We start from the raw sequence: 55,946 nt of genomic DNA, 5'->3' as shown, positions 1-55,946 counted from the left end.
GGTATGACTGACCAGACGGCTATCTACTTCTGCTTCCATTGCCAGCCCCGCCAGCTCATCCGGCGTAATAGGATCGACAAAGTTCGGAAATGCATTTTTTAATACTACAGGTTGTTTTTGCCAATATTTTTCTAAAAATTCGGGCCAGTTAAGATTCAGTTGATAAGCCATGCTTCAGTCCAGTGAGAAAAAACGGGTCTGATTATAAAGTGGCTCCCCCCTGACCGCCTTGTCATGGGTCAAGACAGTGCTTTAGCTAAGTGAAAATCTCGCTGGGTGTAGCGGCATATGAGGCTGTCAACATGGTAATAAGTGAACAACATTTTGTCAGAAATGGGACTTAATGCCACCAATCTGACACTTTTGAAAAATGCAGTTGAAAATTAGGGGGAGTAAACAGAGGGCAACTTATTGATTCTAAATGGTACGCCCTACAGGAGTAAAATTAAACTCTCAATATATTGTTAAATAAAGATATTAACCAAGTTCAATTTTAAAGATACCCCCAACGATACCCCCAAATAATTTTCCTTCCCCAAACCTGTACGAAGAAACTACCAAGAATCGTGAAAGACAATATTTGCTATCAAAATGATTTCATATCATCGCACTTCACTTTGCTGGTTATTATTTGACCGCCAATTTAACAGTTGATTATGGATTCATAATCACAAATAAAATTTCTCTATATATAACCAGAAAGTGGTCGGTTCGGTAGGTTCAGTCGGTTCACAGACGCATTTATTTGATATATAAGATAAATTAATTTTAAATTGAACCGACCCACGGTAGGTTCATCTACCAAGAAAGTCGGTTCAGTATCCATCTCCATATGTATAAATCTCTGGAGAGAATAAAAATAAAATTATAAAACATAATGTTATCAACTTACTTTGGAAATTTCATGCTATGGCGCTAACTAAAGGTTTTCATTTCATAATAGGCTGGGCAATTAAGCACATTGATGTAGGTGCTAACTCATAGGATCAGTGTTGAATCGTCTGTATAGGTCAAAGCACTGATGAGCTGTTCTGAGCTGATACTTTTCAGTAACGGGAAATTTATCAGCTTAAAACCGTTACTGAAGCAGATATCACACGTCTTGTTCTCAGTATCGAGCACTATTTCTTTAAATGTTTTGAAAATAAAACGTCTGCACTTCTCTCGGTCCTCTTTTAAGGTTAAATCCAGCGTTGTTACATCCTCACTAACGGCCAGCCTCTGCTTATTCTTAACTGCACGTATCGTGGCCTCATTACTTTTGAATTCTTTATGCAGTACCTTTACCTTTTCAGCCAAAGCAGTCACTTCAGGTGCTATTTGTAATGCCTCAATCAGCTTATCAATACTTTTAAGAACCTCAATATTTCTGTCCTGGAGCGAACGGGTCGATTCTCTACTGGTTGAATTAGTCTGGAATTTGTCAGCATGGATAACAACTGTAGTTATCAGGTTTACATCTGCAATATCACGCCTAATCGATGGAGTATTACAGCGATGTAACCGGCGCATGGGGCATACATAATACCCCATCCCTTTGCCATCTATGGAATTGAGAATGATACTGTGACCGCATGCTTTGCACTTCATCACCGAACGGAAGAGATTAATTAGATAGGGGTTATCAGTGTGCTTATCTTTGCCAAAGGGCGGTTTCTTGAACTCTCTGACTGCGTAGAAAGTTGTATCGGAAATGACTCGGGGAAAATAGCCCGGTATTTCTTGTATTCCATTGGCTATCGTACGGTATGACGGGACATTTATTCCAATAAGGGCTTTATTTACCAATAGCTTTTCAATTGTAGAAGGATTCCAGACGCCAATTTCTCCCGTTAGCGTTATCACCTTTTTGTCATTCAGGATTTTAACTATTCCATTGAGAGATTGCCCTTTTAATCGTAGCCGAAATATCTCTTTAATCGTCCTGGCATGTTCAGGTATCAGCTCGAAACTATCTCCGCTTTGGCTCACCTTCAACCAGCGCGGGCAACTTCTGGTGATTATTTTGCCCGAGGCCTCTGCTTCCTCCCTTTTCTTCTTCCATGCCGACTTCATCCGGCGTGATTTAATTTCACTTTCTTCATTGGCTCGTTGCGCAATTAGAATGGCTTTTATCAGTGAGTAAGGGTCGTCCAAAGAATCTTTAGTGTAATGAGTATGGTCGCTAAGGGTAACAACATCGATACCGGCCTTTAATATGCTTTTAAGTCGTTCCGTTGCTTCGCCTATTTTTTCACGAGACAGCCGGTCTAGGCTTTCTACCAGCAGAACCGTGCCATATTCAATATAACCGCCCTCTACAGCCACCATAAAGTCAGAGAATGCCCCTCGCGTGGCGTGTGTTCCATGGTAAGCACTGATACCCAAATCTTTATACGTCAAGTCGTCCAACAAGTAATCGGGGTTAGCCTCAAGCCATTCCGTCACTAGCCTATTTTGCCTTTTTAAAGAATCCCCATACTGTTGAACAGACGAAGAGAACCGGAGGTATGCGATTGCTTTTTTCATGGATATAACCAACGTAATAATGAAGACAGATACTGGCATACCGAAATTTAGCAGAAAGTGAACCCTGTCAAATCTTCTTCATGACGAAAAATTCAGCATTATTGATTTAAAAATAAGGTTGATGAAGAGATTTTGCAGGATACGTGGGAAAGTGCTGATGATTGGTTTCAGGCTTAAACCTACCTCACCAGGCCGGTGACCTACCGGCCACTCCTTCCCTGATAAATCCCCAGTATTTGTGTTGCAACCTATTCGGTCTATGATGCTAAAGGAAAATTAAGGCTCAATGTCCGGCGTCTCCGTTTGCTCTGCTAATCCACTGCTAGCCCATAGCTCAAGGAGGAGTAATGAAAGAGTATGTAATACCAGCAATTTTAGTCGTGGTAAGCATCATTTGCCTTACCGTAGCAGCTGACTACCTCTTTGATGTATTTTCCGATGGAGTGATAGGTTTCGGTGGCGTATACATTGATAAGATTCATCTTTACCCCAGCTAGCCCATAGAGTTATAAGAAGAAAGTGATTATAAGAAAGAATAAGGTTATTCGCAGCGCTCTGCCCTATTTATCAGTGATAGGAACGGCAACAGTATTTGCTTGTTTGTTTGCGGCTGTTTTAGCAGATTGATAACCCACTGCTAACCCATAGCTCAGGGAGGAGAGATGAAAGAGTATGTAATTCCTATCATTTTGATTGTGGCAGCCATCATAGGCCTTCTATATAGTTACCATGTGTCAGAATGGTTCGCGACTTCAGTCAATGAGGCATTTTCGGTTGTAGCTTAGGCTAACCCACTGCTAGCCCATAGAGGGGTGGGTTAGCATAGGAAGTACAGGCAGGCATCTAAAAGATAAAATAACGGGCTGGAAGGGAATTTTTTCTCTTCACGTATCAAAGGAAAGAGAATGGTGAGCTTAGACGTTCCTAACTGGAATGCGGTAGGTGTCATACCACCAATGGACATGAATAATCCTGTAGGTGCTTATCGCTCCCCCTATAAAACTGACATTATAAAATTGGTGGAACGTTATGCTACAAGCCCTCAGCGAATAGCCATTCTAAAAGGCTTCATCAATTTTCGTTCAGAGCTTCATAAAACTGGATTAACGGATGGATTTCAGTGGGTCGATGGGAGCTTCAATGAGAATGTCGAAATTACAGAAAATCGATCACCCAATGATATTGATGTAGTAACTTTTTTCACTTTACCCACAAATGAAACTCAGCAGCATGTGGTGTCACGGAATCCAGATCTGTTCTTGCCGCAACAAGCTGAGTGGAGAAAGGATAATTTCAAAGTTGATTCCTACCTACAGCCACTTCAGGTACCTAATGATAAACTTGTGGAAAGAACTGTATATTGGTACAGTATGTGGTCTCATAGGAGAGATTTAACTTGGAAGGGTTTTCTACAAATACCCCTTAATCCTTTACTGGATAATGAAGCTAAAACTCTTTTGGAAAAAATGGCAGCTGAAGGGGGTGAGCAATGAATCGCGATGATTATTTGTTCGTTCTAAGTGAACGAGATGAGATTTTGTCTCTTCTCAGCGATGCCTCTGATGACGATATTATTGGTAAAATGAGTCTCGAAAGTAGACTCATCGAATTAAATGAGCAGCTCTCTGATGAACCAGTTGATTTGCATCCCCCAGTAAAAGCAACCTTAACTTTCAAAGGTGCGCCTGTAATGGGAACTTATGGGATAGCTGCAAACTTTGGCTCAAAGATTGTTAACGCTTTTAATGATGCTATTTCGCATGTGGCTACATCATTCCAGGGCTCTCTTCCTGCTAAAGGGAAGGTACCAAACATTGATGGCAATATGCTGATGATTACCGGAACCGCAAAGGGTTCTTTCGGCTTTACATTGGAAGAGTTTAGGCCTGACGCTCCACTGTTTTTTGATGAAGAATCATCAGTATCCAAGGCATTAGATCAAACCCATTCAATTCTTCAAATGAGCATGAACGGGGATGATGATGGTCTTGCGGAAGCAATCAGCGATCTCGATGATCGCGCATTGGATAAAATACGCGGATTCGTTCAAATTTTACTAGATAACAAAGCTGTGTTTGCTTTAAAACATAACAATTTCCATCTGATCGCTAACAATATCAATGAAATAGAACGTGCCGTCTTTAAGTTGAGCAAAGATAGCGTCAGAGAAGAGTTAAAAGAATTCGAAGTAATCTTTATGGGTGCGTTACCACATAAAAGACAATGCGAATTTGTCATGAGTAATGATGAAGCCAAATCAATTTTGATTGCAAAAATAAGCAATTACATATCAAATCCCGATTCTATTAATGATCATCGTGGAGAAAAAGTAAAAGCTAAGTTCCTTTGCACCCAAATTGGAGATGGCAAACCAAAATACTCTCTTCGTGAGTTACCTGAATGGCTTTAACTAGATAAAAACTAACCCGGCCCCGCTGCCGGGTTTTTTGTGCCTGTAATCTGACGATGGAATAATTTCAGGAATATTTTGTTGTCGGTTTTGGTGTTCCGATCCCCACACGGGCACCACCTGACCACCACCGTAACTAATTGATAATACCGTAAAGATATGCGAATTATTCCTCATGCCCCCCCAGTAGGGTGCCATCCCGATCCCCCTGCGGTTGACAGAGCAGCACCATAATGTAAAACCGGTTGACACGACAATGCTAACTTCTCACCAATCACCGCAACTATGTGCTTCTAATTAATTTGATGTCCATCACAGTTAATATGGTTTCACAGGGTTATCTTAACCATGCGAAATCAAATTCACCTTGAAAAAAATGCAACACCAGATATTCCCGCCACGATTCATTATTCTCGCTGTCATCAATGAACGTGGCGGCTTTTTTTGCCTGTAATCTGGTAACTACCCTTTCATCTTCTTAATTGCCACCTCTAGGTACACTGGGCCAAAACCGCCCTCTTCTGCCACCTTATCCTGCATCTGCTCCAGGGCGCCAATTATCAACTCTTTTGATATTGGATGACCTAACTCATCTAGTCCAATTACTGCACGCCCAATCACCATGCAAACACCTTCAAAGACCTTTAACTTCTCGTCGCTAACACCTTTCATATCTACCTCTATATAAACTTCAATCAACTTAGCACGCCTAGTACGAAGCCTTGTAACCTGCGTCCATAATATCACTCTATTTTCAGAACATTCGGAGATTAAATCATTAGGAGTAGCCAGATAGAGCCAAGTATTATTGAAACAATATTGTAACAATCAGGGGATAAAGAAATGGATGCGACGTTACTTTCAAGGATGCGGTCAGGTGGACGGATTACAAGCTGGTCAGAAACGATGGTGAACCTAGAGGCCCATAAGCTAATTAATATCGCGAACACGCTGTCCGCTTCCCACCTTAGTGATAGTCTGACCCGGATAAATTTTATCCAGGAAATAAAGGAAGTTGTTGAGCAACAGTTCGCTGCCGCGCGGCGTGCTACATCGGACGAAGAGTGTATGGTTTGCATACAAAGTCTGAGAGCGGAGACGGAAAGCCTTCAGGCACAGGACCAGATGTTGCGGCTGAAAACCGCGAAACTTTACGCCAAAGTGGAGTTCGTCCGGGAAAATAACAAAATTGTTGGATACATCATCACAGCGGTGAACGTTGTACTATCAGGTTTATCGATGGTTGGCGGTGCAGTGTTTTTCGCGTCTATGACTCCACTTGGTATGTTGGCAGGTGCAACTCTATTTCTGGACGGAGTAAACGGTTTAACCAAAGAGGTAAACCATCATTTTTTTGGTAAAAAAGACTCTGAGGGAATGTTAGCTGACGGTGCTATGAACGCTGCTGAATTCATGGGGTTCAAAAAAGAAACAGGCCTTGCTGTTTACAATAGCGCGAGTTTGGGCGCAAATGTGTATGGAATTTTCGGTCTGCTTAGAAAATCTGGTTCATGGCGGCTTTTTCACTATCTCCCACAGGATTATTACCGCAAAGTTGACATGATGAGCAGACCAAAGTTAACAATGAAAATTGTAGGTTATGGTCTAAAGGCAAAGGTTATTTTCGATTTACTAAGTACCGATGAAGCCGTCCGTTAATGATTTTTTTTGAAAATCCATGATTTGTATGAGAGCACTGGCGGTTGGAGGATCCAAATGATTACCAGCCCAGCCAGTAGCGCTATTCCCATTGATATTATGCCATCCAAAGAAGCCATAAAAAGCGTAAGGATGAAAGTAATGATTACCCCGACAGTCAACATCAACGCAGCTTGAAAGCGTTTTGATAAGTCACTGATGACCATACTTAAAGTGAGTTCATCTTTGATTATATATTTTCTGAGTTTTTGCAGGTCTGCGGATGTAAACCCTGCCTGCAAAAGCTCAGCTTCATTGATACTCATATATATGTTCCCTCATAATCTAACAAAAGCGTTAGTCCAGTCGAATTATTACAATATTAGCTTAATGCCCAATGACGGGTACACTAAAAATAGTTATGTATTTGTGAATATTGAACAGAACACTTATTTTTAGTTACAAATACATTAATATTCTATCAACCTTACCTTATACATTATCGATATCTTTATGCTGTGCAGCCTACCAGAAAAACAGGGCACAATTTTTCGCATGGGAAAAATTTAGCCTTTCTGCATCCCTTTCTCATTTCCAGCTTCAATTTCAAGCGCTGCTTGCTTAGGTGTAGTGACCTGCATTTGAAATCGGCCCGACCTGCATTTACCCAGATCAGACTCACATTCGCAGATTACCAACCCACAATATCTGCAATTGAAATTGGTCTGTCGGTTCGTTCCACAAAACAACGTTTTATGGACAATTTATAAACCAACAAGCTCCATTGATGGGCATTGGCGCAGCGAGTCCAATAACTCATACCAGAAATCAAAGACCATAAACTTTGATGATCACTGAGTTTATGGAGTTGTCGCTGGTTGCAGCTAATGTGGGTTCGCCTGAATGGAATGCAGGTCGAAGCCCTCAATTGCAGGTTCATTTGCAGTTAATCTGGGTTTGTCACCCCGAATAGATGCAGATAATTCGGGTCGAAAAACGCGATAAATACAGGTGTAAGGATTTATAAACGCGGGTTATTACAGTTAGGGAGTTATACCCGTAGACTGACTGAATAGGCCGGGCAATTAAGCCCGGCTTTTGTTTACACTTTAGGCGCTACAGGCCATTCAATATCTGGCGCTTTTGATGTATCGATGCGGTTCAGTAAAACGCGGTAAGTTTTCCAAGCCGTAAGCTGCTCTTTATCGTCATCCGTTGCCATGCCGGTATCTACCGCATCTTGTAACGGTGCAATTTTCGCTGCGGCTGCATTCAATAATCGGGTTTTCTTTTCTTCCGCTTCCTGCACTGCTGCGGCCTTTTGCAAGACTTTATCCGTTACCCATTTCGCGCCGTTCCATTTGTCGTAATAGGTTTGCGGAGCCAGCAACGTCAATATGTCCGGCAACTCGCCAATAAAGCTGATTTCTTCTGGTTGACCGGTTTCAGTGCTGTATGCAGTCTTGCCGCGCAAGTCGTCAACTATTTCCCATGCATTGCCAGTATCGTTTCGACGCACGGCCTTATCTGGCTTTGTGGGTAATACGGGCGAATCGGCATAACCATTGGCGGGCAAGCTAACACCAAGGGGGAGATACTCATTATTGACGCCGATAAACTCTTGCGATTGGGTGTCTGCACTATAAACGGCAATCCAGCCAGCACGAATAGCGAGACCATTTGCTCCAATCTGCGCAGTTGGGATATCTAGTGAATATTTAGTCATTATATGGCTCTCACGATGTAGTTGAATGCAATGTTTCTCATACGTGTTTCTGCTGCTGTTCGTGAAACACGGCTAGCATCAAAGGTAATACCGCCAATATTACCGGCTGTTGTCACCTGATTGCCTAGCGCGTTATACACTTCCATTGGGCCAAATGCGCCAGTTGTTACAACCCCTGCAACTTGTTTACTGCCACCCATGTAGAAGTTGCCAGTGATGTTTTGCAATGCGTCAAGCTGCTGTGACAGCAACGCTCGTCCTGCGTCTACTCCTCGCCCATCGTCCCAGCCTCTAATGGCATTCCCGCGCATATCGGGGAGTACACCTGATGGATATTTAAGGGCTAACTTTGGGTAGGTAACGGTGCTAAATGCAGCACCGTTACACTTCAAATACCCGACCGGGACACTAGGCAGGGGGTAAGGAATTGGGATGCCAATCAGTTCACGTTCAGCTAGGTAAGCGTAAAGATTGCCGCCCCACAACGTACCTTGGATATTACCGTCCACTATCAATGCTGCACTGCCTTCTACACGCTCTTCACCCGCATAAACAGCACCTTTAGATATAATCCGCCCGCCTCTTACATCACCAACAATATCGCAGCGGCCATCTGCGGCAATGTTGGTTTTTGCAATGAGACTGCCTTGTACGGTAATGTTTCCTTGTGCGCCAAGGTTGCCTGCTAATTGAACATTGGCGTCGGTGGTATTAATAAATGGCAAGGTAATATCTTTGGTACCATCAAAATCTACACCACCTATTTTTCTCGCTGTGGCCAGTTTTGTGGCGGATGCTGCTGTGCCATCGATTGGCAATGAAGCATCAAGCGCGGCCTTGACAGCTTTCGGTGTAGCCGCTAACGATTCGTTGGTGCTGCTAGTCGAGTTGCTTAATTGAACAATACCTTTTTGGGTTAATGAGGCATCTTTAAGATCTGGGATTCCCTCACTAACGAGCTTTTGTATCGATAATAGAACTTGATCAAAAGCATCACTATCAGCTTCAATTTCGGCTGCTGCTAAAATACTCATTAATTCGCGTTGAATGGTATTAAACCACTCTGCCGGTAGTATTGTCGGTGGTACGCCACCAGCAACATTACCATCAGTAAACTCGCCATTATTGTCGGCGCGCGTATTAGGGATATCGCCAATTTTTTGCATAAGAAACCCTCGCCAGTTAAGGCGCATAAAAATAAATAGAGAGTGATTAACTAGCTAATGTAGCCAAATTTAAGAATGGTATGGGATGGATTTAACACTGTTAACCGACATTCAAGCTGTTTGTTTCCCCACGAACGCAGTGGATCACTGCAGTAAGTTAAACCGCATTGGGCATAATTGATCGTGGTCTCCGGCGCGGTGATCAGCCATGTAAACGGCCACTCTTCACCGTTTATGGCATCCCCACAAACCGACATCCCGGTACATGCCTGCCTATATTGGGTTATTGAAATGGTATAACCCAGCGCCTCAGCAACCCGGATAAAATAAGCCGCCGATTGCCCGCCGATGCCAAACAATTTCGACACCACCGCCCGCTGGCGCTGGATGATGCTATCAATCTCACCTATCGCACATAAATCAGGTAACCCAAGCGTCGCTTCCCACTCGGGTAACATGGCGGTCGCTGTTGAAGGAAAAGCGGCATCAAGCAGATCACGGGCATCCTCATCACTACGTTGGAAGGATCGGGCTAGCGCTCGTAAAGTACTGGTTTGAGTCCCGTCTGATATTTTGGGCCAAACTAAGCCCCCCGGCATCAGTGCTTGAATTGCCGCGGTATAGTCATTAACAGAATATCGACTCATAGGTAGGTCACCGCGCCCCGGAGAGGTAATTGTCCGGTTTCAAGCTGGATGTTAGTCGTTGGGGAGTCGAGAATAAAACCACTGGTGCCTGTCACATCACCGATGGCCAGCAGCAGTGACGACAGTAAAATTTTACCGCCCGGCTCGCCCTCAGTAAAAAACACCTCGTCAATGGCCGTGTTTATTGCTGTGGTGGTTTCGCTATCTGCCGTAGAGATGCCGCTAATCACAAAATTCACCGGGGCCGCTACCGGGGCACAGACATAGATGATGGCGATAATAGGCTGTAAGGGATAAATGTGGTCGGCTACCCGCCCCTGATCACCGGTCGCTTTTACCGCGCCCCACTCTTCAAGCTGAGATACGCCGTCAGTCCCGACCGGAAAGCCGCCTGAATCATTGCCATCACACATGATATAAATACCGACCGTGCCCACCCCCTGCAAGCGGCGCTTCACCCAACAACGCGTTACACCCGGCACAGCCAAAGCCCAGCCGCGATAATCGGTATCGTTGCCGCCTTGAGGGGTGTTTTGATAAGCCAGCAGCATACGAGAACGAAAAGCATCTTCTGATTCAATATCAGCGCCGCCAGATATCTTAACTGTGGCGGTGGCCACCGACAGAACGCCATCGATGGCCACATCCAATGTCAGAGATGTCCCTGCATCGACATTCCCGGCAATACCGCCCCCCGTGGTATCATCCAATACGCTTGGCAGCACCGCAGTGATTGACCCGGTGGCGGAACCACCCGCGCCCAGCGTGACCTCATGATCGAGGCGATATTGATAACCATCGGCCCGATTTAACAGGCTCCCAGCGGTAATCACACGGCCTGTAGTGCCACTAAATTCGACGATAGGAGAGGTGGCGGGGTTGGCTGGCTTGCGAAACACATCTTTCAACGCGGCCCACGCGGCAAGATATTCATCGGTGGCATTATAAGGCGTGGATTGCAGCGCGATATAATCCAGATAACCATAATGCAGATGCGCCATTCCGGCATCAGCATCACTGATCACGCCGATATTGGAGAAACGTAATAAATTACCGCCGGTTTTGAGTTCTGATTGAATATAAGACAGGTTGCGCTGGCGCAGTTCGCTTAATGTGGGGCGATTAAATGGCATATATTAGGTCTCCCATACCCATGAAAATTTAACAGACGCCTGTGTTTGCGCAGGTTGTTGATAGCTGATAATGAGATTGATTCGGTTGGGAAACACTATCTGAGCATTGATACTGATTGCCGTCACCACACCATCATCAAGCAACCAAGTTAAGGCTTCATTGGCATAGTCTTCAGCCTTTAGCGCTACCTTGGTGGTGAGCTTTTCGCGGCGCAGCAACCACAGACGGGAACCTATGGGGTACTGTGACCCGGTATCACCCCACCACCCGCGCCGATCGTCGCCGTCAATAGCGTCATCAGAACGGGCCAACCGGTCCGTGAACAGGCTAATTAAAATGGCAGTCTCTAAATCATCACCATCCAACAACCCACCGCCGCCGGTTTGCCAGTCGCCCAGCAATTTGTCCGGTTCCCAGACTGTTTTGATATCTGTTGTCATTCAACCACCTTCCCCGTCACTTCACTGGTTAATGTCGCGCTACCGCCCTGCACATTTTTCAGTTGGTGATTGTGGGTGTTATAGGCTTCGCGTAGGGTTTTCAGCGTGGTGCCATTGCTGCCAGCGTTATCGACAATATCGCCGCTGACCTCCAGTAACGGGGTATTTAGGCGCACTTTTACCGCGGCATTAACCGTCACCTCAGTGGCATTGTTGACCGTGACCGGCTGACCATTGGCCTCAATAATGATGCCGGTTTCGGTTAACTTGATGTATTGCCCCCACTGCGAATAGATCACCGTTTCACCCGTATTGAGTCCGGTATGACGAAAAGACTGATGATTTGAGCCAATAATGACTGCGCTTGACCTGTCACCACCGAGGAACCCAATAACCACATCGGTGTTAGCGGGTAACCCTGACGAAAAACCAAACTCAGCCAATCTCGGCGTATCATCACGGACTTCAAGCGGGGTTTGATATTGAACGGTTTGAACGGTGCCGCCATCATTGCTGGCTGTGACCCGTCCTATCCCGAGTATCATTTTTATCTGGCGATATAGTTGGGATAGCTGCCCTGATTCGCTCATCGTGGGTTCAACTCCATAAGGTTTGAATAGAACTGATAAGGCTGAACGGTAAAGGCTTCAGGCGGCATCAGCACCATTTGAGCTGAGGTGCCATGGTCGTCTTTGAGATAGGTCACCTCCGATAACAGCCAGAGTTCATCCTTTAAGCCAAAGATAGGCAAATCAATCGGGATCAGGGTGTTGGGTTCCCATAACTTCCCGTCTTTATCGCGCCAGCTATCGACCGTTACCAGCAGCTCTTTAGAGCGCCCATAGCGGCGGTTCATTTCCCAGTCGATGCACTGCTGGGCCAGTTTTAGCGCTTTCATCGTGCTTTCAACAATGATAATACGGTTGCGATAACGCATTTTGGCCGCTTCAGGATCGCGACTGCGGGCTAACGTCACCGCGCCATATCCGGCGTCCTGTACCTGCTCCTGAAGTTGGCTCACCGACATCGATACACCAATGTAGTCAGAAAAGCGCTGATCCATACCGGAGTTATACGCGGCGTCTTCGATATTGATACCCTGCGCGACACCGCTGGCCGCTTTGCGCGTCCCCACCCGAGTCAGATAGAGGTTCCCATCGGGCAGGTCGTAATAGAGCAGCGCCGCCCAGCGGGTAATGCGGTCGATGATTTCCTGCGAGGATTCACCCCAGTTCAATGTAAATTGGGGGACAATATCCAAGTCGGTCACATCAGTCGTCACCGTAATGCTGTAGGGCTGCGCCAATCGTTGGGCTATCTGTAGCGCTGTTGATTGGCTGATCACATTGTTTGGCCACTCAGCGGAGCAATCAACCAAGTCTTGGCACTTGCTCCGCCCCGTCGCCCTCACTTCGCGGCGATTACGGCTGATCATCGGTGCCCAGCGGTCGATATACCCGGTCAGCACCATATCATCACCCAAATTAACCACGCAGGGGTCGCCGGGGTTGACCCACTGCTGGTTATCACTGCCCGGATAAAGGTCCATCAATGACAGGCTGAAATCGCTGGGTAACCGCTCTATGCTGCGAGTGACACGGATATTGTCCCAGCCCGTGATCAGCTTATTGCCAATACGTAGCGTCAAGTCATCACTCATGAATTCAGCGCCTTAAATCGAAGGGGCATGAATGCCGGATGAACAGGCACCGCCATTTTCACCAGTGCATCACCCCGGCGGGCATCCTGATAGAGCCGGTTGGCCAGATTTAGCGCGGGCAGTGAGCGGTTAAAATTGACTATCTCAACGCGAGACAGGTTGGCGCCCGTCTGCTGTAACAGCGTGACGATGGACTCACGTAACGTAATTAATGACTGATACACCTCATCATTGCCTGTATCAGCCGCTGAAAGCGCGGCACCGTCTACCACATCACAGACCCGCGTCAATATATCGACTGCATCGTCATAGCTTTCCGGTTGATATTGCGACGCGGCAAACACCATCGCGCCCGCACACAACACAATAATGAGCTGATAACTGGCGGCGGCGGTATTGCTGTCGCCGGGATTGGGTCGAAAAGTGTCGTCATTGATTGCCGTTAATTCTTGCATCATGCGGATTAAATCAAGGGTACTGGCTCCGCTGGCCAAGATGGCATTCACGACAGCCAGAACCGCATTGGCATGTGCTGCTACCGTTGCGGCCTCGGTCAAGGCATCGGTAGCAGCCGCGAGTGATGCCCGCCCCTCGACTGAAACAGCCATTCGTTGGTCCACCAGCGCGGACAGGTCCGTTGTGTCACTCTGCGTGCTGACGGACGCCGTGGCCCCTGACACGCTCCCCCCAACCGTACCGTGATTAAAGCGGCCATAACGATCACGTCCGAGGGTTGAACGGAGGACATTCCCGAGATTTGTTGCCTCACTGGTGGTTGAGTTCACCATGTTGACCCAGAATGCGGCGGTACTTTTTAGCGTTCTGATGGTTTGAGTCACTGAACGGATCTCGCCTTTGACCGTGGCAATAAAGGTGGTGACGGACTTGGAGGCCAGACCAAACCATGATGACTGAATCGACGAAACCGCATCTGCGGAGCTGGTAACAGAAAATACCCGTAAACCCGACTCAATAATGGTCAGCGTAAATTCAAAAACCCGTCCTGACTCCGCCCCTTCATTCAGGCGAAGACCGCTTTCGGGAATACTGACAGTCATTTCGCCCAGCGTTGGGTGTACTAATGTCCCTGCATCGGGCATTTCACAGGCCGCGATCAATGAATCGCGCTGGGTCATAACATCGGGCGCGTTATAAAGGCCGCTACTCTGAATAAGAAAACCACGGATGGTCAGGCGGCGAGTCGCGCGGCCCAGATCCTCAATCCATGCAGTATCGCGATAAGGGTATTCATGAATGGCCTGCCGGCGACCGAAAACACCTTCCGCACTGATAACCGCAAAGGGAACCCCACGGAAAGAGGCGGGGTGAAGATGTTCTGACCACTGCCAGCTATCGCCCCCAGTACCCAATAAATCAGAAAGTGCATTGCTGATCAGTGACATTTCCACCCCCTGAAAATAAAAAACCCCGCCAGAAGCGAGGTTGATGGTTGTTCGTTATTACGCCGGGTAACTCATTGATGTTGATATTTTCGCCCCCTTTGGCGCGGTTATTTTCTGACGTTCTCCTGTTTTATCCGTGATCAGCGTAATTTCAATTTCTGACTTATCGCCACCCATATCTTGGGTGATATCATTAATGTCCCGGCTACTATTATTGGGTGGTGTCAAAATTGATGATGATGGATTGCCTGTGATATTTTCTTTTGAGGGGTCAGGCTCTTTAGGCGATAGAGATCGCCTCTGCGACAGCAAAATATTAGGATTACGTAATCCTTTCCAGCGGTCATCATTAATCGACGTGTTAATACCACTATCAATATCTTCAGGGCTATAAGGCTGATAGCCATTTTCATGTCCAATGATGGCCGTAACCAATTTTTTCAATACTTCAGGTGAGTGAAGATCTAACCGCTCATACGGGTTTGCCCCTGTCGCACCTGAAACCGCATTAATATAACCCTGCGTATTATTTTCTGTGTTTGGCGCGTAAGTATGCAAAATACCGGATAGTGTATTGTTTCCTCTATCACCATAGAGTTGCAGTTGCCGAGAAAGAGCTGCGATCCCCTCCTGAGGATTAGCAAACGTGGAGAACCCCCCATTTTTACCTGTAGCGTTAGGCGCTACTCTTAAATTGCCCGGATTATTATTTCTGACACCTAACGCATCCTGTCCTGATTTTGAGGTTGAAGCCGCTGATGGTGTTAACGGATAAGGCGTATTTTCAGGGGCTGCTAGCTTTTGTTTTTCTTGCTCATCTTTAGGGCCATAATGCTGTTCATACTTCTTCCGATAACCCTCAGTCATTATTCCGTAATCTGACCCAACCTTATCCCACTCGTTCAGATTTTTATAAAACTCGGGGTCGTTATAACCACGGCGTAACTGCTCCGCTTCTTTCCCCCTGTTTAGCCCTAAAAAATGCGCAACTGAAATACTGTCTATACCATTAGTGACGACATCGGTGACACCTTCTATCCCGTCTTTAACTGAACCATCTGACAGGATCGCACTATAAAACTTATTCTGGCCGCGCTGTTTTAATCCATCCCATGCAGCGCTCACCTCGGCTATGTTACGGTCTAATTCGGTGAGTTGCTGATTCAATGCCGGATCTACCGTTAAGCCGAGTGTATCTGATTTTGTCAGTAGCTCTTTGTACCTGACACCCTCTCGCATTAATGTCAAAAAATTGGCATCCAGCCCTAAAGCATCCGCCAATGTTTTTTGAGTCTGCGGGGATAATTTAGGGAATATCTTGGCGACGTTGTCCAGCGTCTTGTATACATCTGCTGTGCCATCTTTGAGGCGTTCAATGACAATCCCGTTCTGAGCCAGCAATGCCTGTGTGGTGTCATTTCGTGCCCACAGGGGATCGTTGAACGTCTTGTATAACCCCTCAACAGATTGACGGGCGGCGGCGCTATCCACCCCCAATATCTGCATCGCACCGCTGACACGGCTAAACTCATCAACGGACATCCCGGCATTTTTTGCCGCAACATCAAGCGAATAGGCTGAATCAGCGGCGGCGCTTAACCCCTGAGCCGCTTTGAAACCGATATAACCCACCGCGCCAAGCGCCCCAAAGCTGAGTGCCTTACTGCCAATTTCCCCCACCATTTTCAGCGGTGGCACCAAATCACCCACAAACTGAACACCTTCGCGGGCAAACTGTCCCATGCCCTTTAACCGCGTGTTCAGGTCGTCAATACCCTCAACCGATTCTTGTCCGCCCAACTTAAGTCCGTCACGGGTTTTATCCAGATCAGGAATAAGGTTTTTAACCGCCTCTTCGATACGCTGAATGGAGGCTGAGGCTTGATCTGTCGCGGTCAGTTCAAAATCAAATGCATTACCCATTTTTGCCTGCCTTAACCTTGTTAATTCTGACCGCCTGCTGATACCACCACTGCAATCGGCTATAGGTCAGGGACCATGCATCTGCTGGCCCCCACCCATAGTAATAGGTCACATCTGCTAGCTCATTACCCCACTCTCCGGCGGCGGGGAGTAGGCTAAAAAACTCATCATGTAGACCTCACAGGCTTTATAGTCGGTGAACGCCATTTTTTTGATGGCTTCACGCGGCACATTCGACACCAGAGAAATGAGCAATCCCATCGCGCTGAGTGAGCCAGACTTGGCTTGTTCGTCATAGAACTGCTGAACCTGAATCAATATCGGTTCACTGAGTTCGATGGCCTCATAGGTGGTTTTAGTCGCGTCGTGGCTGATGGCTTTAACGAGGGGGACTGTTTTAGTGCGTTCCAGTTCAGACATCTTAGTTCTCCGTTACCGAGACCGAGCCACCTTCCCAGCGCATATCAGCGGTGGCCTCGGTGCTGTCCACTTCCTGGGTATTTACCGACCACATACCACTGCCGATAATCGTTTTGCCATTGGCCAGTTCACAGACAATATTGACATTGGTTTGATCGTTAAAATCACTGATTGACGTGCCGCCACTGTCGCGGATTTGGCAGGAGATAAACGGCGCGTTAAAGGTCTCTTTATAACCATGCACCCCATCCATGCCGGTCAGGGTTTCACGTTTGAATTTTGAGGGGCTGTATTTGAATTGCCCCGCCACCATAATAGTCAGACCGTCAACGGTGACATAAGCTGTCCCGGCGAGGCGATTGGATGTATCACCCATGATAATGAATCCTTATGCTGATGCCTGAAGGCGGAATTGGTTAAGAACGGCGAAGATGCGCAACTGATTGATCAGGACACCCGTCCACAGCACATCAACGCGGTTCGGGTTACTGGCGCTTTTTTCGACCTTCAATCCCTTGGCAAACCCTTTGGCATCCTGCACATAGCCGTTAAATTCCAACGTCTGGTACTGGGCAATCAATTCAGCGCGGATCACGTTCGGGGTGATAATCGCCGAGCCGGGGGCAAAACGGGTGCCATCGGCCGCCAGCTTCATACGGGCGAATTTCGACGTTACCTGAGTACGCAGGAATCGAGTGACAAACATCAGCAGGAATAAGGTCTCAATTTGCAAATAGCTGTCATCTTCCGCGCCATATTTGTTTTTCTGATAGGTGGTAATGATATTTTCCACCTGAACCGTCCCATCATCCGTCACAGTGACTGTGGAGATCCCGCTGTGCAGCAGGTTATTACGCTCAGTCAGCGTAAAGCGACTGGCCAGTGGCGGGGCCAGTACGCCACTAATCGCTAATGTTTGTAACGGGCGTCCGGGGTCATTACGTAAACTTTGCGCAATCGCGCCGACATAGGCCGCAGACCAGATATAGCTTGGTGTCGGAGAGCCGTTTACCCCCAACAGAGAAGCATGCTGATCGTTACGCAATTCGCCTGCCGCAGTCAGTTGCCCATAAGTCCCAGATTGAGCCGCAAAGCTATGGCCATAGAGCTGCTCGGCATAACTCCAGCGGCCGGAGCTGTCTGACAAGAACTCTTTGATTTTATTCAGTGACGCGGTGTCAGTGTATGGATTGATAATGAAATCAAAGGTCCTGTCCTGCAAATTAGCCAGCGCATCATCCAGTTCAGGCGCACCCGCACCGCCAGCCATCGGTGTCAACGTCAGCACCAAACTATCTGGTGTTGTTTCCCCGCCAGCACCGCCCAGATAATTCAGCCGTAAATCAATCGTGTTACCGTGGGCACCTTTGTTTTTAGCGGTGAGCGTGATGACCGCATCCACCGCAGCAGCAGTGACAGGCAAGGCGCTGGCGGCATTGATGGCGGCGGTTAATGCCGTGGCAATCTCTGCCACCTCATCAGTCGCCACCACCGCGACTTGCACCCGAATCCCCGCGATATACAAAGAGATAACCCCAGTTGCTGATGCCTGCGTGGTCACGGTAATCTTACCTGCTGCCGCCACCATGGATCCCGCATCGCTCACCGGTAAAATGTAGATCTCACCGGCGATGTCATTCGCTAAGTATGCAGCCATCTGACCATGCAACATTGAACCTGCGCCAGCTTGCCCCGCCACGGTAGCCACTGAGGAAACCAGTGCCGGAATATCCGCAGGTAACGAGCCTGAAGCCAACATCTGGCCGATGATTAAAGTTCGCTGCGTCGTTGTCGCCGTGTTCGCCTGTGAGTTATCAAATTCAGCGAAGAAAAGCGGCGTCCGAAGATTGCTCGGAATATGAGTAAAGGGAATGGTCATTATTTGGTTTTCTCCGCTTTGGTGGTTTCGGGTGCGGGGTTAACCTCTTTAGGTTGTTCGCGCACCACATCACCGTCGTTTAAACGACGACGCCAAAATGAGTTATCGGGAACCTCAGCGCCGGATTCAGGCAAAAAGGTACCCTTAACCGGGTCGCGTACAGTGCGACCGGCTACGGGTTTAACAATCATGGGGTTTACTCCGAAAGGTCTATTGAAACCACAGGTTCGGTGGTGCCGTCTGGCATAGACATAGTGATATCGATGCCCTCCAGTGGATCGCCCACAATGGGGTAAAAATCCTCTGGGCCTTGGTAATACTCAATATCCAGTTCCATCAGTAGTTGAGCCAGATGCCCTTCACCACTTGAATCCAGATCAATGGTTGAGCGAACTCGGGCAAACTGCTGTATTTGGCGTGTGAGGTCGTAACTGTTGATTACCGCTCGTTCAATTTGTTCTCGCAACCGCTCAAGCGACAACTCTGCCTTATTCGCCCCGTCATTCTCATTTTCACCGTCCAACTCCTGCAACCGGCCTGTAATGCGCACGGTGGTGATGGTGTTGAATTGGGGAGCGTTACGGCCTAATGACTGCTTTTCCTCGATAAGGGTTTGCACCAGAATAACCGGATACATCTCCTCGGTGGTTGGCCAGTCACGCGGGGAATAAACGCGAGTCTCTGCATCTGTATTTCCCTTGATAGCAGAGACAACCAACTGCCTGACGTGTGCAGTATTCATATTTTTACCCGATTAAGAATGAGCTTGCTGCCACCGTGACTGTCTGGCTGAACATCCGCTACGGCAAACAAGGTATTAACCGGCTCATTGGCAACGATGCCAATAAATACCCGGTCCCCTTGTTTGGGTGGTGAATGAAACTCGCTGTCCCTTACCCCTAAAACGGGGTTGGTGGTGTTAATGGTGCTACCATCATCCAGCGTGTCGATGGTCGTATAGGCCCGATCAAAGATGCCGCTGATGGTATAAGTTGGCTTATCACCTTGGGGGCGGTAATCAACCGGGTCACCAAACACCGAATGCAAGGGTGCGAGAAGATGCTGATCCCAGTTGATACCCATCAGCTACCCCGATTTATCTTCACACCATCATCGACGGTGACTGAGGGACCAATCGAGCTTGCCGCCTGCTGCCGTAACGCTTTCACATCGGTTACCACACCCAGATTAATCAGTCGTTCAGCATCCTCATGCGGCAGGAATAAACGGCTATTCTCCGCATGCGTTTTCCCGCTATGGCGCAGAGTCTGACCTTTTACAACAACCACCTCCAGTTCATCAGAGTCATCAGAGTCATCAGAGTCATCAGAGTCATCAGAGTCATCAGAGTCATCAGAGTCATCAGAGTCATCAGAGTCATCAGAGTCATCAGAGTCATCAGAGTCATCAGAGTCATCAGAGTCATCAGAGTCATCAGAGTCATCAGAGTCATCATCAGGATTATCGCTACCCCCTAGATTTTCTGTGACCTTTTCCTGATCATCGGACTCAACAGGCGATTTCTCCTTATGCTGTTCCAGTTCAGTATCCGCCGCGAACTCGGGCGGCAAGCCGCCCAGTTCGTTGATGCTCGTTTGTTGCTTTGCTGGTTTTGCCATATCACACCACCGTTGCACAAAGTGAGGCATTCACCCGACTTGGAATGACCAGCGGGGCAGATTGAACCATCAGGTAACGCTGTGCGGGGTTAGGCATAACCCATGATTTTGGTGCGAAAGCCAGAGGACCATAATTAAACTCAGGGTCTAGAATGACACCAAAGGCACGCGTCCCCATCAATTCAGCACCAGACATCAATACAGCGCCATCAGGGATCATTGGTTTTTCAATCCCATCTACAGGGTCAATAAACCAATCGTTATACAGCCACAAATCAAAGTTGCCCCAGCGGCCTTTATAAACCGCGCCCTTATTGACGCGTGGACCCGCATCGACTTGATTACCAAACGGGCTCAATGCTGGGAAAGTAATAGCATTGTCCTTAATGGTCGTATCGAGACGGAACGCTTTCCATGAGGAGGTTGTAAATACCAAGTCAGTAGCCACCGCCCCAGATTCTTTCAGCATCAATGTTTGCCAGGTTTCAATATCATCTGATGGCTGGGTATTTGTCGTGCCAGCGGGAACAGATAACGGCCATTTATCTGACCCACTCAGCGTAATCGTTAAAGAACTTGAGCGGCCAAAGTCAATCTCAGCCGTTTCAAATCCTTCCCCCACGACCATGATTTTTGCTTTAGTCAGTGCGCTGGCTGCCATCCATTCCAAACGACGGTTGATCATGTCGATTTGATCTTCCATTTCAAATTGAATGTTGAGCATCTCACGTTCAGTTGCAGTGAATTCCCCCCCAATGCGCTCCCCCATTTGACGTCGGATAGGTTTGCGCAGGTCTGGAACTCGCACATCTTTAATGTAAGCAGGCTTAAAAGTATTGGTCTGATACTTTCGGCTTTCAACCAAAAGACCGGCGACTAATGGCGATACAAAAGGTGCTAAGCGGCGCTTACCGATGTCCACATCAATTGAAACCTCTTCAGTCTCATAGGTCACGATGTTAGGAAAAAAGCGATCCAGTAACCAGTTTTGGCTTGTTTTAAGGTTAGGAACAACCTGAACCAACGCGTTGGTATCAAAAATATTCATGTAGTATCTCTTTTGATTTTCTGGCAGCCAGAACCACCAGATCAAGTTTGAAGACGAGCAAGCCCCTGCCAGGTGAGTGGCATTGAGTGCAAATCAGAAAGTGAGGTTTTAAACTGTTGCTTGGGTACTGTCTTCGAGGAAGATTGAATACGTCCGAAGTGCCGTTTTTAACTCAGCCAACGTCCATGAAGCATCATGAATAATGCGGTTTTGATTGAATTGCCCCATCAAGTAAAGCCCCCCACGCTGAGACGTTGCTGTTGTATCCACATCATCGACAAGGATCGCAACCGGCACTTCACTGCCGTCATCGGCATCTTTTGCTGACTTGATGTACTCACCTGATACCGTAATTTTACCCATCACAGTACCTCGCAAATGTATCGCCACTGCCTGAGCGATAACCCCCGTATCAGTGACCAGTTGTAATGTCCCTGAGATTAACTGGTCTGGCACAAACAACGATGAGCGCATGCCCGGTTGAAATGCATTTTGTCCAAAGTTATCCATTATTTTTTACCTTTCACAGAGTCATAGAGGCTGGTCATCTTATTGACCAGTGACGCGCCTTTTGATGCTTTGGCGGTGTCTTGTCCAAGCTGTGTATTGCCATGGGCCTGCATCCGTTCATCCAAAGAGCGTTTACGGGGCGCGGTGGCAGATGCCGGTGCAGTAGCGGCAGTGGAGGCAAGCACCCGGATCACGGCGGCGGAACTCATCCCCGAATTTAGCGCCAGAGAAACCGCTAAATCTCCGCGCCCGGTAGCATGTTTACTGCCAAAGATACGCGCACAGCGCTGGCGCTCGGCACTGCGACCTTTTTTGACGTTGCGGTCATCAGTATCATCATCACCGTCATCGTCATTTCCTTCATCCGCATCAGCATCAGCATCAGCATCATCGCTGTCGTCTTCTGCGTTAGGGTCTTTTTCATCCTGATCATCAGGGTTATTGTCGTCGTCATTCTCTTCGGCATCAGGGTCTTTTTCATCCTCTTCAGCCTGACGACCTTTGGCCTTTTTGGCCTTGTTCTTATCGTCTTCGGTCTCTTCTGTTGCTTTGGCACCCAGGCCAAACAGGTGTGTAAAACCTTTAATTTTCGCCATTACTTTTCTCCAACCAATGTTAATAAATCGCGGAATGCGACATCAGGCGGGGCAACTTGATCAGCCAGCCCCAACTGCACACCATCAGCCGCTAAGAAACATGCCGCCTCGGTGTCTCTGATGGTTCTCTCTGCTATCCCGCGATTGCGGGAAACGGTACTCACGAACAAGCGGCCCATCTCGTCAACATCAGATTGAATGGCCTTCTTTGCCTCTTCGCTTAATGCTTCATAGGGATTTGATTCGGCTTTTCTGCTGCCAAAAGTGATTATCGTAACCTGTACCCCATCGCTTTTTATGCGCTGCGACCAGTCAACATGCATCACGATGACGCCGATAGAACCAACCCCGCCGGTGCGAGGAACGATAATCCGATCCGCTGCACTGGCCAGCGCATAAGCAGCCGAATAAGCATTTTCGGACAGGATTGACCAAATGGGTTTAGCGCCTCGGGCAGCATAAATTTCATCGACCAAATCAAAACAACCGGCGACTTCACCGCCCGGTGAATCGATATCAAAACAAATGCCCTTAACCGCATCATCATTCATTGCTGTCAAAAAGCTGGCCCGAATACCGTCATATCCTGTCATACCGCTATAAGGTCGAAGGGTACCTAACTTTTGCACCAACGTGCCCTGAATCGGAATGACCGCCACGCCCTCGATAACGTCATAGCCACAATCACGCCCCTTGCGTGAAAAGAAATCATCCTCTTCGTCGGCCCAATCGGCATTAGACTGAATGCGCGTCAGACCGAACCGGTCAGTCAATGCCGCCATAACGACTTCAGCCTTGTGCGGATGAAGTGCCAGCGGGGTGTTAAAGAGCCGCTGGGCTAAATGTGGAAGATTCACTGTGCCTCCGGTTTTTGTTGTTGATCAGGTGCAAAGGTGTCAGCTTGCAGCCATGTAGGAATAGGCAACCCACGCTCAATGTATGCCTCACGTTCTCGCTGGCGCTGATCCAGCAGTTCTTCCCAGTCTTCGCCCACGTTCTCAGCAGCTTCCATTTCGAGAGTAGACAATCCAGCTTCCATCCCGAGAATGGCCCCTTTCTTCTCAGCCACGGGATCAACCCAGCCCCGCCCTGGCCCCATCCACTGAGCACGGCAATAGGCCGCTTTCGCTGTGAGAAAATCAGGTGCGCTATCAGGCAAGGGAACCTCACCTAAATCATGCAATTCTTCGATAAAACACGACAATATTGGCTGGGCGAAACCTGTAGCAAAATCATCGCGCCGGCGGGTCAGGGTTTTCCAAGCTTCCAACATGGCGGAACGGGCTGAGCTGTAGTTAACATCTGACCAGTCTTGTGTCAGTTGCTGGGTAGAAATTCCCAATGATGCGGCGATGTTACGTAACGCCGCGCTTTCAAAAGCAACAAAGTTACTGGTTGGTCGAACCGCGTTAAGGGTGGTCATCTCCTCACCGGGTGCCAGTATCGGAATACGTGCGCCACCCTGTAGTGACAGGCGTTTTTCATCGTGATACTCACGGCGCATGTCTTGATAACGGTTAACTTCCTCACCCGTATCAAGGGCTTCCGCCACTAAACTCGGGTCATAAGGTGATGTGATAAAGGCGGCAAAAATGGAGTTCAGGATTGACGACTGCAACTCAACCTCATCGTACTTAATCAGCATTTTAAGACGCTGAACGATGGGGGTGAAAATACTGATACCCCGATGCTGGGAGGCCCGGTCACTATCAAAATCATGGATGACGATTGGGCGGCCCCAGTCAGTTTCACGCGGGATACGCTCCCAGGTCATGGTTTCTTTACCGCTCCACCAGTCGCCCATGTGAGCTTTTCGGATGTGATAAGCAATAGGCACCCCATCCTCATCAATCTCTACCCCACCACGAATATTCGGCATGTCGAAATTTTGCTGAGGGTTGCTTAATCTATCCGGGTCAATTATCTGCATGGTCGTGGCATACTGCGCACGCCCATAGCCAAGACGGTCAGGTCGATATTGCATAACGCAGAGCGCATCACCGTCAGTCAGTTTGTGGCGAAAACCAAGCCGTAGTAGTTGGGCGACTGTTTTCTTCCTTTCCACATCACAATACCGGTTCGGATCATTCGCCCACGTTCGCCAGCCTGATTCAATGGCCCGTCCATATTCATCAGCCCATTTCGCGTCAAATTTAGGGTTCCCGGTCATCAGTGCCAAAGTCCGGTAATCAACCTTGGCAAGCGGCCGGAAAGACGCACCAACAGCATTATCCAAAATGCGGGTAACGCTGCCCGATGCCCAACCATCGTTACGTACCATGTCGCGAACGCGGGCAACAACCTGATCGCGGGAGGTATTGATTTCGTTATCCGGTGACCACAAGGACGGCTGCCAATTGGCCATAGAATCACTGAATGAATCAGCAGCGTCATACGGAACCCCTCGGGAACCACTCAACATTGATGCCCTTGATTTGGATGGCGGTAAGGGGCTACCGTCAGGACCTAAAATCCTTACTGGGTTTTTCATCAGTAACGAAACCTTATCGCCCTGCGTGGACGCTTAACGATGCCTAGCTGAGCCTGAAGAAGCTGAATTAACCCCATGAGTGTCCCAATATCTGTTTGCTGATAGGTAACTGATCGGGTGCCATCCCCTTGCGCATAGGAGAACGAAACGCCCTTCGCGCCGGACGATAATTCGATATAGGCTTGCTGCGCTCGGTTTAATGCCTCTTCTAATTGGGCGCGACTCATCGCACCGGCCAGTAGGCTAGTGTTTGCATTGAACATAGATATCCTTACGCCAGCCTTCTGGCTCTACTTTTGGGTGTAGTGGGTTGTGACTCTGGAATAATGACGCCCGGAAAACGCAAGTTGGGCTTGTCTTCTGTAACGTCCGAAGGAGGCAGTAATTTTTCAGGATGACTTAAAAGGCTGTCAGCATATTGGTTAAGATTTAATCCAAAATGCAGCAACCCTTTCAATGCTGCATAGCTGTATACCCGGCAATCTAATGCCTCATTTGCGCGCCCAGGCAATAATTCCCAAACACGATAACGTTGCCCGCCCGCCGTTTTAACAACGGAGCGCTCTGCAAGTAATTGGCTAAAATAGTGTAAATCACGCTCCACTGGGTAGTGCATATACCCAGCAGAAGGGATGCCAGCCGCCGGTTGCTCCATGTGAAGGCGGGAACGAATGGCGTCTTTTGCAGCATTAACACCCAGTATAATGGGCTTGAATTGAGACTTTGACCGAGAAGATGGTCGCTTTGTTGGCCAGATGGGTGAACGCTTACCGCCTCTTGCCGACTCGCCTTTTATCGCCCATATCCGCCGTCCAATGCGCTCTTTGGAAAACTCATACACTTTCTGTGTATGATGCCCGCCGGAGTCGTGACAGGCAGCCATAATCGTAAAACCTCGCCCGTCCGCTCTCCGCCATGTCTGCTTCAGGTAAGCATCAAGCCGCCGCCAGGGTTCGTCAGTTTCTAAATCCCCCTCAATAACGTCATAAGCGATAGACCAGCTTTCTTCATTCCGGCCCCAGCCCACCACCTCAATCTCAAGTCGTCCGTCTTGTGTATCGATACCGGCGGTGACGACGGCAACACCATCAGGGACTTCAGCGGAATAAACCTCACAACGTTCTGCTAAGCTTTTTTCACTGAGCGCCTTTTCACCGCGATCTTCATAGGGTTCACCCAAGACAAGGTTAATAAATGTCTGGCGCATCAAAGGGTCGTCTTTTACCCGCAACCACTCGGCAACCAGATACTTCCATGCAGCGTTAGGGAAGAGACTGTATCCCGCCCAAATATGAAAACCCGCATGCCCTTTAAAGGGCATAGTTGCCTGCCACCTTCCCGCTTTCACCATTCCGGCTTTATCGTTGTGATGGATCACACAACCGTTATGGCGGCAAACATAATAGGCGGTATCGGGTAATCCATTACCGTCAGAGTCTTTATCCCACTTAATTCCGTAAGGCGTTGTTGGCCCACCCCATTCCAGCGTTTGAAACTCACCACAGTGAGGGCATGGAACATAATATTTACGCTGATCACTTTCAGCATAAGCCTTCTCAATGCGGCTAATTCCTTTAACCGTCGGGGTTGAGCCTAATATTATTTTTCTATTCCAGAATGTCTCTGAACGCTTGGTACCCAATGCTATCTGGTCACCATCAACACCGGCCCCCGCTATCGGATACCCATCAACTTCATCAAAAGCAATGATTCGACAAGTTATACGACGGAAGCCACCAGGACTGTTTGCCCCTACCAGCGTTAAATTAGAACCATTGAGAAATTGCTTTTTAAGGATGGTCTGGTTACTGCTCTTGGCTTTCGGATCACCGGATATCTCAGCGAGAACAGGGGTATCTCTGAGCATGGGAGAAATTTCAGTCTTACTGTAATCCTCCGCATCTTCAACGCGGGGTTGCACAACTAAAATGGGTGAAGGGTCATGTACCAGGTAATAGCCGATAACATGATCCAAAATCTTGGTGTAACCCACTCGGGCAGATTTCATGACGGACACCTGAGTAACCAGTGGGTCAGTTACTGCATCCATAATGCCATCCTGATAAGCAAAAGAGCGAAATCGTCCAGTCTGTGCACTGGTCTCTTTTGACAATACCGCATGCTTATTGGCCCACTCACTCAATGATAGAGGTTCAGGGGGTTTTACGTTCTTGCGTCGTTGATGCAGTTCCGTGGAGAAGTTTTGCCAAGCGGCAGGGTCAACTGCTCTCTCCGTTGTTATTGTTATCAAGGCTTAGCTCCTCCATTGCCTCGTAAACCACTTCTTGCAGTGCTTCAACAAACTCCGCATCGTTAGTGGTTGAGGCCAGCACCCGCAAGCGGGGACCATGTTCGGGAGCGATGGCAATCAGGCGGGTACGCATACGTGAATATTCGCTACCTACCGCCTCAATCATCTCTTTGTAAGGAAGTACCTGACCTGATTTAATGTCATATTCCAACCGAGTGAGCAGCGCCAGAAAGTTTTCTTTCATTTCTCTGGCTTCATCGATTGTCATCTCGACGCCGCTTTCAGCAATCATTTTCTTCACAACGTCTGCGGGAGAATCCACCGGATCTTTATCAGGTCTGTTACCTGATCTGTTACCTTTGGCTCTGTTACCCGTCTTGTTACCTGCTTTGTTACCCTGCGTGTTACCTGCAACTTTTTTCTCTGGTCGGGTAACAGTTTTCCGAAAGCGCTCAATGTTGGCATTTGATGCCTCGACATCAATGTCATCACCCGCTAAAACCAGCCACCCACGCGCCTTCCACGCCGTAACCGTCTTTCGACTGACATTGTGAAGTTTGGCAAAATCTGACTGGTTCATGTGTTACCTCAGTTGTTACCTGTTACCCAAATTTCAAAAGTTGAAAGCTAGACGCAGAACGGGGTGCGCAATGTCCCGTGTAATAAATGTTGCCAGGAGGGACCCATTTTTTTATTGATACTGATTATCAACTGAACGGGCCGAACTATGATGACAGAACTCCCCATAAGACTGCTGGCAAAACGAGTCGTATGCCTTGGCTGCATCATCAACGCTCATGAAGCTACCTAATCGGTATTTCTTCCCATCCATCTGCGCCTGAGCAATCCAACGATTACCTTGCTTATAGACACCCTTTGCGCCTGAGGTATTAGCTTTAGTGATGCCAACATTCCTTTTGTTTTCTGCTCGAGTAGCAACGCGAAGATTGCTAATGCGATTATCTACCTTTACCTCATTCACATGGTCAATCTGACTATTGGCTTGCTCACCTGTCATATAGAGGCATGCAAGGCGATGCCCCTTATAGCGGCGACCATCAATTTGTATTTCTACATAGCCGGTTGTCATATTGGTGCGCCCAGCTACTGAGCCAGCTACAGCCCTAAAGCTACGATAGACCAGCCACATAAATGCACCTGTATCAGGATCATAGTGAAGTAGCTCTTTCAGTCTTTCTTGGGTTAGCTCTTTCATGTATCACCTGTAATTTAGGCAATAAAAAACCCCGCATAGGCGAGGCATGTTAGTTATACAATGGTTGAGTAGTTTGTTATTTAGCCGTCTTCAACGCCTGCTCGATTGCCAGACTTAATGCTCCAGGCATCAAAGCCTGTGCCATTGTATTCGCTCGGTCGAAGTATCCAAGCGTTGGTTTAACTGCCAATGCGTCACCAAACTGAATCAGCAGCTTAGGTGCTCTTTGTTTCTCTCTGGCGCGATGAACTCCATTAGGCGAGCGCTTCTGACGCCTCTTAGCCTTTTTGCTCTTCTTGCCTTTCTTACGTTGGAAGAAACCATTAACGCCATTCACCTCCCCCACAAAGACATTCTCCTTAGCCTTGAGCTGCTGCGTTTTGTTACGGGCTAAGTTACCGAACTTATTCAGCTTTATGTTTTTAGGGTTGAGCAGCGCCTGACCATTGAGCTTGTGCTGACCGCCGAACTCGAACGGTTCGAGATAGCTGGCAGCAATATCACGCACGAATACTTTGGCCTGTAATCGGTCTTTACGAGCACCAAACGAGCCAACAGAACTCACGGTAAAAGGGGTCGGATTATCCAGATTGCGCTGCATACCCACCTTCTGAGCGGCTGCAATCTGGCGAGCAACACTTGTTAGTGCCTGAGCAGCAGCAAAAGGGAGCTGCTTTTTAATCTGCTGGAGCTGATTAGATAAATCCTTAAGAGTTGCCATGATCTATCCCTAAATAGAAAAGCCACCAGCATTAACCCCCACAGCGAGCCGGAGTTAACGAGGTGACTTTGGTTTGCGCATTATCGATGGCACTCATGAAAGTACCATCTGTAATGCCAGTTAAGCCCTATTGCGAAGTTGGGCCATTCTTATAGTGGTGTTGATCACAAAAAATGAAGCGAGCAGTTGGTTATGTGAATAATAGCCATAAACAGCCTTTATATTTGTATGTATTAATCTACGATTTAATTGTGTTGGTATGCAGTTGCCAATCACAAGCAACTTTCTTCTTGATATACTTATCCCGCCCGACTGCGGGATTTTTTTGCGCCAGCAAGACAGCCAATTACCTCTTTAGGGGGCGCAGTCTGGTTATCTGTGGACTGCGACAACCCTGCGCTATTGATGTTTATGCGCTTTGAATCTTTATCGCTTCTCTCGCCACATGCCTTGTAGCTCTAAAAAGTAGAGAGGAAGCAGCGAAGAAAATTGAAGTAACGATCCACCCGATGTATGCCATGCAGGAAATGACAGCAACGAACCGTACCCAGCCCATTACCTTTTTAAACTTTGATTTATCTGATGGTTTAAATAGCCGTCCCAGATAATCCACCAGCGTTTGTTTCTGTTCGCCAGTAACAGCATCGATGGCAATAATGATCCCAAGGCTAATAGCTATGAAGATCAGCGAGAGTAGTATTAACAACCATGTATAAGCTTGAGCAATATTCAGTAAGCCGCTTTCTGGTTGCCATAGTCCGTAACCCAGCAGCAGCAGAAATGTAGTGTCGATTAAATTAATAACTATCTTAGATTTCAATTTTGAATCCCTACTGTGATTGAGCACTGTTAATTATTCGGCGGTCGTCAGTGACAACCTTTTGTAGCGCAGTGAGTTTCTCGACTAGCTTGTCGGCTCGTTCAGCGATTGAAATAAGAACCCCGACATCTGTGTCTGAAAATCCGCAGTCTCTGACTGCATCAGTGAGCTGTCCACTGGCGGGAGTAACGGGCATATCCCCAACTGAAGCGGAGAGACACTCGAAACGCTTTTGCAGCTTGATATTGCCAGCGCGGTAAGCAGCAATAGTGCCTTTTGCTTTGTTCTCAGCATCGACTACCCCTTGTTGATATGCCTTTAATTCGGCTGACTGGGCAGCCTGAAGTTGAGCCTCTTTATCGGTGGCGCTCTTTCTGGCGGCTATTTCTGCCGTTAGGTCTGATTTATCGCGCTTAGTCCACTTGAGAGACCATTCCGAATCTTTACTATCGCTGCCCCACCAGTACCCACCACCGACTAAAACTGAAATCGTCAGTGCGACGGCTATCAATCTCAATAGAGTTTCTTTCATGTGGGTATCTCAATGTGAGGCGCATCCAAGAACTTCGCTGGCTTGTCATTCGGGTTATCCGTCCAGGTGATACCGAAACGCAGCTTCACACCCAACTCTTTACCAGCGCGGTGCATGGCATCCAATACCGGCAACCAACATTTATAATCATTCCAGTCAGCACCAGTGGGGAGCAGATCAACCGCATTGCCGGAGATATGACGGCTATTCATGGTCTGGCTCTTACCAGTGGCCACCAGCTCTTTTTGCCGTTCTACCGTGCGGACACCTTCGATAACACCGAAATCAACCGTTGATAGTTCAAGAGCGCGGCGAACGACTTTCACCAGGCTAGCGTTAACGCCTTTCAAATTGCTTTCACTGCGCTGGCTAAATTTATTGTTTTGCATCTGATACCCCGACCTTGCGCTTAACAAGCCTGAAAGCGATTTCACGAATGGCTGACAGTCCAACCATCCCAATCATGCAACTGACGAATATTTCTATCTTTCCCGCAGCTACTTCAGCTAAAGCGCCGTTCAGCCACGGAATGGAATCTATGAGTCGTATAATCAAGGGGGCAACTATTGGACCGAGGTTCACCCCGACAAGACCACAAACCAGCCCCTCTCCAATCCCCTCTCTTAATCGACCACCACCCCATACCACGCGCCTAAATGCGACGATAAAGCCAACAAGGAAACCGTTAATTGGCGTCGAGTGCAGGGAGTAAAATGCAAATAACGCTCCCAGCCACCCTGGGTCTTTTTCTGGCATTCTCATAACCACCTCCCCATATGGGGAATTATCTTCCCGGCGTTGGTCGGGTTCGTATGCTGTTGTGTAGGAAATAGCCCTGCCGCCGTGATCCATTCAGACACGGAGTTTGTTTGAGGGTGATTGGCGCTGGCGGCGAGGCTAAATAAAAAAGGCCACCAAATTGGCAGCCTTAAAATTGGTTATGCGTGGAGTTACTTAACGCATAAGAGAAATAGGTTAACGCATTCGGCTGGGTACTGTTTCACAACGATTGGATTAACAATCCAGTACCCATGCGAATGTAGTCTCGCTATCGGTTAATTCTACATACGGGATAATCACACATGTAAAAAAGCCCCGCGATATGCGAGGTTTATAATACGAAAAGAATGTGGACTTATTTATTAGTTAACATATTTTTCTGCCCAAGATCTATGTACTGGGGTCATGCCTGAAAAATTTTGAACCTGCTTGGCTCTTGAAGAGGTAACATGAAAAAAACGCCAACACGCAGAGATCATTTCTCCCCACGACAACCCTGTATAAGGATAGTGCAAATCGCCAACATCGGACTCCAAGTACCATGCATGGAAACCCTCAGAAGGGGAGCAATCTGTAATATTTATTATTAGGGAGTTAAGGAGGGGATAATTATTGTCTATACAGAACTTCCCAACAGCTCCAGCATATTCCCCGACCATGTTATGGCTTAGCCCAAAAGCATTTTCCAACTCATTGTATGGAACGACTCTTTTATCTTGTGCGACTTGCGATAGGTGGCGCAAAAAATAGTCAAAAGTAGTAGGGTTTATAGCAAACATAATCAATCTCCGAAAGAAGGTATGTACTTGAATGAAGGCATAAAGCAGCTTCGATAGACAGCATAACACTTCATTCAGTAAACCTAATGATTGGGGTCAAGTAAATGCTATAAACAGTGGGCGTCTAATCTAAGACTTTAACCAACCTACCAGTATAAACTTGCCAACCTCAGGATCTAATAACGTTTTTTTGATCTGAAACATAATGTTAAAACTAGTCTTTTTGATTGTGTAAGCTACGTGACAAAGTAACCACTCTTAACACAATAATAGGTAAAATTCGTTACGAATAGCTTTTTATGCAATTTTTTCTATTTCAAATTTATGTGTCCACTCATCCATTTCTAACTTGGCCCCTGCCATCAGCAGACAAGCATCAACAAACGTCTCGGCCATCATGAGTTTTAATCTAATCTTTCCTTCAGAACATTTCTGTTTCCGAGCAATTGCAGATTTTGATATCCCTTTTTTGTAGTGCTGCTCTATCAGTTCATAATCTTCATCTCTTCCCGCTTTCTTCAGTCGGCCTACAGCGGCATCCACCAGCAGACCGTCATTATCACAGCACGACAATCGTGATTTTGTGGTACTGGATAACAGACCTTTGAATCCGGCTGCAATGGGGGAGTAACCAACGCCACTATCTTCATTTGCTGCCCAACCACCCCAGCGTTCTAATACCAATTGAATATCACGCATATTATGGATACCCCTCTGAATCTCTGAACGTTACCCAATAAAAAAGCGAGCCGTATTTAATATACGACTCACTATTTATATTGATTAGCTATGTATATATATTACCATAACTCGTAACGAGAAAAGACATAATAACACCAACATCAGCCACAATAGCAGCACGTTAGGCGATGTAAATGTCATTATTTAATTATCCGTCAACGCATCCCCTATATGCACCCCTATCAAATTCAGATATACCGCATCATTATCTGAGCCTGAAAAACTCTGATGTCGCTCACTTTGTAAATACCATTTCAACACATCAAGTGCTTCTCGTTGATGGCGAGGGCGGATGATTTCAAGCTTCTTATCAAGATAGGTTTCACGGTCTGATATAGGGCCGTCGCAATCATAACCATATCCACCTGGGTCCATTTCTTTGCAAGCAGCATTACGCACCGTATATAACCATTGCCAATACTGAAATTCTCTTACAACATCAGACAGTGTGTGAGGCTCTGGTAAAACCCCAGCGAAACCCTTTGACGCTTGCGCTCGCAGGTCCCATACCTCAGTAACTCGCTTACCCTCAATACATCCCTTCTTTTTTTCCTTAGGTGTCCAGCCAAAATCATTATCATAAATATCACCACAGACCATCTCCATGAGTTGTTCAGCTTTGGTAGGTTCCAATGCAGCTTCATAGCTGCCAAATGTCCCCCTGACCTCTGCTGCACGAGTAAATTGGGTTCTGGCCCTGTCGATATAATGCTGCGGGTCGCCCATCATCATTGTGGAAAAGCTGGCAGTCCATCCCGCACCATTCGCTTCCAAATAACGAGTGTAATTATCACGAGCATCTTTAGGGGATATAGTCAGCTTGTGCAAGGCTTCCTCTGCCGCCGCAATGTGTCCCGGTTCGCCGGTATTAATAACCTCCAACACCCACAAATAGGCATCAGTCTGCCTGTCTCCCGTAATACGCCGCTGCACGGGTAACGGCTTTGGCACAATAAGTGCTGTGCTGTATTGCTTCTCTGGTATCGTAAACATCGCTGTATGCTCGAGATTATCTGCAAATAATCCAGACCGCTTACAGGCGCTTTTGACCGTGCTCAGGTTTAGATTAGTCATGTCAGCTATCCGTTTATAGCCGATGCCTGACTGTTTAAGCCGAAAGACTTCAGCACGTAATTCTTTGGTCATTCTCATAATGTGCATACCCCGTATTCTTTTACTCTCTGTCAAGGCATTGGTGTCATACCCGCCAGAGAGAATGATTAATCCGATTCAGGTCAGTTCAAATGAAAGGAAATTAATTACTCCTCCAAATCATCTGGCATCATGAGCACCACAAAACGGGGTTGCTTACCGTCAATTCTGAGCGTTTTCTTGGTTATCCCCTTGTTCGGTTTATCCAACATACCGGCATCCGCTAAAACCTGAGCAAAAGCCACCGCATTAGCTCCTACAGCTATCTCGTCGCGAAACACTGACGGGAAAGTATGGAATACCAATGTATCGAGTCCCTGCTTTTTCTCCCGATATCCCGCCAAATCCTTTATTGGTAAGTCTCGTGGATCCGTTTCAGGGTGGGGTAAATAACGGCTATAACCGAAGCGTTGCAAGAAAGATTCAGCCTGTTCCGCCCATGCTTTTGATTCTCGGTTACCCATACCAAAATCATTAACCCATGCATTAAAACCATGTTGTAAAGCGTCACGGCTCTCCTGCTCAATCCAGCCTGTAAGGTGCTTAGAAAGGAGCAAGGCAGCTTCCAGTATCGCGAACCGCGACGCCACACGGCGCACCTGCTCACTGGCTTCATCGGGCAATAACGCTATCCATCGACGTTCCGCATCCCTGACAGCTTGCGCTGCTGCCTCTTTCTGGCTGGCTAAGCACTTAATCCATGCCCGCCCCACAGCACCATAGTGGTCTTTACAGGCGTCTCGCATAGCATCTGCATGAGCTTTACCGTCTTTATAGCCGTGGTATTCAGTGGCCTTGGAAATCGGTACATTTAATAGCCGCACCAGTTGACCAGCGTTTACCTTGCCTCCATCCGCTCGGATATAACTCTCAAGGTCGATCTCACCGGTACTGAATGCCATTGCTCGCCAGCGTTTCACATCCCGATTACCGCCCTCCTTGGCCCCCTGAATTTTGCCGACACCGTTAAATAAAGCGTAAGCAGCATCAGCAACAGCCTTCTTATTGCTGCCTTGCCCTATCTCATCCAGCGGCATAAAACCGTCGTTGTGCGCCGCAGCTTCATTTACCAAGCCCAGCGCTGTTGAGTACCACGTCAGCTTCAGTGCTTCAGGTTCACCATAAACCGTCGTAGCCGCATTACCCGTCGTAGTTTTACCTGCGGAGGAGCCACCAAACAAATGGACGCCAAACCCATCAGCCCCAGCGATGCCAATGAGGGGGGCAGCAAAAGCACAGGCAATACCCAGCATCATGGAAGGATTGCCTCGAGCAAGTTTTGCCACATTGCTGCGCCAACTCTCTGGAGAGCCTTTAGTGGTATAGCCTTTTGCCGCCGATGAACGGCCATTAAAGAGTACAGGGGTTGCAGGCGACCCAATCACCGAACCATCGGGCATAATGTATGCCCCGCACTGCCAGCCAGTAGCATTGGCAACAGTCCAAAGCTGCCGCTCTCCACTGCGTTGCAGATAGTCAGCTAGTATTGCCCGTAATCCACTTTTAGCTGTGATAGACAAGCCACCAGCCCTCAGCCGAGACCAACCTTCCCGTTCACCAATCTCACGCATGGGTAAAGCTTCTGAACGTTCGGTATTGTTACCCTCCGGCGTCCAGCAGAGGATCAGGTACCGTTCGTTATCGTCTTCACCTATTCCCGCAACGGATATCGGGTCACTCAACCAGCTTTCTCTTTCCGTAATATTGCCGTTACTTTTATCCAGTTTGGGTTCAACCCAATACATGCCACCTTTACGCTCATCGACATAGGGACGTCTGACATCCTGAGGCTCCGCTACCGGAGGCTCCTCTTCTGCCAATATATGTGGCTGATATAGCGAATCAGCGAACTCGGTAATGCTGGCGTCCAGCCCATACTGCTGGCGATAATCATCCCAATCGGCCTTATGATCTGTTGGTGGTAAGGCAACCCAACCATTCACCGCAGTAGCCGCTTTCTCAGCAGATTCTTTCCCAACATTCTTTTCACCGGGTTTAAGGTCGTTATCAGCAGCAATGATAATTTTCGCATCAGGCCAACGTTCCCGGCTGGCTTTCGCTATATGGATCAGGTTCCCTTCATCAATGGCCGCCAGCACTGCCCCATCACTCAGTAACGAAACGGTAACGCCGGTTGCGTTACCTTCTGCGATAAGTACCGTTACAACCGGCTCATTACTCGATGTTGGTGGGAGTCTGACGGGAATGAACGAACCTTTCTTGATGGTTCCAGATATCAGACGTTTGGTGCCATCAGGCTTAATCACCTGTGCACCCGTTATCACGCCCTCCATCGTTTGCAGCACCAGTAACAAAGAACCGTCACTCAATAGGGCTTGGGAGGGGCTTGGAAGTCCCTTATTAAGTAGGTAGTGAGATTCGCCTGATACCGTTTTCGCCACCAGCTCCGCAACCTTATTCGCTATTGGTATGCCTGACTGTGCGGGTTGTTTTACAGGCTTAGTGGATACCGGCATGGGTGAATTCAGAGCCATTCCCAGCGCATCAGCGACCATAATCGCCGCCTCAGTGGAGGTACATTGCTTAACTTTTTGTACCAGCTCGAGCCCATCACCGGCACCACACTGATTGCAAAAATGTGTCCCACGTCCATCCTGATCGTCAAATCGGAATCTGTCTTTGCCGCCACATGCCGGACAAGCAGAATGGTCACGAGGTCGTTCCGGTACATCAATACCGAGATAACCAAGAATATCGCGCCAACGGTGGGTGGCCTGAGCCGTCACTTCACGGATCATGTCGATGGAAGGTTTCATGCTGCACCGTCCTGACTGAATACCAGCCCATGCCGGTTATCATGAGGATTAGCCAAAGTCTCTACGACCGTAGCCTTCATGACTTCCGTCATTGTCTCGACGCCGTGCGGTGTCAATTTACTGTTATCCTTACTCAGCATCTGAGTGTAAGTTTCCACAAGAATTCGTGAGCCGTCATCACGCCCGAATTCCTGAAAACAAAGCACTTCCAAAGAATGAATAAGGCAATTACAAATTGCTGCCTCAGTTAAATTTTCCAGAACAACAACCTTTCTAGAATTAATAATGACATTGGCAATGGATTCGCCTCTATTTCGTTTCTGACAATAAGCGATAAATGCCACTGCAATATGTTTACGATTTAATTCGATTGAATGATTCAGGTTCGTCATAAATATATCCTTTACTTTCATCAGGCCGAGCGAGTCCCCAGCCTGATGGCTGTTATTTTTTAGATGTTGGAATGCTAACTAATTAAATACAGGGCATTTAGCTACTGGCTATATCAAGGCGCTCCATTTTGTCCGGCCTCCCGTTCAAGCAAATGAACCGCAACTGGCCCGGCGAGATCCAGTGCTAGACCTAGTAATTCCTTTTCGTCAGTAGTATCTAATTCAACATTGGATTCAAACATCAACAGCAAGAGAGCATTTAATTGACCAGCCTTATGCGTGGCAATATTCAGAGGTACTGATTCATTGGCTTTCATGGTTATGCTCTCCCGATAAAGGTAAATTCAGTAACGAACCGTGCCAGCGGCATAATGCAGGGCGATGAATATCCGTCACGGCTAAAGGTAACGCGATTAAAGGCAACGGAATCGACAGTGACCAATGAGCCATGACTGTCTTTGTAACGATCATTTGGCTGTGGTTGGCCCATAATTCACCCCCTTAATATTTTTCGCCGCTTTTTCAGCGCGTTCCTGAGCGATCCAAAGAAGTTCATAACCCGTGTCGTTACCATCCTCACTAGCAATCAGCATTGAACTAACTTTTAAAATTGAAGCAATTTCACTGAGAAGATCGGAAACTTCACAGGGCGCTAATTTATCCATGAGTCACCCCCATAACATCGGACAGATTGATGCTATGTACTGCCAGCCATGCTTCGCAAGGCCATGATTTTACAGAGCCATACTGTGGATCCGGCACAATCTCAGGTTTAAAGCCATTTTCAAGACACCATTTCCGCAACGGATGCCACGCAAACTTCTGATGAGTCACATTTTCTACAGCTTTCACCGTGGCATGCTTTGTACTTTCCCCTAGCCGTTCTTCCAGTACACGACATTTGCGAGTGGCTGCACTTAGTTTGCCGAGGGCGCTGGCTTCACGTTTACGGCTAATCTGGCCTTTGGTACGAATAGCTTTGTCGGCGCGTTGCTTTTCAGCTAAACGGCCTTGCTCGGAGTCGATAGCCAACTGAAGAATTTCCAAACGACTGAGGTCGGGAATAGTTGCAGGTGCTGGCAATGCATCCCGTCGGGAGAAGTAAAACTCAGTGAGATCGTTGTAGTATTCCCACGCCTGATCGGTTTCTAACATCTTTGCGTGATTGGCAGCACCGCGCTCAGTCCACAGCATAAGTGAGCGAGTTTTTGGTGAGATTTGCAGTTCGCTTAAAACTAGTCGCAAATTGTTGAGTTCAGTACCAACAACTTTGAAGAAGTGCTTACCCTCAACAAAACGGGATTTATTTTCATGGTGGTTTTGCTGAATACGGATCACCGTTGTGCCATACCCAGCCGCAAGCTGCTCGGTAGTTGCCACACGCTGACCGCGATATTCGATAATCTGTAAATTTTTGGCCGCTACCGGAGCCAGTTCAGTTTTTTTAGACATTGCACACCCCCCGCTCATTTTTCGCATCATGCTCTTCAAACCGTACGATGTTATGTACCGCCTCAGCCCACCAATACACCTGCAATCGTTGCTGCTCGTTCTCAATCAGAGGAATAACAACCGTCAACAAATGAAGCAGACCTTCTTTAACGCGAAGTAACCGAGTGCGGGATACATTCTCGCTGGTATCAGGGATTGGCTTACCACGGCTGCCCATCAGTTCAGCAATCAGGGCTTGAGTTTCTTTGTATGAAGGTGGGTAGATATCATCCTCATCAAGGAGCTGCATGATGCTGGTGATCTGAACGTTGCTTAAGCGGCGCTCTGTAGCCCCCAAGAGAACAGTAGCTGATGCTTTATCAAGGCTTTCAGCTTCACCACGCCATGACAGTTTGAGAGCACCACCAGCAGCGTCTAATGCGCTAAATTCAACACGGTATTTTTTAAGCATTGCATACCCCCTGTGCAGGAATACGACCAGCAAAGGAAAGTACGAACTGACCAGCCAGAGAGCGGCGAGCATCTTGTTCAGAATGGGCAGTGACTGATTCGCGGTGCGGCGTTGCGTTCAGGTCAGAACGGCACACTGCGAGAAAGAGATACTGAAATTTAGGGCGAGTTTGGGTATGATTTAACATAGCTACCTCGTTACTTACGTTAACGTTGGTGGTGAGACGCCTCAACAGTGTTCCCGCACTCTGAGGCGTCGCTATTTTGTTTATTACCTGTGCCTTACCTGTGGATAAGGTGTTTAAACAGATTAACTCTGTTTGTTTAAACACGTCAACCATATTTTGTTTAAACACTTCACTAAGTTTAAATCTTGTTGTATTGTCGATTCTATTGAAGAAACTCCAAATGGCGGGCACCATGGCAACAGGCCACAAGAACAATAAATCAACATACAAAGGGATTCGATTCCCCAACGATTTAATCGAAGAAATTGATGCAAGAGTAGAACGCGATAAAGAAGAAAACCCAAGTGCTAGCTTCTCTTCTTGGGTACTTGATGCCTGCGGGCGTAAACTCAAGACAGAACAGCGCAAGAAGTCCAAGTCAGAACCATCTGAGTAATCCCGAAGGGTAGCACTGTGAATGCTACCCTTTTCTTTATCTGAACCGAATTGCAGTTCCGTTAAACTCAATAAATCACAGTATTTGGGTAATGACTGCTGAGCTAAATATTTGGCTGAGTGGTGATCTCCACTATATTCTGGAGATTGGTATAGATTGCTTGCACCAGGTACTACGGAAGTTTCGTAGTTTAAATTTTGAGCGTCAGTATTACTGACTTTCAACTGCTCCGAAATTAACGGGTTAGTCTCCGACTCGCTCAAAGATAGTCGGTTCAGGGTGCCAACCAAGGGAAATGCCTTTTTCTGGCTGGCTACTGGAGTTGTAAGCATCATGCCACCACCTCCACACGCAGACCTTTAGCTGTGTAGCCCTGAACCTGCTTACCATTCACACGAACCCGCTTTTTAGTCAGTAAGCGGATGTGGTCACCGTATACATGAAGTAATTTTCCATCTAAAGCGACCTCGTTATAACCATATCGAGGCTTATGTGACACCTGCACAAATAGGCCACAAGCCTTGCTATTAGCGGGAACTGGTGCGACAACCCCCTTATCTTTGCCGGTTACTCGATACAACCAGAATCGTCCGTCTTTCCCTGTCAGCTTCCGAGTACGAACCGGCACATAGCCAGCTTTGTGCATGGCTACACTGAACGCTGAATCATCGGGATAATACTGGCGACGAATATTGGCAGGGACAGAAATAGCGAAACTTTGCTTAGTCCAATACTCTGTCCATTGATCTACAAACTCGATAGGCAAACCATTAACGTTAATACCGCTGAGTACGATTTTAGGCTGAGTTTGGGTACTGCCAATTAAGGCATTTAATTTTTTCATGTTTAATTACTCTTCGTTAAATCGCTTGATAGTTGTAGCGATGGAAATCAAATGCTGGATTAAGTCGAACGCAAACACACGCAACAAATGAACACCCTATATGCATAATCAGGCGACTTCCTTGCGGGATTCAGCAATGCGCTGATTGATCCATTCGTCAATTTCGCTTTCAATGAAGGCAATAGAACGGGTACCGATTTTAATCGATTGGGGAAAACGATTCTGGCTGATGAGACGGTAAAGCCAAGCCTTACTGTAACCAGTGCGGCGTTGGACTTCTGATAGGCGGATAAGTGATTGTGCTGCTTGTGGCATGTTGTCCCCTGTTTCTATTTAACGTTGTCATTGGACGTTGGTAGATTACAGGTTTTATTAAATCATCAAAAAAAATCAACTGTGGAAATTGCCGTAAAATTGATAGAACTTCAATTTGAAATGGGCTTTGGAAGCCCATTTGGAAATGACTTAGTAAATATGCTAACTCTAAATTTTTGGTGCATAATCAGTCAGTGCTTTATTCATAAGATTTGTGAGTTGGCGTTCAGTTATATCGAATTCAATTCCTTGCTCTGTTATTCTTAATATTGCTTCTTTCGCAATTGAAGTTCGATTTATTTTAGTTCCATTTCTAAATTTTGGGGATGACTTGTGTAAAGCAAGAACCATTCCAGCAATAAATTTCAAAGAAGTTTCTTTACTTGAAAACTCAGTCCACTCCAATATTTCACTTTGAATTTCCTCAGTACTAATATCAGCAACAGTTAATAAATCTGAATTTAATTCATTGTTTTTTTCAGGGGAATACTCAACACCACACATAAGATGATTGATTATATCCAAGTCTGTTTTATACAAAACTAAATCACCAATAGTGAATTCTGGATAAAAATAAAAAACTGGTGATTCTGGGTCTGAGGTTTGTGTTCCTTCCTGCACCTCTATCATGATACGGAAATCACCTTCAAAATCATAAGGAGATGCGGAAAAGCTATCCATGATTCTTCCACCACGGCGAAGCGATTGAATAAACGCATCGCAAGGCCGCCAGAAATCATGAGCATAACCATTTACCCTATAAACCTGACATAAATGATCATATGAAAGCCGATTGCCCACAAAAGCACTTATATTGTCAATATATGAAAACTCATTATTTGCAGAGGCCATTACATCATATTCAATATGATCATCTCCCCAATATTCAGTTTTATATTCTATAGTTTTGTTGTCGATCGATAAAACTGTGGCTCGATGCTCCAAAAGCTTCAAGGAAAGGGAAATTTTTTTCGTTTCATACCAGTGAAAAAAATCTTCCATTTCACATCCAAAAAACTTTGCAGCCCTTTCTAAAGAGCAATATTCAAATGGTATAATTTTGAGTTCCATACGCCACCTCGCATCCTCTAAATATTGGGGACTATGCCAGCCAGTAGAGGTGTACTGGTTTTCGGGGATCAGCCTAGGCATAGCCTTATTTTCTTGAGGTCTACTATAAATCACCACTGTATACTCGTCCAGCATTCCCCCTTGCCAATTCACGACATTACTTCACATTTTCACATCAAATTCGGGTGAGCAATTTTAGCTTATCGATTACTGATTTAGGGTTATTTAGCTGAGAAAAAGCCAGGTTTTCGGGAGATAACGCGATTAGGGTCGGTTCAAATGGCCTAAAGTCGGTTCAGGGTCGGTTCAAAAAATGAATTAATTAACTTATAAATCAACAAACTAAAATATTGAACCGACTGAACCTACTGAACCGACCCTTTTTTATTCCTCACGGAAGAATTTTACCTAATCACTAAGCTTTTGACTGACGTTCCAGGCTATCCATATAGTCGGCATACCACTGAAGCATTTCTCGACGACCATCCAGATACTGGGCGTGATTGTAGGTACCACGAATGCTGTTTTTATCCACGTGTGCCAACTGTGTTTCTATCCACGCAGTATTAAACCCCTGCTCATGCAAAATGGTACTCATAGTGTGCCGGAAACCGTGACCAGTGGCTTTACCATGATAACCAATACGTTTTATGACCTGATTAATACTGGCTTCGCTCATTGGCTTTAAGCTGTCATTACGACCGGGGAATACCAGTTTAAATCGCCCAGTAATCTCATGTAATTGACGCAGTAATGCCAAAACTTGCACTGACAAGGGAACCAAGTGAGGACGACGCATTTTCATTCTGGCGGTAGGAACTTCCCAGACGGCTTTGTCCAAGTCAAATTCTAGCCACTCAGCAGCCCGTAGTTCAGTTGTACGAACACCGGTAAGCATAAGGAGCCGTGTTGCTATTCGAGTGACTGTACTGCCGCTATAGGCGTTGAGAGCATTAAGGTATGCGGGAAGCTCGTTCGCTAAGAGGTGGGGGTAATGTGTGTGCTTCTGAACCGCCAGAGCGCCAGCTAGTTCACTTGCTGGATTGTTCTCTGCTCTGCCAGTTACGATTGCATAACGGAAAGTTTGGCTGCATGCCTGACGGATCTTACGCATTTTATCGAGGACGCCACGCTTTTCTAACTTACGTAGGGTTTCGAGAATTTCTAGAGGCTTGATTTCGGCAATTGGACGTTTACCAACGTAAGGGAATATGTCTTTTTCGAACGACTCCATTAAATCATCAGCATAACCTTTAGACCAATTGGGCCTTTTGTAGGCATGCCATTCTCTGGCTAGAGCTTCGAACGTGTTATCAATGCTGACTTTTCTGGTTTGTTTTTCTACTTTTTTTTCTTCACCTGGGTCGCCGCCCACTGCAAGTATATGCTTTGCCTCATCTCTTTTTGCTCTGGCTTCAGCAAGAGTGATATCAGGAAAGACCCCAAATGCTAGCAATTTTTCTTTACCGGCGATCCGATACTTCAGCCGCCAACAACGTGAACCAGTAGTTTTTACTAACAAAAATAATCCACCTCCATCAGATAGCTTATAGGGCTTCTCTTTTGGCTTTGCAGTATCGACCTGTCGGGCGTTCAGTTTCATGTGGGGGTATCTCACTTCATTGAACCTAGACATACCCCCAATAGTACCCCCACTTTGTTGTTGATTGCAGTGGATGTAGGTAGACGTTGGGATGCTAGGAATTGTCAGAGAGGCTGATTATATAAGGGATTAGTAGACTTAGATAGACGTTAGAAGAGGTATAGATGGTACGCCCTACAGGGCTCGAACCTGTGACCTACGGCTTAGAAGGCCGTTGCTCTATCCAACTGAGCTAAGGGCGCATTTGATATTCACCGCAGCATAGAACGCTGTGGGTAGTCAGTTGCGGGTTGGATTATACGGGCAGTCGCTTTCGAGTCAATGGGTTTTCACCTTACCGTTTATCAACTGGCTATTTAATCGTTAATTAATCGTTATTATGCGCCTGACAGCGCGGCCCGCTTCTGACAAAATAGACATATTCCCGCTTTTTTAATTGATGGACCCCTCCACTGATGTCAGCAAAAATTATTGATGGTAAAACGATTGCGCAGCAGGTAAGAAACGAAGTTGCGGCGTTAGTACAGAAACGTCTGGCTGCGGGTAAGCGCGCTCCGGGTCTTGCCGTGGTATTGGTCGGCGAGAATCCAGCGTCACAAATTTACGTCGCCAGTAAACGTAAGGCATGTGAAGAGGTCGGTTTTATCTCTCGCTCCTATGACCTCCCGAAGAGCACCACTGAAGCTGAACTGTTGGCATTGATTGATTCATTGAATGACGACAATGAGATAGATGGAATACTGGTACAACTGCCACTACCTGCCGGCATTGATAATGTCAAAGTGCTGGAGCGCATCCATCCTGATAAAGATGTCGATGGCTTCCATCCATACAACGTCGGCCGTCTGTGCCAACGTGCGCCGAAACTGCGCCCTTGCACCCCGCGCGGTATCGTTACACTGCTGGAACGCTATGAGATCCCGACTTATGGCCTGAACGCCGTCGTGGTTGGCGCATCTAATATTGTTGGCCGTCCAATGAGTCTGGAGCTGCTGCTGGCGGGTTGCACCACCACGGTAACGCATCGCTTCACCAAGAATCTGCGTCAGCATGTCGAAAATGCTGAGTTATTGGTAGTTGCCGTGGGTAAACCCGGTTTTATTCCCGGTGAGTGGATAAAACCGGGTGCTATCGTGATTGATGTCGGCATTAACCGCCTGGAAAGTGGTAAAGTAGTCGGTGATGTAGAATTTGATGTCGCCGTTGAACGTGCGGGTTGGATTACACCGGTTCCCGGTGGCGTTGGGCCAATGACCGTTGCGACACTGATACAAAATACCTTGCAAGCCTGCGAGGAATATCACGACATCAACGAAAATTGATTGAAAGGACAGTAATGGACATTTTTCATTTGGAAAAACACCCGCACGTCGAGCTGTGTGATTTATTAAAATTACAAGGCTGGAACGATAGCGGCGCCTCAGCAAAAGCCGCGATTGCCGATGGTCAGGTAAAAGTCGACGGAAGTGTCGAAACACGCAAGCGCTGCAAAATCCTTGCTGACCAGATTGTTGAGTTTCAAGGTATGAAAGTGCAGGTTAAAGCCTAACAACCTCGGCAGTGGCAAGCTCAAGCTCGCTAACGCCAAAGATTCAGGCAAAAAAAATGCGGTTGCTGACCAGAGCCAGAACCGCAATATTTTTAGTTTTATCACGCGAAGCAATCCCCCTGCCCGGCGCGACAAAACAGTATGTTATTTACGACGCCATGTCGTGCCTTGAGGGCCATCTTCCAACACAATCCCCAGCTCATTCAATTGATCACGAGCAGAATCAGCCAGCGCCCAATCTTTGCTACTGCGGGCATCGTTGCGTTGCTTAATTAGCGCTTCAATTTTCGCAACCTCATCGCCGTCAGTCTGTGCACCACTTTGCAAAAACAGCTCAGGATCTTGTTCCAGTAAGCCCAGCACATGAGCCAGTTTACGCAGCTCTGCCGCTAACCCATTCGCCGCAGCGATATCTTCCGTTTTTAAGCGATTCACTTCACGGGCGATATCAAACAACACTGAGTAAGCCTCTGGGGTATTGAAATCATCATCCATTGCTGCGCGAAAACGCGCTTCAAACTCAGCACCACCAGCAGGGGCTGCATTCGCGTCAGTGCCACGCAGCGCGGTATATAAACGCTCCAGCGAAGCGCGCGCCTGTTTGAGGTTCTCTTCGCTGTAGTTAAGTTGGCTGCGATAGTGCCCGGACATCAGGAAGTAGCGCACGGTTTCAGCATCGTAATACGCCAGCACGTCGCGGATAGTGAAGAAGTTATTCAGCGATTTCGACATTTTTTCTTTGTCGATCATCACCATACCGGAGTGCATCCAGTAGTTCACATAAGGGCCATCATGGGCGCAGGTAGATTGTGCAATCTCATTTTCGTGGTGCGGGAACATCAAATCAGAACCGCCACCGTGGATATCGAAGTGCGCACCTAGCTGTTTGCTGTTCATTGCTGAACACTCAATATGCCAGCCAGGACGGCCCGCCCCCCAAGGTGATTCCCAGCTTGGCTCGCCCGGTTTAGACATTTTCCACAGCACAAAATCCATCGGATTGCGTTTAACATCCGCCACTTCAACTCGCGCCCCCGCCTGTAACTGATCCAAGTCTTGGCGCGACAACAGCCCATAATCTGGATCACTGTCCACGGCAAACATCACATCACCATTTGATGCCACATAGGCGTGATCGCGGGCGATCAGGCGCTCGACCAGCTCAATTATTTCCGGGATATGGTGAGTCGCACGCGGCTCTAAATCGGGGCGTTCGAGGTTCAATGCATCGAAATCTTTATGCATTTCTGCCAGCATCCGCGTGGTCAGTTGCTCGCAGGTTTCACTATTTTCAATCGCACGTTTGATAATTTTATCGTCAACGTCAGTAACATTACGCACATACGTCAGCGAGTAACCTAAATAACGCAAATAACGCGCAACAACGTCGAACGCAACGAAAGTACGCCCATGCCCAATGTGACACAGGTCATAAATGGTGATCCCGCATACATACATACCAATTTTACCGGCATGGATAGGCTTGAATTCCTCTTTTTGGCGACTCAGTGTATTAAAAATCTTTAGCATCGGGACATTCCGTGGTGTTGTTTTTTTGCGGTATGCAGGGTTGATACTCAAAGTCATTGAGGTTGCAGCTAAGCTGCAAGCAAATGCTCCTTCAGCTTCAATGACCAAGGGTATAACAGGATATCATCAGATTATGCGGTAAATCAGCCCGTGATTCAGCACTTTTTCGCCCATATTGGCCGTGTTGCGACTGCTGACTCAATCTCAGAGATATGATATAAGAGCCGTCTAAAGGGTTACGACTCATTTGTGAACACACTTATTACACTAGCAGGAATATTATTATGGTCACGTTTCATACTAATCACGGCGATATCGTCGTCAACACCTTCGCGGATAAAGCGCCGGTTACCGTTGAGAACTTCCTGAACTACTGCCGTAAAGGTTTCTATGATAACACTATTTTCCACCGTGTTATTGATGGTTTCATGATTCAGGGCGGTGGTTTCGAGCCGGGCATGAATCAAAAAGAGACTGATGCACCTATCAAGAACGAAGCCAATAATGGTCTGAAAAACACCCGTGGCACACTGGCAATGGCGCGAACTAACGATCCACACTCTGCCACTGCTCAGTTCTTTATTAACGTTGCAGACAACGACTTCCTGAACTTCCGTTCAGAGCGCCCAGATGGCTGGGGCTACTGTGTATTTGCTGAAGTTACCGAGGGTTTGGACGTGGTTGAGAAGATCAAAAACGTCGCAACAGGTCGCAGCGGTATGCATCAGGATGTGCCAAAAGAAGACGTCATCATTAAAAGCGTTACTGTAAGCGAGTAATAGCGACTTAATGAGCACGCTTTTTATTGCAGATTTGCATCTTAGCGCTCAGGAGCCGGCAATCACTGCCGGTTTCCTGCATTTTATACAGCGTGATGCTATTCATGCTGATGCTTTATATATCCTAGGCGATTTATTCGAGTCCTGGATTGGCGATGATGACCCCGAGCCACTGTATCGGCAAGTTGCCGCTGCATTAAAATCACTCCAGCAACAGGGCGTACCCTGCTACTTTATTCACGGCAACCGCGATTTTCTACTCGGTAAACGCTTTGCGGCTGAAAGCGGCATGACGTTACTCGCGGAAGAGAAAGTCGTCGAACTGTATGGCCGCAGAATAGTGATTTTGCATGGTGATACTTTATGTACCGATGATGCCGACTATCAGCATTTTCGGCGCAGAGTTCACAACCCCCTGATTCAAAAACTCTTCCTATGGCTGCCACTGCGCTTTCGTTTACGGATTGCCGCTTATATGCGCAACCAAAGCCAACAGAACAATAGCGGAAAGTCGCAACTCATCATGGATGTGAATCCACAAGCTGTCATTGATACATTTCAGCGGAATCAGGTCAGTTGGATGATTCATGGCCACACTCATCGCCCCGCAGTTCATAATGTAGCACTGCCCGCAGCAACAGCGCATCGGGTGGTTTTGGGTGCCTGGCATGTTGAAGGTTCGATGGTAAAAGTCACGGCTGAAAGTGTTGAGTTGATTAAATTCCCGTTTTGACCGCCTGATGCTCAATAACCACGGCGCTATTTATCATTAGCGCACCACTAAAAAACCGCAAAATCCCACTAAAAGCCGCGACGCAACCGTTTTCCTCGCCTTTGGCTCATGATATGCTCTACGCCCTCATCGCCAGCCACGATACCTAACTTCGTTCTGGCCGACGCTTGCGCAATCACAGGAGCCTTACCCTCATGGGAGCCAACCTCGATTCGGCTTATGCAGCCGGGGTTAAAATCGCTATCGTAATGGGGTCCAAAAGTGACTGGGCCACCATGCAGTTCGCCGCCGACGTGCTCACCACGCTCAATGTTCCGTTTCATGTCGAAGTGGTCTCTGCACACAGAACCCCCGATAAACTGTTCAGTTTTGCCGAACAAGCGGATGCCAATGGCTTACATGTCATTATTGCGGGCGCCGGCGGGGCAGCTCACCTACCGGGGATGATCGCGGCCAAAACACTGGTGCCGGTTTTAGGTGTTCCGGTACAAAGTGCGGCGTTAAGTGGCGTCGATAGCCTCTATTCCATTGTGCAGATGCCGCGTGGTATTCCGGTGGGGACACTGGCTATTGGTAAAGCGGGCGCGGCGAATGCTGCATTGCTCGCCGCTCAAATATTAGCGCTGCATGACGCTGAATTAGCTGGCCGTCTGGCTAATTGGCGTCAAAGCCAAACGGACGAAGTGTTGGAAAACCCCGATCCGAGGGATGAAGCATGAAGCCGGTTTGCGTATTAGGTAATGGTCAGTTAGGGCGCATGTTGCGCCAGGCGGGTGAGCCGTTAGGCATTGCCGTTTATCCGGTGGGGTTAGATGCCGAACCAGAAGCGGTGCCTTATCAGCACAGTGTGATCACCGCTGAGATTGAGCGCTGGCCGGAAACCGCCTTAACTCGCGAACTGGCAACACATACCGCCTTTGTTAACCGCGATATTTTCCCGCGTCTGGCTGACCGCCTGACACAAAAACAGCTGCTTGATAGCCTGAATCTGGCCACTGCCCCTTGGCAACTATTGGCTAGTGCCAGCGAGTGGCCGCAGGTTTTCGCCTCACTGGGCGAACTTGCCATCGTGAAACGCCGGGTCGGCGGCTACGATGGTCGTGGTCAGTGGCGTTTGCGCGCGGGTGAGCAAGATACCTTACCCGCCGATGCTTACGGCGAGTGCATTGTCGAGCAGGGCATTAACTTCTCCGGCGAAGTTTCGCTGGTCGGCGCTCGCAGCCATCACGGCAAATCAGTTTTTTATCCGCTGACCCACAATTTGCATGAAGATGGCATCTTGCGCATCAGCGTGGCACTGCCTCAGCCGAATAGCCGCTTACAGCAACAAGCGGAACAGATGCTCGCGGCCATTATGGATGAGCTGAATTATGTTGGGGTGATGGCGATGGAGTGCTTTATGGTCGGCGACAGTTTGCTGATCAATGAGTTAGCACCACGGGTGCATAACAGTGGTCACTGGACCCAAAATGGTGCCTCCATCAGCCAGTTCGAGCTGCATCTGCGCGCCATTTTGGATTTGCCGCTGCCCAAGCCGGTGGTAAATACCCCATCGGCGATGGTCAATCTGATTGGCACGGCGGTAAACACCCAATGGCTGTCGCTGCCATTGGTGCACCTGCACTGGTACGAAAAAGAGGTGCGTGAAGGCCGCAAAGTGGGTCATTTGAATTTGAATGATCCCGATGGCGCAGCATTAAGTGCCGCGCTGGCCGAGCTGGCCCCGTTGCTGCCCGCAGAGTACCAAAACGCCCTGCGTTGGGCGCAGGCGAAGCTGTAAATTATTCGCAGGAAACTAATAACTCGCGGGCAACTCATGCTGCCCGCGAATAAAATCTACCCCTCATAGTTGCGAAATAGAGCCCGCCCCTGTAACAACCGCGCACCAAGCCAACCGCCACAGAGTGATAACAGCAGCGCTGCCGCCAGCGGCAATAGCCACCACATGACCCAATTAGGCTGCCACGGGAAGTCAAAGACTAACCGCTGTAACGCCCAGAGCGCGGCTTCCGCACCAATAGCTGCCGCCAGACCAGCCACCAGCCCCAATAGCGCGAACTCCCACCACAAGGTGCCGCGCAGTAAGCGTTTACTTGCGCCCAGTGTGCGATAGACCACCAGCTCCTGACGGCGCTGGCGCATCCCTACCTGTACCTGTGCCAGCAGCAGCAAAGTGCCACAAATAATGACCAACACCACCATCACTTCCAGCGCGCGACTGACCTGCTGTAACACCTGCCCGACCTGTTTTAGCATCGCGCCAATATCCAGCAAGCTAAGTGTCGGGAACTGGCGATTCAGTTGCGTCAGTGCTTCCCCATCCCCCTGATAGCGGAAGCTGGTCAGCCAGGTTTGTGGCTGCTTATCCAGCGCACCCGGCGGGAAAATAAAGTAGAAATTAGGCCGCAAACTCTCCCAGTCCACCTGGCGAATACTGCTCACAGTGGCCTCAAATGATTGCGTATCGCCACTAAATGTCAGCTTATCGCCGATTTTAATGCCCAGTCGTTCGGCGATCCCCTGCTCCATCGACACTTCATCTGCCTTTGGTGGCCACTGACCGGCGGTCAAAATATTGTGCGCCGGTAAATCTTGCTGCCAGGTCAGATTCAATTCGCGGTTAACCGCTTCACCGCCGGGATCATCTTCATGCACCCGCTCAGTGGCCAGTTGCTGGTTAATTTCACTCAATCGCACCCGAACAATCGGATAAAAGGTCGCAGGGGTGATCTGATGCTGCGCCAGAAATTCGGTCACCTGCGGCACCTGTTGCGGTGTCATATTCAGCAAAAAGTAGTTTGGACTATCTGGCGGCAGTTGCTGCTGCCAGCGATCCAGCAGATCGCCGCGCAGCACTAACAGCAACGCCAACAGCATGAAGGATAACGAAAATGCCGCCAATTGAGTCAGCGTCATCCATGGCTGGCGGAGCAAGCGGTTGATGGCTAACCGCAATGACAAACGGGTGACGGTGAGGCGGCGCAACAGTAACAAACCGCCCCAACCTATCACCCCGAGCAGTAACGCCAAGACCACCATACCACCGAGAATAGCCCACAGCAGGGAGTTGCCCCCCATCAGTAGCGCCAACAGCCCTACCACGATAACCATCATCACCGGGATAAAGTAGCGCAGCGGCCAGACATTGGCGGAGACATCGCGGCGTAAGACCCGCAATGGCTGGGTCGCCAGCAGTTGTCGATAGGGGCGAATACCCACCAGCAACGAAATCAATACCAGTGATCCCATTGACCATACCCATGGCCATGCACCCGCAGCGGGTAGTGCCGCCGGTAATACCGGTGACAATAAGCGCACGAGAATGCCCTCGAACAGCAGGCCAATCAGGCTGCCACACAGGCCCGCCAGCACCAGCACTGCTAGCCACTGACCAATAATCAGCCGCCGTAGCGCACGGCGTCCGGCCCCTAAGGTTTTCAGCACCGCAACCAAGTCATAGCGGCTGCGGCAGTAGTGCCCCATCGCCACCGCCACCGCGGCAATCGAGAGCAATAGCGTCAAGAGCGCCGATAACAGCAAGAATTGCTGCGCCCGTTGCAGGGATTTCCCCAATGCGCCACCGGACTCTTGCAGGCCATACCAGCGCTGCTCCGGCTTCAATTGCGGGGTGAGCCAGTCGCTGAACTGCGCCACCGCCTGCGGTGAGCCAGCAAACATGTAGCGATAGGTCAGGCGGCTGCCCGGCTGTATCGCGCCTGTTTTCTCCACATCAATCAGATTGATCAAAATACGCGGCGAGGTTTGGAACGGATTAAATCCAGAATCCGGCTCCTGAATCACTTCGCCGACAATTTTTAGCGAGGTATCCCCCACCTCTAATCTGTCACCGACCTTCACCCCGAGCAGCGATAAAAGCCTTGGCGCCACCAGCACCGTGCCCGGTTCAAGTCGCGCGCCGGCCGGCTGAGTCTCGAGCTTGCCATACAGCGGATAAGCCAAATCGGTGGCTTTGACATCCGCCAACTGCGGACGATCACCGGCAAAAGTCATGGTCATAAAGGAGAGCTGGCGACTGACAGTCAGCCCCTGCTGTTTCGCCTCCAGCAACCAGCCCTCAGGCACAGGGTGCGCGGCACTCAGCACCCGATCACCCGCCAGAAAATCGCGGCTCTGCTGACTCAGCCCCTTCTCCATGCGGTCACTGATGGTGCCTAACGCCAGCACACAGGCCACCGCCAGCGTTAATGCCAGCCAGACAATTAACAGTGAGGGTGAGCGCCACTCACGCCAAAACCAGCGCCAAATCATGCTTCCTCCCACAATTTGCCGTCCTGTAAACGCAGCCGGCGCTGGCAACGACCCGCCAGTTGCACATCGTGGGTGACCAGAATTAACGTGGTGCCGTAGTCGCGATTAAGGGAAAATAACAAATCGGCGATGCGGTCACCGGTATGGCGATCGAGGTTACCGGTAGGCTCATCGGCAAATAGCACTTTAGGCCGCCCACTGAAAGCGCGGGCTAGCGCCACCCGCTGCTGCTCGCCGCCAGAAAGCTGGGCCGGAAGATGATGAAGGCGCTGATCCAACCCCACCAGCTTTAACAGCTCGATCGCATGTGCTTTACTTTCGCGCTCGCTCTCTCCCCGCAGTAGGGCTGGGAGTTGGACATTTTCCAATGTATTGAGTGTCGGTACTAACATAAATGATTGAAACACAAAGCCGATATGCTCTGCCCGCAGTTGCGCGCGCCCCTCTTCATCCATCGCCGTCAAAGAGTGACCAAGTAAGCTCACCTCGCCACTGCTACCGTCATCCAGACCCGCCAGTATGCCCAGTAACGTGGATTTACCTGAACCTGACTCGCCAATCAGTGCAATTGTCTGAGCGGGTTTGACAACTAGCTCAACTCCGGTAAGGATGGAGAGCTGTTGCTCACCCTGACCGACGTGCTTATTAAGATGATGAACTTCAAGAACGTTTTCCGCTGGCATCTTCCCTTCCTATTGCTATTGGGATTATTCAGTTTGCGTGCCGCCGCAACCGATACACTGTTGATTCTCGGCGACAGTTTGAGCGCCGGTTACCGCTTGCCCATTGCCGAGGCCTGGCCTACACGGCTGGATAAAACATGGCAGAACAACTCCTCATTGCCAAAGGTAGTAAACGCCAGTATTAGTGGCGATACTGCCGCCCAAGGTTTGGCCCGCCTGCCTGCGCTGCTCAAGCAACATCAGCCGCGCTGGGTGCTGATTGAACTGGGCGCCAATGATGGGTTGCGTGGTTTTCCAACGCAGGATATTCAACGGGATCTGACACAAATTATCAATCTGGTAAAGGAGTCAAGAGCCGAACCTTTATTGATGCAAATCCGCATTCCGCCTAACTATGGTCGCCGCTATACTGATGCCTTCACCGCTATCTATCCACAACTGGCACAGCAATTTGGCATTCCGCTGGTTCCTTTCTTTATGGAACAAGTTGCCGTAAAGCCCGAGTGGATGCAGGATGATGGTTTACACCCTAACGCCGAGGCTCAGCCGTTCATCGCTGATTGGATGGCGCAGCAACTCAAGCCGTTAGTGACTAATAAACAGTAATAATGCTTTAGTTAACCACTTGTTCAAGCAAATAGATTCACTCACTAGGTAAAGTTATGCAAAAAGCAGTATTAATTACCGGTTGTTCCAGTGGCATTGGTCTGGTGGCGGCGCAAGAGTTGAAAAACCGAGGTTACCGCGTACTGGCGGCCTGCCGTAAACCCGATGATGTGGCAAAGATGACACAGTTGGGGCTGGAAGGTATTGAGCTGGATTTGGATGACAGTGCCAGTGTCGAGCGCGCGGCAGCGCAAGTTATCGCACTGACAGGCGGGCGCTTGTATGGTCTGTTTAACAACGGCGGTTTTGGTTTATATGGCCCGCTGCAAACTATCTCCCGCCAGCAGTTGGAGCAGCAATTCTCCACCAATCTGTTCGGCACTCACCAACTAACACAATTACTGTTACCGGCCATGTTACCCCATGGCGAAGGGCGCATTATTCAAACCAGCTCGGTGATGGGGTTGGTTTCGACCGCTGGCCGTGGTGCTTACGCGGCCAGCAAATATGCGCTAGAGGCCTGGTCTGACGCGCTGCGCATGGAGCTGCACGACAGCGGGATTTATGTCAGCCTGATCGAACCCGGCCCTATCAGCACCCATTTCACGCAAAATGTGAATCAAGCCGAAGCCAATAAGCCAGTCAATAATCCCGGTATCGCGAAGCGGTTTACGCTGCCACCAGAAGCTATATTGCCGAAATTGCGCCACGCGCTGGAGAGTCCGCGCCCGCAATTGCGCTATCCGGTCACCCTGGTCGCCCATGCACTGACGATACTGCGCCGCATCTTGCCAGGGCGGATGTTAGATAAAGTCCTGCGTGGTAACTCTTGATACGTGGTAATTATTGATAAAAGTGATGAGGGTTGAAGCAACATAACTTGCCCCAATTAACTGCTATACCCTAAATAATTCGAGTTGCAGGAAGGCGGCAACTGAGCGAGTCCCGATGAGTTGACCCCAGTTAATGATTCGGGTGACAAATCTGTCGGAAATAGATTTGAACGCTGCTCGCAGCGGCCTCGTAGAGGCGAGGCCCAAGGATGGGCCGAGTAACAAGCGCAGCCAACGCACATGCAGCTTGCAGTATGACGGGTATAAAACGGATGAGAGAAATATTTTATGCTAGCACCTACTACGATCGATATTACTGAAACAAACCTACACCAGACCTTAGAACAATCCATGGCCGTGCCCGTGCTGTTCTATTTTTGGTCAGAACGCAGTCAGCACTGCCTGCAATTGACCCCGGTACTGGACAAACTGGCCGCAGAGTATGCGGGGCAATTTATTCTGGCCCGTGTAGATTGTGACGCGCAGCAGATGGTGGCCTCACAGTTTGGCCTGCGCTCCATTCCGGCAGTGTATCTGTTTAAAGATGGTCAACCGGTTGATGGTTTCCAAGGGCCGCAGCCAGAGGAGGTTATCCGCGAACTGCTACAGCGGGTGCTGCCAAAACCGGAAGAGTTGAAAGTCACTGAAGCCACGCAATTAATCAGCGAAGGCAAAGTGCAGGAAGCCCTGCCGTTACTGAAAGAGGCCTGGGCATTAAGTGGGCAAAACAGTGAAATTGGCCTGCAACTGGCTGAAGTACAAATCCAGTTGAACCGCAGTGAAGATGCCGAAGCGGTGTTGGCAACCATTCCGCTGCAAGACCGTGATACCCGCTATCAAGGGCTGATTGCTCAAATCGAGTTGCTGAAACAGGCGGCCGACACCCCAGAGATCCAGCAGCTACAGCAACAGCTGGCAGAGCAGCCGGATAATGTGGAGTTGGCGGTTCAATTGGCATTGCAGCTGCATCAGGTCGGCCGCAATGAAGAGGCACTGGAGCTGTTGCTCGGTCATCTGAAAAAAGATTTGGCCGCTGCTAACGGCACGGCGCGTAAGACATTAATGGATATTTTGGCCGCATTAGGAACCGGTGATGCACTGGCCGCCAAATATCGCCGTCAACTCTATTCATTGCTGTACTGACCGCGAGAGTTAATCGCCACAATCTTTTTGGCGATCCCCTTATTTGCTCCTGCGCGGGGTCATCCCGCGCTGTTTTACTCTGC

The 55,946-nt window shown here is 48.3% G+C and carries 66 protein-coding genes and 1 tRNA gene (1 of these 67 running past the window's edge); 14 read left to right on the top strand and 53 right to left on the bottom strand.

Annotated features, from left to right (window positions below; translation table 11 throughout):
* Both HRK25_RS11915 and HRK25_RS11910 read right to left on the bottom strand, forming a co-directional pair.
* Positions 1 to 171: the start of a ribosomal protein uL16 3-hydroxylase gene (locus HRK25_RS11915; protein ID WP_005278116.1), read on the bottom strand. It extends 951 nt beyond the left edge of the window; only the first 171 of its 1,122 coding nucleotides appear in the window; the start codon lies at positions 169 to 171; the stop codon falls past the left edge of the window.
* 807 nt (positions 172 to 978) lie between these two features.
* Positions 979 to 2,508 carry a recombinase family protein gene (locus HRK25_RS11910; protein ID WP_032898676.1) on the bottom strand — a complete coding sequence of 510 codons (1,530 nt, stop codon included), beginning with the start codon at positions 2,506 to 2,508 and terminating at the stop codon, positions 979 to 981.
* A 132-nt stretch (positions 2,509 to 2,640) separates the two neighbouring features.
* Here HRK25_RS11910 and HRK25_RS20450 point away from each other — a divergent pair, with 132 nt between their 5' ends.
* The 4 genes from HRK25_RS20450 (at position 2,641) to HRK25_RS11890 (ending at position 4,918) form a co-directional block, all read left to right on the top strand.
* Complete coding sequence (locus tag HRK25_RS20450) at positions 2,641 to 2,685, top strand: hypothetical protein (protein ID WP_226713535.1); 45 nt, start codon at positions 2,641 to 2,643, stop codon at positions 2,683 to 2,685.
* 170 nt (positions 2,686 to 2,855) lie between these two features.
* A complete protein-coding gene (locus tag HRK25_RS11900) occupies positions 2,856 to 3,005 on the top strand; it encodes a hypothetical protein (protein WP_153802295.1) in 150 nt (49 codons plus the stop codon).
* A gap of 408 nt (positions 3,006 to 3,413) precedes the next feature.
* Complete coding sequence (locus HRK25_RS11895; protein ID WP_032898672.1) at positions 3,414 to 4,001, top strand: DUF6932 family protein; 588 nt, start codon at positions 3,414 to 3,416, stop codon at positions 3,999 to 4,001.
* Positions 3,998 to 4,918, top strand: a complete 921-nt coding sequence (locus tag HRK25_RS11890; RefSeq protein ID WP_005278118.1) for a hypothetical protein — start codon at positions 3,998 to 4,000, stop codon at positions 4,916 to 4,918. Before HRK25_RS11895 ends, HRK25_RS11890 begins: the two co-directional genes overlap by 4 nt.
* Positions 4,919 to 5,380: 462 nt before the next feature.
* On the opposite strand, the gene HRK25_RS11885 is transcribed toward HRK25_RS11890, so the two are convergent.
* The gene (locus HRK25_RS11885; RefSeq protein ID WP_138775396.1) at positions 5,381 to 5,617 is read right to left on the bottom strand and encodes a hypothetical protein; all 237 of its coding nucleotides are present in this window, start codon (positions 5,615 to 5,617) and stop codon (positions 5,381 to 5,383) included.
* 144 nt (positions 5,618 to 5,761) lie between these two features.
* Here HRK25_RS11885 and HRK25_RS11880 point away from each other — a divergent pair, with 144 nt between their 5' ends.
* A complete protein-coding gene (locus tag HRK25_RS11880) occupies positions 5,762 to 6,577 on the top strand; it encodes a DUF4225 domain-containing protein (RefSeq protein WP_099460537.1) in 816 nt (271 codons plus the stop codon).
* Here HRK25_RS11880 and HRK25_RS11875 read toward each other — a convergent pair.
* From HRK25_RS11875 to HRK25_RS11645, 47 genes are all read right to left on the bottom strand, one after another.
* On the bottom strand, positions 6,574 to 6,882 hold the full coding sequence (locus HRK25_RS11875; protein WP_032899220.1) for a hypothetical protein: 309 nt from the start codon (positions 6,880 to 6,882) through the stop codon (positions 6,574 to 6,576). The two genes, HRK25_RS11880 and HRK25_RS11875, sit on opposite strands and share 4 nt — an antisense overlap.
* Positions 6,883 to 7,658: 776 nt before the next feature.
* The gene (locus HRK25_RS11870) at positions 7,659 to 8,282 is read right to left on the bottom strand and encodes a tail fiber assembly protein (RefSeq protein WP_049602796.1); all 624 of its coding nucleotides are present in this window, start codon (positions 8,280 to 8,282) and stop codon (positions 7,659 to 7,661) included.
* On the bottom strand, positions 8,282 to 9,448 hold the full coding sequence (locus HRK25_RS11865; RefSeq protein WP_005278814.1) for a phage tail protein: 1,167 nt from the start codon (positions 9,446 to 9,448) through the stop codon (positions 8,282 to 8,284). Before HRK25_RS11865 ends, HRK25_RS11870 begins: the two co-directional genes overlap by 1 nt.
* 50 nt (positions 9,449 to 9,498) lie before the next feature.
* Positions 9,499 to 10,095: a YmfQ family protein gene (locus HRK25_RS11860; protein WP_032898835.1), complete on the bottom strand. Its 597-nt coding sequence runs from the start codon at positions 10,093 to 10,095 to the stop codon at positions 9,499 to 9,501.
* Entirely contained in the window at positions 10,092 to 11,228 is a 1,137-nt protein-coding gene (locus HRK25_RS11855) for a baseplate J/gp47 family protein (RefSeq protein WP_005278822.1), read from the bottom strand. Before HRK25_RS11855 ends, HRK25_RS11860 begins: the two co-directional genes overlap by 4 nt.
* A gap of 3 nt (positions 11,229 to 11,231) precedes the next feature.
* Positions 11,232 to 11,669 carry a phage GP46 family protein gene (locus HRK25_RS11850; protein WP_032898837.1) on the bottom strand — a complete coding sequence of 146 codons (438 nt, stop codon included), beginning with the start codon at positions 11,667 to 11,669 and terminating at the stop codon, positions 11,232 to 11,234.
* Positions 11,666 to 12,259, bottom strand: a complete 594-nt coding sequence (locus HRK25_RS11845) for a phage baseplate assembly protein domain-containing protein (RefSeq protein ID WP_032898840.1) — start codon at positions 12,257 to 12,259, stop codon at positions 11,666 to 11,668. The genes HRK25_RS11850 and HRK25_RS11845 overlap by 4 nt, the downstream gene beginning before the upstream one ends.
* Positions 12,256 to 13,329 (bottom strand): phage baseplate assembly protein, encoded by a 1,074-nt coding sequence (locus tag HRK25_RS11840; protein ID WP_032898843.1) that lies wholly within the window; start codon positions 13,327 to 13,329, stop codon positions 12,256 to 12,258. Before HRK25_RS11840 ends, HRK25_RS11845 begins: the two co-directional genes overlap by 4 nt.
* On the bottom strand, positions 13,326 to 14,732 hold the full coding sequence (locus HRK25_RS11835; RefSeq protein WP_032898846.1) for a DNA circularization protein: 1,407 nt from the start codon (positions 14,730 to 14,732) through the stop codon (positions 13,326 to 13,328). Before HRK25_RS11835 ends, HRK25_RS11840 begins: the two co-directional genes overlap by 4 nt.
* A 57-nt stretch (positions 14,733 to 14,789) precedes the next feature.
* On the bottom strand, positions 14,790 to 16,655 hold the full coding sequence (locus HRK25_RS11830) for a hypothetical protein (RefSeq protein WP_005278834.1): 1,866 nt from the start codon (positions 16,653 to 16,655) through the stop codon (positions 14,790 to 14,792).
* 117 nt (positions 16,656 to 16,772) lie between these two features.
* A complete protein-coding gene (locus HRK25_RS11825) occupies positions 16,773 to 17,075 on the bottom strand; it encodes a phage tail assembly protein (RefSeq protein ID WP_005278837.1) in 303 nt (100 codons plus the stop codon).
* A gap of 1 nt (position 17,076) precedes the next feature.
* Positions 17,077 to 17,451: a phage tail tube protein gene (locus HRK25_RS11820; protein ID WP_005278840.1), complete on the bottom strand. Its 375-nt coding sequence runs from the start codon at positions 17,449 to 17,451 to the stop codon at positions 17,077 to 17,079.
* Positions 17,452 to 17,463: 12 nt separating this feature from the next.
* On the bottom strand, positions 17,464 to 18,954 hold the full coding sequence (locus tag HRK25_RS11815; protein ID WP_099460538.1) for a phage tail sheath subtilisin-like domain-containing protein: 1,491 nt from the start codon (positions 18,952 to 18,954) through the stop codon (positions 17,464 to 17,466).
* Entirely contained in the window at positions 18,954 to 19,145 is a 192-nt protein-coding gene (locus HRK25_RS11810) for a DUF2635 domain-containing protein (protein ID WP_032898850.1), read from the bottom strand. Before HRK25_RS11810 ends, HRK25_RS11815 begins: the two co-directional genes overlap by 1 nt.
* A 5-nt stretch (positions 19,146 to 19,150) precedes the next feature.
* On the bottom strand, positions 19,151 to 19,696 hold the full coding sequence (locus HRK25_RS11805; protein WP_032898853.1) for a hypothetical protein: 546 nt from the start codon (positions 19,694 to 19,696) through the stop codon (positions 19,151 to 19,153).
* Positions 19,693 to 20,037 carry a head-tail joining protein gene (locus HRK25_RS11800; RefSeq protein WP_019209678.1) on the bottom strand — a complete coding sequence of 115 codons (345 nt, stop codon included), beginning with the start codon at positions 20,035 to 20,037 and terminating at the stop codon, positions 19,693 to 19,695. Before HRK25_RS11800 ends, HRK25_RS11805 begins: the two co-directional genes overlap by 4 nt.
* Complete coding sequence (locus tag HRK25_RS11795; protein ID WP_173361769.1) at positions 20,037 to 20,573, bottom strand: hypothetical protein; 537 nt, start codon at positions 20,571 to 20,573, stop codon at positions 20,037 to 20,039. Before HRK25_RS11795 ends, HRK25_RS11800 begins: the two co-directional genes overlap by 1 nt.
* Before the next feature lies 1 nt (position 20,574).
* A complete protein-coding gene (locus HRK25_RS11790) occupies positions 20,575 to 21,621 on the bottom strand; it encodes a major capsid protein (RefSeq protein ID WP_032898857.1) in 1,047 nt (348 codons plus the stop codon).
* A 108-nt stretch (positions 21,622 to 21,729) separates the two neighbouring features.
* The gene (locus tag HRK25_RS11785) at positions 21,730 to 22,131 is read right to left on the bottom strand and encodes a head decoration protein (RefSeq protein WP_032898859.1); all 402 of its coding nucleotides are present in this window, start codon (positions 22,129 to 22,131) and stop codon (positions 21,730 to 21,732) included.
* The gene (locus tag HRK25_RS11780) at positions 22,131 to 22,727 is read right to left on the bottom strand and encodes a hypothetical protein (RefSeq protein WP_032898861.1); all 597 of its coding nucleotides are present in this window, start codon (positions 22,725 to 22,727) and stop codon (positions 22,131 to 22,133) included. The genes HRK25_RS11785 and HRK25_RS11780 overlap by 1 nt, the downstream gene beginning before the upstream one ends.
* Complete coding sequence (locus HRK25_RS11775) at positions 22,727 to 23,584, bottom strand: S49 family peptidase (RefSeq protein WP_032898862.1); 858 nt, start codon at positions 23,582 to 23,584, stop codon at positions 22,727 to 22,729. The genes HRK25_RS11780 and HRK25_RS11775 overlap by 1 nt, the downstream gene beginning before the upstream one ends.
* Positions 23,581 to 25,218 (bottom strand): phage portal protein, encoded by a 1,638-nt coding sequence (locus HRK25_RS11770; protein ID WP_244262479.1) that lies wholly within the window; start codon positions 25,216 to 25,218, stop codon positions 23,581 to 23,583. Before HRK25_RS11770 ends, HRK25_RS11775 begins: the two co-directional genes overlap by 4 nt.
* Entirely contained in the window at positions 25,218 to 25,481 is a 264-nt protein-coding gene (gene gpW / locus HRK25_RS11765) for a gpW family head-tail joining protein (RefSeq protein WP_005278866.1), read from the bottom strand. The genes HRK25_RS11770 and gpW overlap by 1 nt, the downstream gene beginning before the upstream one ends.
* Positions 25,482 to 25,489: 8 nt before the next feature.
* Positions 25,490 to 27,268 carry a phage terminase large subunit family protein gene (locus tag HRK25_RS11760; RefSeq protein ID WP_338122525.1) on the bottom strand — a complete coding sequence of 593 codons (1,779 nt, stop codon included), beginning with the start codon at positions 27,266 to 27,268 and terminating at the stop codon, positions 25,490 to 25,492.
* A 169-nt stretch (positions 27,269 to 27,437) separates the two neighbouring features.
* Positions 27,438 to 28,049 carry a hypothetical protein gene (locus tag HRK25_RS11755; RefSeq protein ID WP_005278871.1) on the bottom strand — a complete coding sequence of 204 codons (612 nt, stop codon included), beginning with the start codon at positions 28,047 to 28,049 and terminating at the stop codon, positions 27,438 to 27,440.
* 111 nt (positions 28,050 to 28,160) lie between these two features.
* Entirely contained in the window at positions 28,161 to 28,685 is a 525-nt protein-coding gene (locus tag HRK25_RS11750) for an HNH endonuclease (protein ID WP_005278874.1), read from the bottom strand.
* 76 nt (positions 28,686 to 28,761) lie between these two features.
* Positions 28,762 to 29,406 (bottom strand): hypothetical protein, encoded by a 645-nt coding sequence (locus HRK25_RS11745; protein WP_049602777.1) that lies wholly within the window; start codon positions 29,404 to 29,406, stop codon positions 28,762 to 28,764.
* Between the two features lie 409 nt (positions 29,407 to 29,815).
* Positions 29,816 to 30,226, bottom strand: a complete 411-nt coding sequence (locus HRK25_RS11740; protein ID WP_032898468.1) for a hypothetical protein — start codon at positions 30,224 to 30,226, stop codon at positions 29,816 to 29,818.
* Positions 30,227 to 30,236: 10 nt separating this feature from the next.
* Entirely contained in the window at positions 30,237 to 30,758 is a 522-nt protein-coding gene (locus tag HRK25_RS11735; protein ID WP_226713517.1) for a DUF2514 family protein, read from the bottom strand.
* Positions 30,755 to 31,147: a M15 family metallopeptidase gene (locus tag HRK25_RS11730; RefSeq protein WP_005277004.1), complete on the bottom strand. Its 393-nt coding sequence runs from the start codon at positions 31,145 to 31,147 to the stop codon at positions 30,755 to 30,757. The genes HRK25_RS11735 and HRK25_RS11730 overlap by 4 nt, the downstream gene beginning before the upstream one ends.
* Entirely contained in the window at positions 31,134 to 31,520 is a 387-nt protein-coding gene (locus HRK25_RS11725; RefSeq protein ID WP_071984933.1) for a phage holin family protein, read from the bottom strand. Before HRK25_RS11725 ends, HRK25_RS11730 begins: the two co-directional genes overlap by 14 nt.
* 380 nt (positions 31,521 to 31,900) lie before the next feature.
* Positions 31,901 to 32,317, bottom strand: a complete 417-nt coding sequence (locus tag HRK25_RS11720) for a hypothetical protein (RefSeq protein WP_032898469.1) — start codon at positions 32,315 to 32,317, stop codon at positions 31,901 to 31,903.
* Positions 32,318 to 32,614: 297 nt separating this feature from the next.
* Positions 32,615 to 33,016, bottom strand: a complete 402-nt coding sequence (locus HRK25_RS11715; RefSeq protein WP_005277008.1) for an antiterminator Q family protein — start codon at positions 33,014 to 33,016, stop codon at positions 32,615 to 32,617.
* A gap of 186 nt (positions 33,017 to 33,202) precedes the next feature.
* Positions 33,203 to 34,219 carry a hypothetical protein gene (locus HRK25_RS11710; protein ID WP_005277010.1) on the bottom strand — a complete coding sequence of 339 codons (1,017 nt, stop codon included), beginning with the start codon at positions 34,217 to 34,219 and terminating at the stop codon, positions 33,203 to 33,205.
* Between the two features lie 98 nt (positions 34,220 to 34,317).
* A complete protein-coding gene (locus tag HRK25_RS11705; protein WP_005277012.1) occupies positions 34,318 to 36,987 on the bottom strand; it encodes a TOPRIM and DUF927 domain-containing protein in 2,670 nt (889 codons plus the stop codon).
* Positions 36,984 to 37,379, bottom strand: coding sequence for a hypothetical protein (locus HRK25_RS11700; RefSeq protein ID WP_032898470.1), 396 nt, complete (start codon positions 37,377 to 37,379; stop codon positions 36,984 to 36,986). The genes HRK25_RS11705 and HRK25_RS11700 overlap by 4 nt, the downstream gene beginning before the upstream one ends.
* A gap of 113 nt (positions 37,380 to 37,492) precedes the next feature.
* Positions 37,493 to 37,696: a hypothetical protein gene (locus tag HRK25_RS11695; RefSeq protein WP_032898471.1), complete on the bottom strand. Its 204-nt coding sequence runs from the start codon at positions 37,694 to 37,696 to the stop codon at positions 37,493 to 37,495.
* 2 nt (positions 37,697 to 37,698) lie between these two features.
* Entirely contained in the window at positions 37,699 to 37,869 is a 171-nt protein-coding gene (locus HRK25_RS11690) for a DUF4222 domain-containing protein (RefSeq protein WP_032898472.1), read from the bottom strand.
* A complete protein-coding gene (locus tag HRK25_RS11685) occupies positions 37,847 to 38,044 on the bottom strand; it encodes a hypothetical protein (RefSeq protein ID WP_032898473.1) in 198 nt (65 codons plus the stop codon). Before HRK25_RS11685 ends, HRK25_RS11690 begins: the two co-directional genes overlap by 23 nt.
* On the bottom strand, positions 38,037 to 38,831 hold the full coding sequence (locus tag HRK25_RS11680; protein ID WP_032898474.1) for an ORF6N domain-containing protein: 795 nt from the start codon (positions 38,829 to 38,831) through the stop codon (positions 38,037 to 38,039). Before HRK25_RS11680 ends, HRK25_RS11685 begins: the two co-directional genes overlap by 8 nt.
* Positions 38,824 to 39,282: a hypothetical protein gene (locus HRK25_RS20210; protein WP_244262469.1), complete on the bottom strand. Its 459-nt coding sequence runs from the start codon at positions 39,280 to 39,282 to the stop codon at positions 38,824 to 38,826. Before HRK25_RS20210 ends, HRK25_RS11680 begins: the two co-directional genes overlap by 8 nt.
* Positions 39,275 to 40,240: a host cell division inhibitor Icd-like protein gene (locus HRK25_RS20445; protein WP_420906713.1), complete on the bottom strand. Its 966-nt coding sequence runs from the start codon at positions 40,238 to 40,240 to the stop codon at positions 39,275 to 39,277. Before HRK25_RS20445 ends, HRK25_RS20210 begins: the two co-directional genes overlap by 8 nt.
* Entirely contained in the window at positions 40,237 to 40,749 is a 513-nt protein-coding gene (locus HRK25_RS11665) for a hypothetical protein (RefSeq protein WP_032898475.1), read from the bottom strand. Before HRK25_RS11665 ends, HRK25_RS20445 begins: the two co-directional genes overlap by 4 nt.
* Before the next feature lie 108 nt (positions 40,750 to 40,857).
* Positions 40,858 to 41,064, bottom strand: coding sequence for a helix-turn-helix transcriptional regulator (locus tag HRK25_RS11660; protein ID WP_005277026.1), 207 nt, complete (start codon positions 41,062 to 41,064; stop codon positions 40,858 to 40,860).
* Positions 41,065 to 41,232: 168 nt separating this feature from the next.
* Positions 41,233 to 42,288, bottom strand: coding sequence for a hypothetical protein (locus HRK25_RS11655; protein ID WP_152411979.1), 1,056 nt, complete (start codon positions 42,286 to 42,288; stop codon positions 41,233 to 41,235).
* Positions 42,289 to 42,550: 262 nt separating this feature from the next.
* Positions 42,551 to 43,738: a tyrosine-type recombinase/integrase gene (locus tag HRK25_RS11650; protein ID WP_032898476.1), complete on the bottom strand. Its 1,188-nt coding sequence runs from the start codon at positions 43,736 to 43,738 to the stop codon at positions 42,551 to 42,553.
* 165 nt (positions 43,739 to 43,903) lie between these two features.
* Positions 43,904 to 43,980, bottom strand: a tRNA-Arg gene (locus tag HRK25_RS11645).
* 213 nt (positions 43,981 to 44,193) lie between these two features.
* On the opposite strand from HRK25_RS11645, the gene folD reads away from it, so the two are divergent.
* Positions 44,194 to 45,060 carry a bifunctional methylenetetrahydrofolate dehydrogenase/methenyltetrahydrofolate cyclohydrolase FolD gene (folD, locus tag HRK25_RS11640; RefSeq protein WP_005277034.1) on the top strand — a complete coding sequence of 289 codons (867 nt, stop codon included), beginning with the start codon at positions 44,194 to 44,196 and terminating at the stop codon, positions 45,058 to 45,060.
* 14 nt (positions 45,061 to 45,074) lie between these two features.
* On the top strand, positions 45,075 to 45,287 hold the full coding sequence (ybcJ, locus tag HRK25_RS11635) for a ribosome-associated protein YbcJ (protein WP_005277036.1): 213 nt from the start codon (positions 45,075 to 45,077) through the stop codon (positions 45,285 to 45,287).
* Between the two features lie 144 nt (positions 45,288 to 45,431).
* Here ybcJ and cysS read toward each other — a convergent pair whose 3' ends face one another.
* Positions 45,432 to 46,817: a cysteine--tRNA ligase gene (gene cysS, locus HRK25_RS11630; RefSeq protein ID WP_005277038.1), complete on the bottom strand. Its 1,386-nt coding sequence runs from the start codon at positions 46,815 to 46,817 to the stop codon at positions 45,432 to 45,434.
* Between the two features lie 284 nt (positions 46,818 to 47,101).
* Between cysS and ppiB the strand changes: the two genes are divergently transcribed.
* From ppiB to purK, 4 genes are all read left to right on the top strand, one after another.
* Positions 47,102 to 47,596, top strand: a complete 495-nt coding sequence (ppiB, locus tag HRK25_RS11625; RefSeq protein WP_004873351.1) for a peptidylprolyl isomerase B — start codon at positions 47,102 to 47,104, stop codon at positions 47,594 to 47,596.
* A 10-nt stretch (positions 47,597 to 47,606) separates the two neighbouring features.
* Positions 47,607 to 48,329, top strand: a complete 723-nt coding sequence (locus tag HRK25_RS11620; RefSeq protein WP_005277039.1) for a UDP-2,3-diacylglucosamine diphosphatase — start codon at positions 47,607 to 47,609, stop codon at positions 48,327 to 48,329.
* A 194-nt stretch (positions 48,330 to 48,523) separates the two neighbouring features.
* Positions 48,524 to 49,048, top strand: coding sequence for a 5-(carboxyamino)imidazole ribonucleotide mutase (gene purE / locus HRK25_RS11615; RefSeq protein ID WP_032898477.1), 525 nt, complete (start codon positions 48,524 to 48,526; stop codon positions 49,046 to 49,048).
* Complete coding sequence (purK, locus tag HRK25_RS11610) at positions 49,045 to 50,109, top strand: 5-(carboxyamino)imidazole ribonucleotide synthase (protein ID WP_032898478.1); 1,065 nt, start codon at positions 49,045 to 49,047, stop codon at positions 50,107 to 50,109. The genes purE and purK overlap by 4 nt, the downstream gene beginning before the upstream one ends.
* Positions 50,110 to 50,165: 56 nt before the next feature.
* Here purK and ybbP read toward each other — a convergent pair whose 3' ends face one another.
* Entirely contained in the window at positions 50,166 to 52,598 is a 2,433-nt protein-coding gene (gene ybbP / locus HRK25_RS11605) for a putative ABC transporter permease subunit YbbP (RefSeq protein WP_032898479.1), read from the bottom strand.
* Positions 52,595 to 53,281 (bottom strand): putative ABC transporter ATP-binding protein YbbA, encoded by a 687-nt coding sequence (gene ybbA / locus HRK25_RS11600; protein ID WP_005277049.1) that lies wholly within the window; start codon positions 53,279 to 53,281, stop codon positions 52,595 to 52,597. The genes ybbP and ybbA overlap by 4 nt, the downstream gene beginning before the upstream one ends.
* On the opposite strand from ybbA, the gene tesA reads away from it, so the two are divergent.
* The 3 genes from tesA (at position 53,252) to HRK25_RS11585 (ending at position 55,863) form a co-directional block, all read left to right on the top strand.
* Complete coding sequence (tesA, locus tag HRK25_RS11595; protein ID WP_032898480.1) at positions 53,252 to 53,887, top strand: multifunctional acyl-CoA thioesterase I/protease I/lysophospholipase L1; 636 nt, start codon at positions 53,252 to 53,254, stop codon at positions 53,885 to 53,887. The two genes, ybbA and tesA, sit on opposite strands and share 30 nt — an antisense overlap.
* A gap of 56 nt (positions 53,888 to 53,943) precedes the next feature.
* On the top strand, positions 53,944 to 54,720 hold the full coding sequence (locus HRK25_RS11590) for an SDR family oxidoreductase (protein WP_005277053.1): 777 nt from the start codon (positions 53,944 to 53,946) through the stop codon (positions 54,718 to 54,720).
* A 288-nt stretch (positions 54,721 to 55,008) separates the two neighbouring features.
* Positions 55,009 to 55,863 (top strand): co-chaperone YbbN, encoded by an 855-nt coding sequence (locus HRK25_RS11585; protein ID WP_032898481.1) that lies wholly within the window; start codon positions 55,009 to 55,011, stop codon positions 55,861 to 55,863.
* Positions 55,864 to 55,946: the final 83 nt, after the last annotated feature.

The organism is Yersinia bercovieri ATCC 43970, from assembly GCF_013282745.1.
Taxonomy (GTDB): Bacteria; Pseudomonadota; Gammaproteobacteria; order Enterobacterales; family Enterobacteriaceae; genus Yersinia; species Yersinia bercovieri.
Note: the sequence above shows the minus strand (reverse complement) of the source record. Positions and strands in the feature narration are given on the sequence as shown.

Coding starts and splice junctions, on each gene's coding strand:
- HRK25_RS11910 (WP_032898676.1), bottom strand. CDS start 2,508: ATGAAAAAAGCAATCGCATACCTCCGGTTCTCTTCGTCTGTTCAACAG.
- HRK25_RS11900 (WP_153802295.1), top strand. CDS start 2,856: ATGAAAGAGTATGTAATACCAGCAATTTTAGTCGTGGTAAGCATCATT.
- HRK25_RS11895 (WP_032898672.1), top strand. CDS start 3,414: ATGGTGAGCTTAGACGTTCCTAACTGGAATGCGGTAGGTGTCATACCA.
- HRK25_RS11890 (WP_005278118.1), top strand. CDS start 3,998: ATGAATCGCGATGATTATTTGTTCGTTCTAAGTGAACGAGATGAGATT.
- HRK25_RS11880 (WP_099460537.1), top strand. CDS start 5,762: ATGGATGCGACGTTACTTTCAAGGATGCGGTCAGGTGGACGGATTACA.
- HRK25_RS11875 (WP_032899220.1), bottom strand. CDS start 6,882: ATGAGTATCAATGAAGCTGAGCTTTTGCAGGCAGGGTTTACATCCGCA.
- HRK25_RS11870 (WP_049602796.1), bottom strand. CDS start 8,282: ATGACTAAATATTCACTAGATATCCCAACTGCGCAGATTGGAGCAAAT.
- HRK25_RS11865 (WP_005278814.1), bottom strand. CDS start 9,448: ATGCAAAAAATTGGCGATATCCCTAATACGCGCGCCGACAATAATGGC.
- HRK25_RS11860 (WP_032898835.1), bottom strand. CDS start 10,095: ATGAGTCGATATTCTGTTAATGACTATACCGCGGCAATTCAAGCACTG.
- HRK25_RS11855 (WP_005278822.1), bottom strand. CDS start 11,228: ATGCCATTTAATCGCCCCACATTAAGCGAACTGCGCCAGCGCAACCTG.
- HRK25_RS11850 (WP_032898837.1), bottom strand. CDS start 11,669: ATGACAACAGATATCAAAACAGTCTGGGAACCGGACAAATTGCTGGGC.
- HRK25_RS11845 (WP_032898840.1), bottom strand. CDS start 12,259: ATGAGCGAATCAGGGCAGCTATCCCAACTATATCGCCAGATAAAAATG.
- HRK25_RS11840 (WP_032898843.1), bottom strand. CDS start 13,329: ATGAGTGATGACTTGACGCTACGTATTGGCAATAAGCTGATCACGGGC.
- HRK25_RS11835 (WP_032898846.1), bottom strand. CDS start 14,732: ATGTCACTGATCAGCAATGCACTTTCTGATTTATTGGGTACTGGGGGC.
- HRK25_RS11830 (WP_005278834.1), bottom strand. CDS start 16,655: ATGGGTAATGCATTTGATTTTGAACTGACCGCGACAGATCAAGCCTCA.
- HRK25_RS11825 (WP_005278837.1), bottom strand. CDS start 17,075: ATGTCTGAACTGGAACGCACTAAAACAGTCCCCCTCGTTAAAGCCATC.
- HRK25_RS11820 (WP_005278840.1), bottom strand. CDS start 17,451: ATGGGTGATACATCCAATCGCCTCGCCGGGACAGCTTATGTCACCGTT.
- HRK25_RS11815 (WP_099460538.1), bottom strand. CDS start 18,954: ATGACCATTCCCTTTACTCATATTCCGAGCAATCTTCGGACGCCGCTT.
- HRK25_RS11810 (WP_032898850.1), bottom strand. CDS start 19,145: ATGATTGTTAAACCCGTAGCCGGTCGCACTGTACGCGACCCGGTTAAG.
- HRK25_RS11805 (WP_032898853.1), bottom strand. CDS start 19,696: ATGAATACTGCACACGTCAGGCAGTTGGTTGTCTCTGCTATCAAGGGA.
- HRK25_RS11800 (WP_019209678.1), bottom strand. CDS start 20,037: ATGGGTATCAACTGGGATCAGCATCTTCTCGCACCCTTGCATTCGGTG.
- HRK25_RS11795 (WP_173361769.1), bottom strand. CDS start 20,573: ATGGCAAAACCAGCAAAGCAACAAACGAGCATCAACGAACTGGGCGGC.
- HRK25_RS11790 (WP_032898857.1), bottom strand. CDS start 21,621: ATGAATATTTTTGATACCAACGCGTTGGTTCAGGTTGTTCCTAACCTT.
- HRK25_RS11785 (WP_032898859.1), bottom strand. CDS start 22,131: ATGGATAACTTTGGACAAAATGCATTTCAACCGGGCATGCGCTCATCG.
- HRK25_RS11780 (WP_032898861.1), bottom strand. CDS start 22,727: ATGGCGAAAATTAAAGGTTTTACACACCTGTTTGGCCTGGGTGCCAAA.
- HRK25_RS11770 (WP_244262479.1), bottom strand. CDS start 25,218: ATGAAAAACCCAGTAAGGATTTTAGGTCCTGACGGTAGCCCCTTACCG.
- gpW (WP_005278866.1), bottom strand. CDS start 25,481: ATGTTCAATGCAAACACTAGCCTACTGGCCGGTGCGATGAGTCGCGCC.
- HRK25_RS11760 (WP_338122525.1), bottom strand. CDS start 27,268: ATGGATGCAGTAACTGACCCACTGGTTACTCAGGTGTCCGTCATGAAA.
- HRK25_RS11755 (WP_005278871.1), bottom strand. CDS start 28,049: ATGAACCAGTCAGATTTTGCCAAACTTCACAATGTCAGTCGAAAGACG.
- HRK25_RS11750 (WP_005278874.1), bottom strand. CDS start 28,685: ATGAAAGAGCTAACCCAAGAAAGACTGAAAGAGCTACTTCACTATGAT.
- HRK25_RS11745 (WP_049602777.1), bottom strand. CDS start 29,406: ATGGCAACTCTTAAGGATTTATCTAATCAGCTCCAGCAGATTAAAAAG.
- HRK25_RS11735 (WP_226713517.1), bottom strand. CDS start 30,758: ATGAAAGAAACTCTATTGAGATTGATAGCCGTCGCACTGACGATTTCA.
- HRK25_RS11730 (WP_005277004.1), bottom strand. CDS start 31,147: ATGCAAAACAATAAATTTAGCCAGCGCAGTGAAAGCAATTTGAAAGGC.
- HRK25_RS11725 (WP_071984933.1), bottom strand. CDS start 31,520: ATGAGAATGCCAGAAAAAGACCCAGGGTGGCTGGGAGCGTTATTTGCA.
- HRK25_RS11720 (WP_032898469.1), bottom strand. CDS start 32,317: ATGTTTGCTATAAACCCTACTACTTTTGACTATTTTTTGCGCCACCTA.
- HRK25_RS11715 (WP_005277008.1), bottom strand. CDS start 33,016: ATGCGTGATATTCAATTGGTATTAGAACGCTGGGGTGGTTGGGCAGCA.
- HRK25_RS11710 (WP_005277010.1), bottom strand. CDS start 34,219: ATGCACATTATGAGAATGACCAAAGAATTACGTGCTGAAGTCTTTCGG.
- HRK25_RS11705 (WP_005277012.1), bottom strand. CDS start 36,987: ATGAAACCTTCCATCGACATGATCCGTGAAGTGACGGCTCAGGCCACC.
- HRK25_RS11700 (WP_032898470.1), bottom strand. CDS start 37,379: ATGACGAACCTGAATCATTCAATCGAATTAAATCGTAAACATATTGCA.
- HRK25_RS11695 (WP_032898471.1), bottom strand. CDS start 37,696: ATGAAAGCCAATGAATCAGTACCTCTGAATATTGCCACGCATAAGGCT.
- HRK25_RS11690 (WP_032898472.1), bottom strand. CDS start 37,869: ATGGGCCAACCACAGCCAAATGATCGTTACAAAGACAGTCATGGCTCA.
- HRK25_RS11685 (WP_032898473.1), bottom strand. CDS start 38,044: ATGGATAAATTAGCGCCCTGTGAAGTTTCCGATCTTCTCAGTGAAATT.
- HRK25_RS11680 (WP_032898474.1), bottom strand. CDS start 38,831: ATGTCTAAAAAAACTGAACTGGCTCCGGTAGCGGCCAAAAATTTACAG.
- HRK25_RS20210 (WP_244262469.1), bottom strand. CDS start 39,282: ATGCTTAAAAAATACCGTGTTGAATTTAGCGCATTAGACGCTGCTGGT.
- HRK25_RS20445 (WP_420906713.1), bottom strand. CDS start 40,240: ATGATGCTTACAACTCCAGTAGCCAGCCAGAAAAAGGCATTTCCCTTG.
- HRK25_RS11665 (WP_032898475.1), bottom strand. CDS start 40,749: ATGAAAAAATTAAATGCCTTAATTGGCAGTACCCAAACTCAGCCTAAA.
- HRK25_RS11660 (WP_005277026.1), bottom strand. CDS start 41,064: ATGCCACAAGCAGCACAATCACTTATCCGCCTATCAGAAGTCCAACGC.
- HRK25_RS11650 (WP_032898476.1), bottom strand. CDS start 43,738: ATGAAACTGAACGCCCGACAGGTCGATACTGCAAAGCCAAAAGAGAAG.
- folD (WP_005277034.1), top strand. CDS start 44,194: ATGTCAGCAAAAATTATTGATGGTAAAACGATTGCGCAGCAGGTAAGA.
- ybcJ (WP_005277036.1), top strand. CDS start 45,075: ATGGACATTTTTCATTTGGAAAAACACCCGCACGTCGAGCTGTGTGAT.
- cysS (WP_005277038.1), bottom strand. CDS start 46,817: ATGCTAAAGATTTTTAATACACTGAGTCGCCAAAAAGAGGAATTCAAG.
- ppiB (WP_004873351.1), top strand. CDS start 47,102: ATGGTCACGTTTCATACTAATCACGGCGATATCGTCGTCAACACCTTC.
- HRK25_RS11620 (WP_005277039.1), top strand. CDS start 47,607: ATGAGCACGCTTTTTATTGCAGATTTGCATCTTAGCGCTCAGGAGCCG.
- purE (WP_032898477.1), top strand. CDS start 48,524: ATGGGAGCCAACCTCGATTCGGCTTATGCAGCCGGGGTTAAAATCGCT.
- purK (WP_032898478.1), top strand. CDS start 49,045: ATGAAGCCGGTTTGCGTATTAGGTAATGGTCAGTTAGGGCGCATGTTG.
- ybbP (WP_032898479.1), bottom strand. CDS start 52,598: ATGATTTGGCGCTGGTTTTGGCGTGAGTGGCGCTCACCCTCACTGTTA.
- tesA (WP_032898480.1), top strand. CDS start 53,252: ATGAACTTCAAGAACGTTTTCCGCTGGCATCTTCCCTTCCTATTGCTA.
- ybbA (WP_005277049.1), bottom strand. CDS start 53,281: ATGCCAGCGGAAAACGTTCTTGAAGTTCATCATCTTAATAAGCACGTC.
- HRK25_RS11590 (WP_005277053.1), top strand. CDS start 53,944: ATGCAAAAAGCAGTATTAATTACCGGTTGTTCCAGTGGCATTGGTCTG.
- HRK25_RS11585 (WP_032898481.1), top strand. CDS start 55,009: ATGCTAGCACCTACTACGATCGATATTACTGAAACAAACCTACACCAG.